The organism is Actinokineospora bangkokensis, from assembly GCF_001940455.1.
Taxonomy (GTDB): Bacteria; Actinomycetota; Actinomycetes; order Mycobacteriales; family Pseudonocardiaceae; genus Actinokineospora; species Actinokineospora bangkokensis.
On sequence record NZ_MKQR01000013.1, the window covers coordinates 210,787 to 268,457 of the forward strand.

General features: G+C 75.5%; 41 protein-coding genes (1 of these 41 running past the window's edge). 7 read left to right on the top strand and 34 right to left on the bottom strand.

Annotated features, from left to right (window positions below):
* Positions 1 to 356: 356 nt before the first annotated feature.
* Positions 357 to 920, bottom strand: a complete 564-nt coding sequence (locus BJP25_RS13800) for a DinB family protein (RefSeq protein ID WP_075975297.1) — start codon at positions 918 to 920, stop codon at positions 357 to 359.
* Between the two features lie 87 nt (positions 921 to 1,007).
* Here BJP25_RS13800 and BJP25_RS13805 point away from each other — a divergent pair, with 87 nt between their 5' ends.
* Both BJP25_RS13805 and BJP25_RS13810 read left to right on the top strand, forming a co-directional pair.
* Positions 1,008 to 1,952 carry a helix-turn-helix transcriptional regulator gene (locus tag BJP25_RS13805; protein ID WP_075975298.1) on the top strand — a complete coding sequence of 315 codons (945 nt, stop codon included), beginning with the start codon at positions 1,008 to 1,010 and terminating at the stop codon, positions 1,950 to 1,952.
* 67 nt (positions 1,953 to 2,019) lie between these two features.
* Positions 2,020 to 2,556 (top strand): GNAT family N-acetyltransferase, encoded by a 537-nt coding sequence (locus BJP25_RS13810; protein WP_084793978.1) that lies wholly within the window; start codon positions 2,020 to 2,022, stop codon positions 2,554 to 2,556.
* 161 nt (positions 2,557 to 2,717) lie between these two features.
* Here BJP25_RS13810 and BJP25_RS13815 read toward each other — a convergent pair whose 3' ends face one another.
* Positions 2,718 to 3,950, bottom strand: a complete 1,233-nt coding sequence (locus BJP25_RS13815; RefSeq protein WP_233158069.1) for a lipase family protein — start codon at positions 3,948 to 3,950, stop codon at positions 2,718 to 2,720.
* A gap of 212 nt (positions 3,951 to 4,162) precedes the next feature.
* Between BJP25_RS13815 and BJP25_RS13820 the strand changes: the two genes are divergently transcribed.
* Complete coding sequence (locus BJP25_RS13820) at positions 4,163 to 4,621, top strand: OsmC family protein (protein WP_075975299.1); 459 nt, start codon at positions 4,163 to 4,165, stop codon at positions 4,619 to 4,621.
* Here BJP25_RS13820 and BJP25_RS13825 read toward each other — a convergent pair.
* Entirely contained in the window at positions 4,608 to 4,961 is a 354-nt protein-coding gene (locus BJP25_RS13825) for a DUF5997 family protein (RefSeq protein ID WP_143219068.1), read from the bottom strand. The two genes, BJP25_RS13820 and BJP25_RS13825, sit on opposite strands and share 14 nt — an antisense overlap.
* 64 nt (positions 4,962 to 5,025) lie before the next feature.
* On the opposite strand from BJP25_RS13825, the gene BJP25_RS13830 reads away from it, so the two are divergent.
* Positions 5,026 to 5,748, top strand: a complete 723-nt coding sequence (locus BJP25_RS13830; RefSeq protein ID WP_143219061.1) for a LysR family substrate-binding domain-containing protein — start codon at positions 5,026 to 5,028, stop codon at positions 5,746 to 5,748.
* Between the two features lie 10 nt (positions 5,749 to 5,758).
* Here BJP25_RS13830 and BJP25_RS13835 read toward each other — a convergent pair whose 3' ends face one another.
* From BJP25_RS13835 to BJP25_RS13845, 3 genes are all read right to left on the bottom strand, one after another.
* Complete coding sequence (locus tag BJP25_RS13835) at positions 5,759 to 6,271, bottom strand: GNAT family N-acetyltransferase (RefSeq protein ID WP_075975302.1); 513 nt, start codon at positions 6,269 to 6,271, stop codon at positions 5,759 to 5,761.
* A 73-nt stretch (positions 6,272 to 6,344) separates the two neighbouring features.
* A complete protein-coding gene (gndA, locus tag BJP25_RS13840) occupies positions 6,345 to 7,799 on the bottom strand; it encodes an NADP-dependent phosphogluconate dehydrogenase (RefSeq protein ID WP_075975303.1) in 1,455 nt (484 codons plus the stop codon).
* A gap of 136 nt (positions 7,800 to 7,935) precedes the next feature.
* The gene (locus BJP25_RS13845; protein ID WP_075975304.1) at positions 7,936 to 12,291 is read right to left on the bottom strand and encodes a non-ribosomal peptide synthetase; all 4,356 of its coding nucleotides are present in this window, start codon (positions 12,289 to 12,291) and stop codon (positions 7,936 to 7,938) included.
* Positions 12,292 to 12,545: 254 nt separating this feature from the next.
* Between BJP25_RS13845 and BJP25_RS34145 the strand changes: the two genes are divergently transcribed.
* Together BJP25_RS34145 and BJP25_RS13850 are read left to right on the top strand one after the other, a co-directional pair.
* The gene (locus BJP25_RS34145) at positions 12,546 to 12,701 is read left to right on the top strand and encodes a hypothetical protein (RefSeq protein WP_158075648.1); all 156 of its coding nucleotides are present in this window, start codon (positions 12,546 to 12,548) and stop codon (positions 12,699 to 12,701) included.
* A 90-nt stretch (positions 12,702 to 12,791) separates the two neighbouring features.
* Positions 12,792 to 13,403, top strand: a complete 612-nt coding sequence (locus BJP25_RS13850; RefSeq protein ID WP_075975305.1) for a flavodoxin family protein — start codon at positions 12,792 to 12,794, stop codon at positions 13,401 to 13,403.
* A 190-nt stretch (positions 13,404 to 13,593) separates the two neighbouring features.
* Here the strand turns inward: BJP25_RS13850 and BJP25_RS35005 are convergent, their stop codons facing one another.
* From BJP25_RS35005 to sbnA, 22 genes are all read right to left on the bottom strand, one after another.
* Positions 13,594 to 13,704, bottom strand: coding sequence for a class III lanthipeptide (locus BJP25_RS35005; protein WP_198943482.1), 111 nt, complete (start codon positions 13,702 to 13,704; stop codon positions 13,594 to 13,596).
* A 12-nt stretch (positions 13,705 to 13,716) separates the two neighbouring features.
* Positions 13,717 to 16,134 (bottom strand): class III lanthionine synthetase LanKC, encoded by a 2,418-nt coding sequence (gene lanKC, locus BJP25_RS13855; RefSeq protein ID WP_075975306.1) that lies wholly within the window; start codon positions 16,132 to 16,134, stop codon positions 13,717 to 13,719.
* A 91-nt stretch (positions 16,135 to 16,225) separates the two neighbouring features.
* A complete protein-coding gene (locus BJP25_RS13860) occupies positions 16,226 to 17,167 on the bottom strand; it encodes an LLM class flavin-dependent oxidoreductase (RefSeq protein WP_233158070.1) in 942 nt (313 codons plus the stop codon).
* 105 nt (positions 17,168 to 17,272) lie between these two features.
* Positions 17,273 to 17,710 (bottom strand): ATP-binding protein, encoded by a 438-nt coding sequence (locus BJP25_RS13865; RefSeq protein WP_075975308.1) that lies wholly within the window; start codon positions 17,708 to 17,710, stop codon positions 17,273 to 17,275.
* A 132-nt stretch (positions 17,711 to 17,842) separates the two neighbouring features.
* On the bottom strand, positions 17,843 to 19,555 hold the full coding sequence (locus tag BJP25_RS13870) for an IlvD/Edd family dehydratase (RefSeq protein WP_075975309.1): 1,713 nt from the start codon (positions 19,553 to 19,555) through the stop codon (positions 17,843 to 17,845).
* Between the two features lie 37 nt (positions 19,556 to 19,592).
* Complete coding sequence (locus BJP25_RS13875) at positions 19,593 to 20,156, bottom strand: 1,2-dihydroxy-3-keto-5-methylthiopentene dioxygenase (RefSeq protein ID WP_075975310.1); 564 nt, start codon at positions 20,154 to 20,156, stop codon at positions 19,593 to 19,595.
* Positions 20,153 to 20,776, bottom strand: coding sequence for a methylthioribulose 1-phosphate dehydratase (gene mtnB, locus BJP25_RS13880; protein ID WP_075975311.1), 624 nt, complete (start codon positions 20,774 to 20,776; stop codon positions 20,153 to 20,155). The genes BJP25_RS13875 and mtnB overlap by 4 nt, the downstream gene beginning before the upstream one ends.
* A complete protein-coding gene (locus BJP25_RS13885; protein ID WP_075975312.1) occupies positions 20,773 to 21,768 on the bottom strand; it encodes a translation initiation factor eIF-2B alpha/beta/delta subunit family protein in 996 nt (331 codons plus the stop codon). The genes mtnB and BJP25_RS13885 overlap by 4 nt, the downstream gene beginning before the upstream one ends.
* Complete coding sequence (locus BJP25_RS13890; protein ID WP_233158071.1) at positions 21,768 to 22,826, bottom strand: HAD-IIIC family phosphatase; 1,059 nt, start codon at positions 22,824 to 22,826, stop codon at positions 21,768 to 21,770. The genes BJP25_RS13885 and BJP25_RS13890 overlap by 1 nt, the downstream gene beginning before the upstream one ends.
* A gap of 5 nt (positions 22,827 to 22,831) precedes the next feature.
* Positions 22,832 to 24,022, bottom strand: coding sequence for an acyl-CoA dehydrogenase family protein (locus BJP25_RS13895; RefSeq protein ID WP_075975314.1), 1,191 nt, complete (start codon positions 24,020 to 24,022; stop codon positions 22,832 to 22,834).
* The gene (locus BJP25_RS13900; protein ID WP_075975315.1) at positions 24,012 to 24,263 is read right to left on the bottom strand and encodes a phosphopantetheine-binding protein; all 252 of its coding nucleotides are present in this window, start codon (positions 24,261 to 24,263) and stop codon (positions 24,012 to 24,014) included. The genes BJP25_RS13895 and BJP25_RS13900 overlap by 11 nt, the downstream gene beginning before the upstream one ends.
* Before the next feature lie 2 nt (positions 24,264 to 24,265).
* Positions 24,266 to 25,159, bottom strand: a complete 894-nt coding sequence (locus BJP25_RS13905) for a 3-hydroxyacyl-CoA dehydrogenase family protein (protein WP_075975316.1) — start codon at positions 25,157 to 25,159, stop codon at positions 24,266 to 24,268.
* Entirely contained in the window at positions 25,156 to 26,541 is a 1,386-nt protein-coding gene (locus BJP25_RS13910; RefSeq protein ID WP_075975317.1) for an acyltransferase domain-containing protein, read from the bottom strand. The genes BJP25_RS13905 and BJP25_RS13910 overlap by 4 nt, the downstream gene beginning before the upstream one ends.
* Entirely contained in the window at positions 26,538 to 27,302 is a 765-nt protein-coding gene (locus BJP25_RS13915) for a thioesterase II family protein (protein WP_075975318.1), read from the bottom strand. Before BJP25_RS13915 ends, BJP25_RS13910 begins: the two co-directional genes overlap by 4 nt.
* On the bottom strand, positions 27,299 to 28,501 hold the full coding sequence (locus tag BJP25_RS13920; protein WP_075975319.1) for an aminotransferase class V-fold PLP-dependent enzyme: 1,203 nt from the start codon (positions 28,499 to 28,501) through the stop codon (positions 27,299 to 27,301). Before BJP25_RS13920 ends, BJP25_RS13915 begins: the two co-directional genes overlap by 4 nt.
* Before the next feature lie 51 nt (positions 28,502 to 28,552).
* Positions 28,553 to 31,966, bottom strand: coding sequence for an SDR family NAD(P)-dependent oxidoreductase (locus BJP25_RS13925; protein WP_075975320.1), 3,414 nt, complete (start codon positions 31,964 to 31,966; stop codon positions 28,553 to 28,555).
* A complete protein-coding gene (locus tag BJP25_RS13930; RefSeq protein WP_075975321.1) occupies positions 31,963 to 33,804 on the bottom strand; it encodes a non-ribosomal peptide synthetase in 1,842 nt (613 codons plus the stop codon). Before BJP25_RS13930 ends, BJP25_RS13925 begins: the two co-directional genes overlap by 4 nt.
* Positions 33,801 to 35,057: an MFS transporter gene (locus BJP25_RS13935; RefSeq protein ID WP_075975322.1), complete on the bottom strand. Its 1,257-nt coding sequence runs from the start codon at positions 35,055 to 35,057 to the stop codon at positions 33,801 to 33,803. The genes BJP25_RS13930 and BJP25_RS13935 overlap by 4 nt, the downstream gene beginning before the upstream one ends.
* Before the next feature lie 131 nt (positions 35,058 to 35,188).
* Positions 35,189 to 36,214, bottom strand: a complete 1,026-nt coding sequence (locus tag BJP25_RS35510) for a helix-turn-helix transcriptional regulator (RefSeq protein WP_084793982.1) — start codon at positions 36,212 to 36,214, stop codon at positions 35,189 to 35,191.
* Positions 36,215 to 36,571: 357 nt separating this feature from the next.
* The gene (locus tag BJP25_RS13945) at positions 36,572 to 43,696 is read right to left on the bottom strand and encodes a non-ribosomal peptide synthetase (protein ID WP_075975323.1); all 7,125 of its coding nucleotides are present in this window, start codon (positions 43,694 to 43,696) and stop codon (positions 36,572 to 36,574) included.
* The gene (locus BJP25_RS13950) at positions 43,696 to 50,136 is read right to left on the bottom strand and encodes a non-ribosomal peptide synthetase (protein WP_075975324.1); all 6,441 of its coding nucleotides are present in this window, start codon (positions 50,134 to 50,136) and stop codon (positions 43,696 to 43,698) included. Before BJP25_RS13950 ends, BJP25_RS13945 begins: the two co-directional genes overlap by 1 nt.
* A 58-nt stretch (positions 50,137 to 50,194) precedes the next feature.
* Complete coding sequence (gene sbnA, locus BJP25_RS13955; RefSeq protein ID WP_075975325.1) at positions 50,195 to 51,235, bottom strand: 2,3-diaminopropionate biosynthesis protein SbnA; 1,041 nt, start codon at positions 51,233 to 51,235, stop codon at positions 50,195 to 50,197.
* Between the two features lie 165 nt (positions 51,236 to 51,400).
* Here sbnA and BJP25_RS13960 point away from each other — a divergent pair, with 165 nt between their 5' ends.
* Positions 51,401 to 52,366, top strand: a complete 966-nt coding sequence (locus BJP25_RS13960; protein ID WP_075975326.1) for a TauD/TfdA family dioxygenase — start codon at positions 51,401 to 51,403, stop codon at positions 52,364 to 52,366.
* A gap of 93 nt (positions 52,367 to 52,459) precedes the next feature.
* On the opposite strand, the gene BJP25_RS13965 is transcribed toward BJP25_RS13960, so the two are convergent.
* The 6 genes in view from BJP25_RS13965 to BJP25_RS13990 are tightly spaced (at most 1 nt apart) and all read right to left on the bottom strand, a layout consistent with a single transcriptional unit that may run on beyond the window.
* Positions 52,460 to 54,673 carry a lantibiotic dehydratase gene (locus tag BJP25_RS13965; protein ID WP_075975327.1) on the bottom strand — a complete coding sequence of 738 codons (2,214 nt, stop codon included), beginning with the start codon at positions 54,671 to 54,673 and terminating at the stop codon, positions 52,460 to 52,462.
* 1 nt (position 54,674) lies between these two features.
* Positions 54,675 to 54,917, bottom strand: coding sequence for a phosphopantetheine-binding protein (locus BJP25_RS13970; RefSeq protein ID WP_075975328.1), 243 nt, complete (start codon positions 54,915 to 54,917; stop codon positions 54,675 to 54,677).
* Positions 54,914 to 55,870: a threonine ammonia-lyase gene (locus tag BJP25_RS13975; RefSeq protein WP_075975329.1), complete on the bottom strand. Its 957-nt coding sequence runs from the start codon at positions 55,868 to 55,870 to the stop codon at positions 54,914 to 54,916. Before BJP25_RS13975 ends, BJP25_RS13970 begins: the two co-directional genes overlap by 4 nt.
* Positions 55,867 to 56,049, bottom strand: coding sequence for a hypothetical protein (locus BJP25_RS13980; protein ID WP_075975330.1), 183 nt, complete (start codon positions 56,047 to 56,049; stop codon positions 55,867 to 55,869). Before BJP25_RS13980 ends, BJP25_RS13975 begins: the two co-directional genes overlap by 4 nt.
* Positions 56,046 to 57,524, bottom strand: a complete 1,479-nt coding sequence (locus tag BJP25_RS13985) for an amino acid adenylation domain-containing protein (RefSeq protein ID WP_075975331.1) — start codon at positions 57,522 to 57,524, stop codon at positions 56,046 to 56,048. Before BJP25_RS13985 ends, BJP25_RS13980 begins: the two co-directional genes overlap by 4 nt.
* On the bottom strand, positions 57,521 to 57,671 hold the 3' portion of the coding sequence (locus BJP25_RS13990) for a lantibiotic dehydratase (RefSeq protein WP_075975375.1). Its footprint extends 2,189 nt past the window's final position; the window shows 151 of its 2,340 coding nt (coding positions 2,190-2,340); the start codon falls outside the window, past its right edge; its stop codon occupies positions 57,521 to 57,523. The genes BJP25_RS13985 and BJP25_RS13990 overlap by 4 nt, the downstream gene beginning before the upstream one ends.

The following is a 57,671-nucleotide window of genomic DNA, read 5'->3' on the forward strand; positions in this document are numbered from 1 at the left end:
AGGGTGGGAGCTTGGTTCGTGACCCCCGGCCAGTTGGCCCGGCCCGGTGTTTCCCGGTCCGTGTCGCGCTGACAGGAAGAAAGTTACACCACGCCCAACCAGGCTCCAAATCGGGGGGTACCCATACCCGCGCCCGTCCGGGAATGCGCTGGTCAGATCCACTTCCCACCGGCGACGGCACGCACCGGCACCGCGACTTGATCACTGCGCGCAACCCCGGAATGACATTTCGTGCACGAAATGGACCCCTGTGTAACCGAGACCACACCCCCGAGAACCGTTCCCGCGCGCCGCCCGGCCCCTCGACAGCACCCCCACCTGCGGGTTTCCGGTCGAGCGGCCGGGCGGGAACGGGCTCAGCCCGCCCGCTTGCCGTCCAGGGTCTCCCGGATGATGTCCGCGTGCCCCGCGTGCTGGGCGGTCTCGGTGATGACGTGCCCGAACACCCGGCGGATGCTGCGCACCTCCCCGGGCTGGTGCCACGGGGCGGCGGGCAGCGGGTAGGTGGTGGACAGGTCCGCGGTCGCGACGACCTCATCGGTGCGGGCGGCCACTTCCTCGTAGCGCGCGAGCAGGCCCGCCAGCGTCTCCCCCGGCAGCATCGTGAACCCGAGCTGGTGGTCCACCGCCCACTGCGGGTACTCCCTGGCGGTGCCGTTCGCCAGGTCCGCCCAGGTGACGCCCTCGGGCAGGTCGTAGCGCACGGCGTCGGGGCCGTCGACGGCGAAGCGGGTCCAGTTCTCCTCGACCGCGGTGACGTGCTTGACCAGGCCGCCCAGCGACAGCGCGCTGACGGTGGGCGTGGCCGCGGCCTGCTCGTCGGTGAGCCCGTCCACGGCGGCCACCAGGGCGGCGCGGGCGGTGGCGAGCTCGGCGATGAGGTCGGTGCGCTCGCCGTCGAGGGTGGTGGAGGCGGTCATCGGTGTTCCTTCCGTCGCTGTTCTGGGGTTCACCTTTCCAGCGGTAGCGGACAGGGTGTGTCCGCTACTCCGTGGCACAGTGGCCACGTGCCGAAGACCTCCGCGCGCCTGCTGGCGCTGCTGTCCCTGTTGCAGGCGCGCCGCGACTGGCCGGGCGCGCTGCTGGCCGAGCGGTTGGCCATCTCCGAGCGCACGGTGCGCCGCGACGTCGACCGGTTGCGCGAGCTGGGCTACCCGATCACCGCGGTGAAGGGCCCCGACGGCGGGTACCGCCTCGACGCCGGGTCGCAGCTGCCGCCCCTGCTGTTCGACGACGAGCAGGCGGTGGCGCTCGCGGTGGCGCTCCAGGTGGCCACCACCAGCGGCGCGGGCATCGCCGAGGCCGCGGCGCGCGCGCTCACCACCGTCCGGCAGGTGCTGCCCGCCCGGCTGCGCCACCGGGTCGACACCCTGCGGGTGAGCGCGGTGCCCGCACCGCACGAGGCGCAGGTGGACAGCGCGGTGCTCCTGGCCATCAGCGCCGCCTCGCACGCCGGGGAGGTGCTGCGCTTCGACTACGCGGGTGCCGAGGTGCCCCGGCGGGTCGAGCCGCACCACCTGGTCACCTGGGGCGGGCGCTGGTACCTGGTGGCCTTCGACCTCGACCGCGACGACTGGCGCACGTTCCGGGTGGACCGGATCACGCCGAAGGTCCCGACCGGGCCCCGGTTCACCGAGCGGGAGGTGCCGGGCGGGGACGTGTCGGCGTTCGTGTGGTCGCGCTTCCGCGGGGTGGACGCGTCCGGGGAGTGGCCGTGCCGGGGCGAGGCGGTGGTGCACCTGCCCGCGCGCGAGGTGGCGCAGTACGCGCGGGAGGGCGCGGTGCGCGAGCTGGGGCCCGACCGGTGCCTGCTCTCGTCGGGGTCGTGGTCGTGGATGGCGTTGGCGGCGTCGCTGGCGCACTTCGACGCGGAGGTGGAGGTGGTGGGTCCGCAGGAGTTGCGCGACGCGTTCACCCTGCTGGCGGCCCGCTGCGCGCGGGCGGTGCGCTGAGCGGGTGCCCTCCGGTGGCGGCGTCCAGCGGTACTGCCGTCGTGCCTGGCGGCGATAGGGCACAGGTGTGGAGTTCATCCGACTGACCGAGGTGGACCGGGGCGAGATCGCCGCGGTGCTGGGCGACCCCGCCCTCGCCACCCACATGCCGCTGTCCGGCCCGGGGTTCGACGCCGCGGGCTTCGTCGAGGCGAAGGAGCGGATCTGGCGCGCGCACGGGTACGGGCCCTGGGCGGTGCTGGTGGACGGCCGCTTCGCCGGGTGGGGCGGCCCGCAGCCGGAGGGCGATGACGTCGACCTGGCCGTCGTGCTCGGGCGGGCGGCGTGGGGCCGCGGGCGGCAGGTGCACGAGGAGCTTGGTGCGCCGCTCGTTCGCCGCGACGGGGTGCGGGTCGTTGACGGTGCTGCTGCCGCCCAGCCGGGGAGCGGCCAGTGCCCTGATCCGGCTCGGCTACGAGCGCGACGGGGAGGTGGAGCTGTCCGGGCACGTGTTCCGCCGGTTCCGGCTGCACCGGGAGCGGTGGCGAGTGACGACACCGGGGTCGGGGCGATGACGTGCATGGTGGTGCGGCGGGGCCACCACCGTCGAGGCGTACCCCTCTGACACGGCCGTGCCCCCGCCCTGGTCTGGGCGGGGGCACGGCAGCGCTCAGGACGGTCCGCCCCAGACCCCTCTCCACTCCGCACCGCTGCGGCGGCCGTGAGACCGAGCCGGGGGACGATGCCGGGCGGGGACGAGGGGGGCGGGACCTGATCGACGCAGCGCTAGCAGTTGCTCTTGGCGGCCTTGCCCGCGAAGCGGTCGGTCAGGTAGTTCACGACGTCGCCGCTGGCGAAGGCCATCGTCGTCACGTGCTCACCGATGTAGGTGCCCCAGTTGACCTTCACGCCCGCCGCGCAGTACTGCTTGCGCAAGGTCTGCGCCTGCTCCAGCGGGATGATCTCGTCGAACTGGCCGTGGAAGAGGAAGATCGGCGCCTTCGGCGCGCGGGCGCCCAGCTTGTTCTCGTTGAGCCTGCTCTGCCACGCCGGGTCGTTGAGCGGGTTGGAGGTCGTGTAGTCGGAGATGCGCTGGAACACGTACCCGAAGACCTGGTCGACGCACACGTCCTGCTTGGTGGCGAAGAGCTCCTGGCCCTTGGCGTTGAGGTACCTGGGCAGGTCGAGCTCGGGGTAGGCGGCGTTGAACCCGAGCGAGGCCAGCAGCAGGAAGCCGAAGCCGACGCCGCCGTCGAGCAGCTTGGAGACCGCGATCAGGTCCGCCGGGGTGCCGCCCGCGGTGATGCCGACGACCTTGAGGTCGGGGGCGTAGGTGGGGGCGAGCTCACCGGCCCACGCCGCGCCGCCGCCGCCCTGGGAGTAGCCGGAGAAGGCGACGGGGCCGCCCGCGGCCAGGCCCGCGGCGGGCAGCCGGGTGGCCGCGCGCACCGCGTCGATGACGGCGTGGCCCTCGGACTGGCCCACCACGTAGGTGTGCACGCCCGGCGTGCCCAGGCCCTCGTAGTCCGACAGCGCCAGCGCCCAGCCCTTGTTCAGCATCGGGTCGACGAACGGCGCCTCGTAGTCGAGGTACTTCGAGGGGGCGCAGCCGTCCCCGATGCCCCGGGTGCCCGCGGCGACCGAGACGACCGGGCGCGGGCCGGTGCCCTTCCACGCCGCCTTCGGCACGACCACGCGGCCCGACACCGCGATCGGCTGGCCGGTGGCGGAGGTGGAGCGGTAGAGCACCAGGTACTGCTTGGCGTTCGACCGGTCGGCCATCGGCCGCCACCAGATGACGTCGCCCGCGACGCCGTCGGGCAGCGGGGCGGGCGGGGTGTAGAACGCGTCGCCGAGCGGGCCCTGCGGGGGCTCGGCCGCGGCGCGCGGGGCGGCCGAGACGGTGGACATGACACCGACCGAGGCGGGGACGGCCACGGCGGCGACGGCCACCGCGGCCACCGCCCACTTCCGGGACCGGCCGTCCGGTCGCCGGAGGATCCGGGAGAACAGCTTCACAGGGGAACTCCTCGTTGAGCCGGGCCGAAAGCAGGGGGTGGGGAAACGCACGTTTCCCGAAAGGAACCTACGACAGCGGGCCAAACCCGAACAAGGGCGCGGGAAATCCAATACTTGTAGATTCCGACAATCCCCGCCATCATTCCTGTCACCGCCTGCACACGGCCCTGATCAGGGCTTTAGCCGATCGGCGGGGCGACGAGGGGGCACCTGTGGAGCACGACTACGCGGTCACCGTGACCTGGACCGACCGGGGGCCCGGGACGACCTCCTACCGGGCCTACGACCGCGGCCACGACATCAGCGCGGCGGGCAAGCCCACCATCGCGGGCAGCGCGGACCCGCACTTCCGCGGCGACCCGGCGCGGTGGAACCCCGAGGAACTGCTGGTGGCCTCGCTGTCGCAGTGCCACATGCTCAGCTACCTCGCCCTGTGCGCGGGGGCGGGCATCACCGTCACCGCCTACCGGGACGAGGCCACCGGCACCATGCTCCAGCGCGGTTCGGGCGGGCGGTTCACCGGCGTGACGCTGCGCCCCCGGGTCACGGTGGCCGACCCGGCCGCGGTGGACGCGGCGACCGCGCTGCACGACGAGGCGCACGCCATCTGCTTCATCGCGTCCTCGGTGGACTTCCCGGTCCACCACGAGCCCGAGGTCAGGGCTGCTTGACCCGCTCCCCGGCCAGCCGCTCGTTCTCCCGGCGCACCTCGGCGGCCAGGTCCTGCTCGCGCACCAGCCAGTCGGGCCGCTCGGCCTTGATCCGGTCGATCTCCTCGGAGGTCAGCGCGTCGGTGATCCCCGCCCTGGCCAGCCCGCTGAGCGACACCCGCAGCCGGGCCGCCACCACCTGCTTGGGGTGCGGGCCCTCGCGGCGCAGGTCGCGCAACCACTGCGGCGGGTCGGCCTGCAGCGCGTCGAGCTCCTCGCGGGAGACCACGCCGTCCCGGAACTCCGCGGGGGTGGCGTCGAGGTGGACGCCGAGCTTCTTGGCCGCGGTGGCGGGCTTCATGGTCTGCACCTTGCGCATGGGTCCAGGGTAAGGGGCACCGGTCACCCCCGGTAACCTGACCACCGTGACCGCCCCGTTCAGGCTCGCCTACGTCCCCGGGGTCACCCCGGCGAAGTGGGTGCGGACGTGGCAGCAGCGCACCCCCGACCACCCCCTCGACCTGGTGCAGACCCCCGCGGCCGACGCCGAGGCCCTGCTGCGCTCGGCGGGCGCCGACGCCGCGCTGCTGCGCCTGCCGGTCGACCGGGACGGCCTGCACGCCATCCCCCTCTACACCGAGACCACGGTCGTCGTCGTCCCCAAGGACCACGCCGTGACCGCGGCCGACGAGGTCACCGCGGCGGACCTGGTGGACGAGATCACCCTGCACCCGCTCGACGACACCCTGGACTGGGAGCGCCCCCCCGGCGGGCAGGCCCTGGAACGCCCGGCGAGCACCGCCGACGCGGTCGAGCTGGTCGCTGCGGGCATCGGGGTGCTGCTCGTCCCGCAGTCCCTGGCCCGCCTGCACCACCGCCGCGACCTCACCTACCGCCCGGTGACCGGCGTTCCCCAGTCCGGCGTGGCCCTGAGCTGGCTGGAGGACGCGACCACGGACGCGGTGGAGCAGTTCATCGGCATCGTGCGCGGCCGCACCGAGAACAGCACCCGCGGGCGGCAGCAGGAGCAGCCGCAGAAGAAGGAGCGCAAGCCCGCGCCCGCCCGGCAGGCGGCGCCCAAGCCGGGCGGCGGCAAGCAGCAGGCCCGGCGCGGCGGGGCCGCCAAGCGGGGCAAGCCCCGGCGCTGACGCCCCGGCCTCAGAGGTCGTCGAAGGGTCGCGCGTAGGCGAAGGGCCCGCGCAGCGAACCGTCCCAGGCGCTGAGGGTGCGGACCTGGAAGTGCGGCGCCCACTCGGCCACCGGCGGCTCGATGCCGAGGTCCGCCGCGGGCGCGAAGCCGAAGCGGGAGTAGTAGGTGGGGCTGCCGAGCAGCACCACCACCGGCTCGTCGAGCGCGTCCGCGGCGCCGAGCACGGCGTGCACCAGCGCCGACCCGACCCCGCGGCGCTGGTGGTCGGGGTGGACGCTGAGCGGGCCGAGGCCCAGTGCGGGGCGACCGTCGACCGTGGCCCTGGTGCACACGACATGACCGATGACCCGGCCGGTGGCGCCGTCGTCCTCGGCCACCCAGGACAGCGCCGGGATCCACCCCGGGTCGAGCCGGAGCGCGTCCACCAGGCCTGCCTCACCCGCGGGTTCGGCGGCGAAGGCGGCCTCCACCACGTCGTGGACCTGCGGGGCGTCGGACGGGCGTTCGCGGCGGATGTGCACCGCGGCACTGTAGTGCGGCCGGGCCGGGAGTGGCGCGCGCTTTTCCGGGCGCCCGCTCACCCCCGTCGCGCCGTCAGTGCGTGGACGGCTCCGTGGCGATCTCCGTCCGGTCCCCCGACCACAGCGTGTGGAACACCCCGGGCTTGTCGACCCGCTGGTAGGTGTGGGCGCCGAAGAAGTCGCGCTGCCCCTGGATCAGGGCGGCGGGGAGGCGGTCGGAGGCCAGCGAGTCGTAGTAGGCCAGCGCCGAGGAGAAGCCGGGGGCGGGCACGCCCGACGCGGCGGCGGTGGAGACGATGCGCCGCCAGGCCTGCTCGCCGTCGGTGATGGCCTTGGCGAAGTAGGGGTCCTCCAGCAGCGACTGGAGGTCGGGGTTGTTCTGGTAGGCCTCGACGATGCGGTTGAGGAACTGCGCGCGGATGATGCAGCCGCCGCGCCAGATCTTCGCGATCGCGCCCAGGTCGATCGTCCACCCGTACTGCTCGGCGCCCGCGACGATGAGGTTGAAGCCCTGGGCGTAGGCGACGACCTTCGAGGCGTAGAGCGCGGCGCGGACGTCGTCGGCGAAGGAGTCGGGCACCTCCACCGGGTCCGGCCGGGACACCACGGTGCGGCGCACCGCCTCGCGCAGGGTCGTCTTGGACGACACCGCGCGGGCGAAGACGGCCTCACCGATGCCGGAGACGGGCACGCCCAGGCCCACGGCGTTCTGCACCGTCCACACCCCGGTGCCCTTGGACCCGGCCTGGTCGGCGATCACGTCCACCAGCGGCTCGCCGGTCTCGGCGTCGCGCTGGGCCAGCACCTCCGCGGTGATCTCGATGAGGTAGGACTCCAGGTCGCCGTCGTTCCAGGCGCGGAAGACCCCCACCAGGTCCTCGGTGGAGGCCCCGCCGACCCGGCGCAGCAGGTCGTAGGCCTCCGCGATGAGCTGCATGTCGGCGTACTCGATGCCGTTGTGCACCATCTTCACGAAGTGCCCGGCCCCGTCGTGGCCGACGTGGGTCACGCACGGCTCGCCCTCGGCCACCGCGGCGATCGAGCGCAGCACCGGGCCCAGGGTCTGCCAGGCCTCGTCGGAGCCGCCCGGCATGATCGACGGGCCGTTGAGCGCGCCCTCCTCGCCGCCGGAGATGCCCGCGCCGACGAAGTTCAGGCCCTTCTCGCGCAGCTCGGCCTCGCGGCGGATGGTGTCCTGGAAGTTGGCGTTGCCGCCGTCGACGATGATGTCGCCCGGCTCGAACCGCTCGGCCAGCTGCTCGATCACCGCGTCGGTGCCCCGGCCCGCCTGCACCATGATGATCGCGGTGCGCGGGGTCGACAGCGAGGCGACGAACTCGTCGATGGTGGTGGCGGCGAGGAACCCGAGGTCGGCGTGCTCGGCCATCAGCTCGTCGGTGCGGGCCTGGGTGCGGTTGTACACCGCCACGGTGTTGCCCTCGCGGGACGCGAGGTTGCGCGCCAGGTTCGAGCCCATCACCGCCAGCCCGACGACCCCGATGTTGGCCTGTCCCGTGCTCGCGGTCATCGCCGTCCCAACTCCCTCGTGCCTGCGGACTGCCGGTCACCACCATGGAACCACAGCCATGGAACCACAGCGCGGCCCCGGCGGCAGGCGGCGCGCGGGTGGCCCTGGTGACTCCCCCGGTCGGCCCCTCGCGGGGTCACCGCGCGGAGTCCACCGTGGACACGGCCGCACCGGGGGCGGCGGCGACGCGGGCCGCGGCGGCGGTGAACCGGTCGAGCACCCCCTGGGCGGTGGACCGGTCGAACAGGGCGGTGGCGTGGTCGAGGGAGCACCGCAGGGACCCGTCGGGCAGCACCCGTGCGGTCATCCGCAGATCGGTCGTCGTGGTCGTCGGCCCGCCCACCGGCACCGGGCTCGCCTGCGCGCCGCAGAACACCCGCGGCGCACCTGGAGCGCGCTCCAGCTCGAACACCGCGCGGAACAACGGCCCGCCCAGGGCACCCGCCACCCGCTCCGCGGGGACGTCCTGGTGGGCCAGCCCGACCAGCGCCACCTCCCGCGCCCGGTCGAGCAGGTCGGCGCAGGTCGGGTCGCCGGACAGGTCCAGGCGCAGCGGGAGGTGGTTGGTGAAGTGCCCCACCAGGTCCTCGGTCCCCGGGCGCGTGCGCCCGGCCACCGGGACGCCCACGGTCACCGCCGAGCGGCCCGACCACGCCGCCAGCACCACCTGGAACACCGCCAGGACCGTCGCGAACGGCGGGCAGCCGTGCTCGGCGCCGAGGTCCAGCAGGGCGCGCGCCACGTCGGCGGGCACGGTGGCCGACACCCGGCCCGCCGCGGTGTCCCGGCGGGCCGGGCGCGGCCGGTCGGCGGGCAGGTCGACCGGCCCCGCGCCGTCCAGTGCGGACTCCCAGTGCCCCACCTGGGCCGCCACCGACGCCGACCCGCGCTGCCAGGCGGCGAAGTCGGAGTACTGCACCGGGCGCGGGCGCAGCGGCGCGGGCTCGCCCGCGGCGAACGCCCGGTAGGTCTGGTCGACCTCGCGCAGCAGCAGGTCCGCCGACCAGGCGTCCGCCGCCACCGGGTGCACCACCAGCAGCACCAGGTGGTCGTCCGCGGCGAGGCGGGCGACCGTCGTGCGCAGCGGGTGCTCGGCGGCGGGGGCGCAGCGGCGCGCAGCGGCGGCCGAGACCAGCCGCGCGCCCAGGGCCTCGGCGTCCGGGGTCCCGGTCAGGTCGACCAGCGCGAACGACGCGGGGCCCGGCGGGTCGACCCGCGCGACACCCCCGGGGTAGCGGGTGCGCAGCACCTCGTGGCGGCGGACGGCGTCGTCGACGGCGCGCCGGTAGCAGGCGGCGGAGAACTCGCCGCGCAACCGCAGCGCCACCACGACGGGAGGACCGGCGGCGGCCGGGTCGGCGAGCACGCGCTCTTGCTGGGCGGACAGCACCACCCCGCCTGCGCGCGGTACCGGCCGGATCGCGTCCGCGAGCGCGGCGGTGCGCGCGGTGTCGACGGCGGCGGCGAGGGCCCGCGCGGTGCGCAGGCGGAACACGTCGCCGGGCGCGAGCTCGACCTCGAACGCCCGCCGCACCCTCAGCAGCAACCGCACCGCCTGCACCGAGTGCCCGCCCGCGGCGAAGAAGTCGGTGTCCACGTCCACCCCCGGCGCGCCCAGCAGCTCCGCGACCAGGCTCGTCACCACGACCTCGGTGCCGGTCAGCGCCGCGGCCCCCGGTTCGTCCGGGCTGGGCAGCGCGGCGTGGTCGAGCTTGCCGTGCACCGTCAGTGGCAGCTCCGCCAGCGCCACCACCGCGGCGGGCACCATGGCCGCGGGCAACCGGTCCGCGACGTGGTCGCGCAGCGCCTCCGGGTGCACCACCGCGCCCGGGGTGGGCACGACGTAGGCGGCCAGCTCCACGTGCTCGCCCTCGCGCCGGGCCACCACCGCGGCGGCCGCGACGAGGGGGTGGGCCAGCAGCACCGCCTCCACCTCGCCCGGCTCCACCCGCACCCCGCGCACCTTCACCTGCCGGTCGACCCGGCCCAGGAACTCCAGCACCCCGTCCGAGCGCCTGCGGACGAGGTCGCCCGTGCGGTACCAGCGGGCGCCCGGCTCGGTGGCGTGCGGGTGCGGGGTGAACCGCTCGGCGGTCAGGTCGCCGCGCCCCAGGTAGCCGCGGGCCAGGCCCACCCCCGCCAGGCACAGCTCGCCTGGCGTGCCGATCGGCACCAGCCGGTCGCCCTCGTCGACGACGTGCGCTTCGGTGTTGGGCAGCGGGGTCCCGATCGGCACGGTATCCCCCGCCTCGCCGGGCCGGTACCGCCACGCCGTCGCGTCGATGGAGCACTCGGTGGGGCCGTAGGTGTTGACGACCTCGACGTGCTTGCGGGCCAGCAACCCCTCGCACAGCGACGTCGGCAGCGGCTCGCCCGCCGAGCACACCACGCGCAGGGCCGTGCAGTCCTCCAGGCCGGGAGCGGCCACCACCAGGCGCAGCACCGACGGGACGAGCTGGAGGACGGTCACCCCGTGCTCCGCGACGGCGCCGAGCAGCACCGCGGGGTCGCGGTGCGCCTCGGGCGGGGCCATCACCACCGCGGCGCCGCACACCAGCGGCGCCAGGAACTCCCACACCGAGGCGTCGAACCCGGCCGGGGTCTTCTGGAGCACCCGTTCCCCCGGGCCCAGGCCCAGGGCCTCGACCGCCCACAGCACCCGGTTGCGCAGGCCCGCGTGGGTGATGACCACGCCCTTGGGGCGCCCGGTGGACCCCGAGGTGTACATGGCGTAGGCGGCGTCGGCACCCACCACGGCGGGCAGCGCGGCCCCGCCTCGGCCGTCCACCGGCGCAACCTCGACACCGGGCGGCAGCAGGGCGGCGGTGTCGTCGGACGCCACGGCCAGCCGGATGCCCGCGTCGGCCACCATCGCCGCCATCCGGCCCGGGTGGTCCAGCGGCAGCGGCACGTACACCGCACCCGCCCGCAGCACCGCGAGCACGGCGGTGGTCAGGTCGAGCCCGCGCGGCAGCACCACGCCGACGCACCCGCCGGTGGTGGCGCCGCGCTCGCGCAGGTACGCGGCGAGGCGGGCCGATCGCGCGTCAAGCTCCTGGTAGGTCAGGGTTTCCGCGCCCGCGACGACCGCCACGGCGTCCGGGGTGGACTGCGCCTGGGCCGCGAACAGCTCCGGCAGGCACTGCTCGGGGCGCGGGAGCGCGGTGCGGTTCCACCCATCGAGCAGTTCCCGGTCGCGCTCCCCGAGCAGGTCGACCGCCGCCACCGGGGTGCCCGGGTCGGTGATCAGCCCGTCGAGCAGCCGGGTCAGCGCCGTCGCCATGCGGTCGACGGTCTCCCGGTCGAACAGGGCCGTGGGGTAGGCGAACCGGCCCGCCACGCCGCCGTCGGGCCGTTCCACCAGGGTCAGCGCCAAGTCGAGCCCGACCCCGGCGGGCGGCACGGGGTGCGGCGCGGACGCCACCCCCGGCAGCCGCAGCACCTGCTCGGTGTCCAGGGCGAACGACACCTGGTGCACCGGGTGGCGCGACGGGTCCGGCGTGCGGTCCAACGCGGACACCACCTGGTCGAACGGCACGCCCTGGTGCTCGAAGGCGTCCAGGGCGACCTCGCGGACCCGGTCGAGCACCACGCTGAACGACGGCGCCCCGGACAGGTCCGCCCGCAGCACGATCGTGCCGGAGAACAACCCGACCAGGCCCTCCAGCTCCACCAGGTCCCGCCCGGCCACCGCCACCCCCACGGCGACGTCGGTGCGCCGGGCGTAGCGGGCGAGCAGCACCTGGAACACGGCCAGGTACGCCATGAACGAGGTGACCCCCGCGCCCCGGGCCACGAGCCGCACCGCGTGCGCCACGTCGGCGGGCACGGCGAACTCCACGACCGCGCCCGCGGGCTCCCACACCGGGGGCCGCCGCCGGTCCAGGGGCAGCTCCAGCGGCTCCACCCCCGCCAGCCGCGCCCGCCACCACGCCACGCCCTCGGTGTCCGGCGCGCTCTCCCACACCTCCCGCTGCCAGGCCGCGTAATCGGTGTACTGCAAGGGCAGGTCCGGCAGCGGCGAGGGCAGCCCCAGCGCGAACGCGGCGTAGCACTCCCCCAGCTCGCGCAGCACCACGCCCCACGACCAGCCGTCCACGGCGATGTGGTGCACGGCGATCAGCAGCACCGACACCGCCTGGTCCACCCGCGCCAGCACCGCCCGCCACGGCGGCCCGGTCCGCAGGTCGAACGGCGCCCCCAGCAGTTCACGCTCGACGGCGGCGAGGTCGGCGGCCACGACGGCGGTGAAGTCCACGCCGACCAGCTCGTCGACCACCTGCACGGGCGAGCCGCTGAGCGCGTCGTAGCGCGTGCGCAGCACCTCGTGCCGCTCGGCCACCTCCGCGAACGCCGCCGCCAGCACGAACTCGTCCACCGGCCCCGACAGCCGGAACGCCCGCACCGACACGTGCTCGGGAGCCCCGCCGCGCACCTGCTCCACGAACCACAACCGCTCCTGCCCGAAGGACAGCGGAGCCCCGACCTCCATGCGGACACCCCTCCCGGCAGCCGGCGTCCCCTCCAGGCTCGCAACCGCCTGCCGCACCGGGGAGGGAAGAACACGCAACCCTCGACACCGCCTGCGCGCTCCCGCGACGAGGACGCGAGCGCGTGAGCATCGCGCGGTGAACCCGGCGCAGCGGACTACCACCGGTTTCCCTTGCTTCGGTTTCGGTTCTGCGGTCGATTTGGAGAGCCATTGGTTATCTTGATAAGAGATAGTTGAAACTCAACTCAGCTGTTGTGGCACGTGGAGTCCGGCCGCACCAGGTGCCGCACGAGGCGATATGGACGTCCGCGGCCGGACCGCTGCCGCCCGAGCACGCCGAGGCCGTGCTCGGCACCCACCAGGCCGGGTTGGACACCGGGAACGCGCTGCCGGAGCGGCGAGCGCGGTGACGGGCGCCTGCTGAGTCCACTCCGGACGCCGCACGGGTTCGACCGGGCAGGCGGGGGTTACCCGCCGGGCCGGTCGGGTAGCCACGGCCCATGACCACCCCGTTGAAGGCCCTCGCCCTCGTGTGCACGCTCACCCCCTCCCCCGCCGAGTCCAGCAGCCAGCTCATGGCGACGCAGGTGCTCGACGCGCTCGCCGAGCACGGCGTCACCGGCGAGGCGGTGCGCGTGGTCGACCACGACGTCAAGCCCGGCGTGCTGGTGGACATGGGCGAGGGCGACGAGTGGCCCGCGATCCGGGCGAAGCTGCTCGCGGCGGACATCCTCGTGGTGGCCACCCCGACCTGGGTGGGCCACCTGAGCAGCGTGTGCGCGCGGGTGCTGGAGCGGCTGGACGGCGAGCTGTCCGAGACCGACGACGAGGGCAGGTTGCAGACCTACGGCAAGGTCGCCGTCGCGGCGGTCGTGGGCAACGAGGACGGCGCGCACAAGATCACCGCCGACCTGTTCCAGGCGCTCAACGACGTCGGCTTCACCGTCTCGGCCCAGGGCGCGACGTACTGGAACGGCGAGGCGATGCACGGCACCGACTACAAGGACCTCGACGAGACCCCGGAGGCCGTCGCGAGCACCACCAAGGCGCTGGCGGCCAACGCGGTGCACCTCGCCCGGCTGCTCAAGGGCTCCAACTACCCGGGCGAGTAGGCCACCGGCCTGGCGGTTTGCCGGTCCGCCCCGAAGGGGTACACCGGTGGTACCACCGAGCCCGGGAGGCCCACCGTGACCGCACCGAACGAGCAGCCCGAGGCGGGGTTGGACCAGGTCATCGACCTCTACGAGGACGAGCTGCGCGAGGTGCCCGAGCCCTGAGGGCGCGGGCACCCCACGCCGCGGCTCAGTCGCAGAGCAGCAGCGACAGACCGCTCTGCTCCAGCAGCTCGACCTCCTCGACCGCGGTGGCGGGCAGTTCTTGCAGGGCCAGGACGGTGTCCACTCGTGCTCCCATCGTGGGTTCCCCTCACCGCTGGTCGGTGAGGACGGGTCGGGCGGGGGCGGGCTCGGTGAGGAAGGGCAGGAAGGGGCGGGTGGGGTCGAGCGCGCAGGCCACGGCCAGCAGCACCCCCGCCGTCCCGGTCGCGAGGTCCATGGACAGCCGCAGCAGCCGGGTGCCCGGGAACGCCGCGCCGCCTGCGAACGGCACCGCGTGCCAGCCGAGTGCGTCGACGTGGCGGTCCACGGGTCCACCCGCGATGGCCAGCGCCGCCAGCAGGCCCGCGCGCCCGTCGAACAGGCCGGGGTGCACCACCATCTCCGGGCGGCAGGCGGCGAGCAGGCCCGGCAGCGCGGCGGCGAAGGCGGGCAGGTGGCGGGCCAGTTCCCGCACGACCAGGGCGATGCCCGCGCTGCCCGTCCACAGGTAGGGCAGCGCCCGGGTGCCGTCGCGGACCTGGAGCGAGCCGCCGGGCCCCGGTGTGCAGCGGGCCAGGTCGCGGTCGAGCGCGGTGGCGGCGAAGTCGAGCCAGGCACGGTCGCCGGTGCGCTCGAACAGGCGGGTGAACAGCAGCGCGGGGCCTGCCCAGCCGTGGCCGAGACCGGCGGGGCCGTCCGCGGCGCGCTCCCCCGCCCGGTCGAGCACGTCGAGCAGGCGGGTGGCGGTGGGCAGCGGGTCGTGGCCGAGGTGCAGCAGGTTGAGCCCGATCCCGGCCAGGCCGCTGTGCAGGCCGGGGTCGTCGGTGGTGGCCCGGGCCGCGCGGTCGACGAGGTCGTCGGCGAGGTCGCGGTGGCCGAAGCGGTGCAGGACGTGGGCGATGCCGTGGGCGCCGTCGTAGAGGCCCGGCCGGGTGGGTGGGGTGCGGCGCACCGCGTCGACCAGCCACCGCTCGTGCTCGGGGTGTCGTCCGGCGCCTGCGAGGTCGAGCGCGTGCAGGACGCCCGCGGCGCCGTGGTCGAGGGTGAGGCCCGCGGTGGCGAACTGGGCGGGGTCGCCGGGGAACAGCCGGTCGCGCCGGTGCGGGGTGGCGCTGGCGAGGACGGCGGTGGCGAGGTCCCCCGGCACGAACGGGGCGGGCTCCGGCGGCGGGGCCAGCGCCCGCCGGATGCCGCTCAGGTACCCGGCGGGCAGCGGGAAGCGCGCGCCCACCGCGGCCAGGTGCCGGTCGAGCAGCGCCGGGGCGAGGTCGAGCACGGGCGCCAGCGGCAGGAACGCCCACAGCCGCAGCACCGCCAGCGCGTGCCCGTCCGGGTCCTCGAGCGCGTGGAACCCGGGTGCGCCCAGCCCCGCCGGTCGGGTGCCGTCCCCGGCCTGCTCGAAGTCGACGAGCCCGACCGCGCCGGTGTCGTCGACCAGGATGTTGCGCGGGTGCAGGTCGCCGTGGACGATCCCGCGCGCGTGGACGGCAGCGGCGATGTCCGCCACGCGGTCGAGGACCGCCAGCGCCCGGCGGGTGTAGTCGGCGACGTCGTCCGGGGACGCCTCGCGGGTGAGCGGGTGGTGCGCGGCGACCCACTGGGAGAAGGGGCGCCCGGGCAGGTGCTCGACGGCGAGGTAGTGGTGCTCCCACACCTGGAAGCGCTCCAGCAGCTCGGGGACGCCGTCGACGCCGCTCAGCGCGCGCAGCGCGGCCTCCTCGCGGTCCAGGCGGGTGACCGCGTCGGTGCCGTCGCGGTCGAGGCCGCTGTGCGGGCGGGCTTCCTTGAGCACCACGCGGGTCCCGCCGCGCCGGGCGAGGTAGACGCCGCCGCCGTTGGAGAAGTGCAGGGCGCGCTCGACCGGGTACGGGAACTCGGTGCGCCGCTCCCGCGCGGCCAGGTCCGCGCTCAGGCAGTCGGGCACGGCCACCCACTCCGGCGGGTGGAAGCCGGTGCCGCGCTCGTCGGGCACCAACCGGCCGTCCGGGGCCTGGATGGCCGGGACCCGGCGGCCGCCCTGCTCGACCCAGCGCGGGGCGAAGGCGCCGTAGCGCACGTGCAGCGGCCCGGCGCCGTGGCGCAGGTCGCTGAGCACGGTCGGCCCCGCCTCACCCGCCAGCTCGTCGCCCAGCCGGGCGAGGACGTGGGCGAGGTGCGCGTCGTCGCGGGGGTAGACCGCGACCAGCTTGCCGCTGGCGGAGCGGTCGGCGTACTTGCCGTTGCGCACCAGGTGGGCCGTTTCCGACCGCAGGTGCTTGAACGCGGTGCCGTGGTGGGCGCAGTACCGGTGCACCGCGGCCAGGACGCGGCGCAGGTTCTCCCGGGTGGCCGAGACGTGCACCTTCCAGCCCTGGTCGGGCAGCGCGGCGCCCTCGGGGAGCAGGAACCGCCAGTCCACCGACCGACGCTCGACCCACCCGGCGGGGAGGGGGGCGACGACGGCGAGGTCGTCGAGGTCCACCCGGTCGTAGAACACCGGGTCGGCGTGGCAGAACTCCCCGTACCGGCGCGCGGTCGCATCTCGCACCGGGCGAGTCGAGCACACCCGTCCCACCGGCGCAGGCGCTGTCATGCCATGGGGTGAACCGCGGCGGGTGAACCGACGTCGGTGGTGCCCGTTAGAGGACGCGGGCGAGGTCCGGGAGGGCGTCGGCGCCGTGCGGGACGAGGACGACGCTGGTGGCGCCCGCGGCGAAGCGGGCGGCGACGCGGTCGCGCACCTGCTCGGCGGTGCCCGCCAGGGACAGCTCGGCCACCCAGGCGGCGGGCATGGTCGTGGCGAACTCATCGGATCCCGCGCAGGAGCGGCGGAACTCGCGCAGCTCGTCGGCGAAGGGCAGCGGCCGCAGGTGCGGCGCCCACGCGGGCTCCCCCACCGCGGCCAGCGCCGGGCGCACCGCGGCCACGGCGTCGGCCGCGCTGTCGGCCACCACGGCCACGTCGTAGGTCACCACGTGCTCGACCGGGCCCGCGTGCCCGCGCGAGCGCTCGACGTAGGGCGGGGTGGCGGGCTCGGCGAGCAGGATGCCGTCCGCGACCCGCCCGGCCAGCTCCAGCGACCGGGGTCCGCGCACGCCCAGCACCACCGGCGGCACGACCTCGGGCAGCTCGTCGAGGACGACGCCCTCGACGTCGACGTACTCCCCCGCGGCCGGGCCGGGTTCGCCGCGCAGCAGCGCGCGCACGGCGGCGGTGTGCTCGCCCAGCAGCGTGAGCGGGCTGCGCCGCCAGGCGCCCACCTGCCGCATCCAGTCCGGCATGCCGTGGCCGATGCCCGCGGTGACGCGGCCGGGGAACAGCTGGGCGAGGGTGGCCAGCTCCATCGCCGCGAACGCGGCGTTGCGCGCACCCGCGGGCAGGATGCCCACCCCGACGCGGATCCGCGAGGTCACCGCCAGCACCGCGGAGGCCTGGGCGACCCCGCCGCGGAACCCCAGGTCCTCCACCACCCACAGCTCGTCGAAGCCCAGTTCCTCGGCGCGGCGCGCGAACGGGAGCACCTGCGCCGCAGGCAGGTCGCGCGGGACCACGAGGCCGATCGAACGCGCTGTCTCAGCCACCACAGCCGGTTTCCCTCCGCCGATCCCGGTCAGCCCACCCCCGGACCGACCTCGTCCGGACACCGGCAGCATGGCAGAGGGGCCGCGGTGGGGGACCGACCCGGCTCAGGCCGCGGACGGGCAGGTGGGCCGGGAGCAGCTGCACCCGATGGAGGCCCAGACGGTCTTGCCGCGCCCGCTGCGGTCGGCGCCCCAGCGCCCCACCGAGGAGATCATCGCCAGCCCGCGCCCGCGCAGCCGGTCGAGGCGGCCGATGACCGGGCGGGGCAGCTCCGCGGAGCGGTCGTCGACCTCCACCCGCACGGTGTGGGTGTCGCGGTCGTGGTGGATGCGGAACCCGGTGACCCCGCCCGCGTGGTCGAGGGCGTTGGCCACCAGCTCGACGCAGGCGGTCAGGACCGACTCGTGGGTGGCGTCCCCGGCGCCCTGGAGCCGCTCGGCGACGACCTGGCGCAGCTCGGCCGCCGACCCGGTGGTGGGGAGCCAGGAGCCGCCCGGGGGTGGGGGCGCACCCGGCCCGCTGTTCGATCCGCCGCTGTCCATTCCGCCTCCGCTCAGCGATCACCGGGTGCGTACCCCGCGCCGTCCTGGCGAAAACCAGACACCCCCGGACACCGCAGGCGAAACCAGTTCCGGGGCCGGGGGGCGTCGGCGGTGCGGCGCTCCCCGGCCGGGTCAGTAGGAATCGCGGATCCGGGCGTCGACCGTCCGGCCCCGCAGGAAGTCGAGGTCCGCGCCGGTGTCGGCGCCGGTGACGGTGGCGACGTAGAGCTGCTCCCAGCCGCGGGTGGGCTTGGCGAGGGCGTCGGTGAACGCCGCGGGCGGGGTGCGCGCGGCCAGCTCCTCGTCGGTGAGGTCGACCTCGATCCGGCGGGCGGGCACGTCCAGGGTGATCCGGTCGCCGGTGCGCACCAGGGCCAGCGGGCCGCCCGCGGCGGCCTCGGGCGCCACGTGCAGCACGACCGTGCCGTAGGCCGTGCCGCTCATCCGGCCGTCGCAGACGCGCACCATGTCGCGCACGCCCTGGCGCAGCAGCTTCTCCGGGATGGGCAGGTTGCCGACCTCGGGCATGCCCGGGTAGCCGCGGGGGCCGCAGCCGCGCAGCACCAGCACGGTGTCGGCGTCGACGTCGAGGTCCGGGTCGTCGATGCGGGCGTGCAGGTCCTCCACCGAGTCGAAGACCAGGGCGCGGCCGGTGTGCACGAGCAGCTCGGGGGTGGCCGCGGCGGGCTTGACGATGGCGCCGTCCGGGGCGAGGTTGCCGCGCACGACCGCGATGCCCGCCTCGGCGATCAGCGGCTCGGCGCGGGTGCGGATCACCTCGTGGTCGAAGATCTCCGCGTCCGCGACGTAGTCGACCAGGGGCTTGCCGGTGACGGTGATCGCGGCCGGGTCCAGCAGGTCGACGACCTGGTTCAGCACGGCGGGCAGGCCCCCGGCGCGGTGCAGGTCCTCCATCAGGAACCGGCCCGCGGGTTGCAGGTCCACCAGCAGCGGGACGCCCGCGCCGATCCGGTCGAAGTCGTCGAGGGCCAGCTCGACGCCCAGGCGCCGGGCGATCGCGATGAGGTGCACGACGGCGTTGGTCGACCCGCCGATGGCGGCCAGGGTGACGATCGCGTTGTGGAAGGACTCGGCGGTGAGCACCTGGCTGGGCCTGCGGTCCTCGGTCACCATCTCCACGGCGAGCCTGCCCGTCTCGTGGGCGCGGGCCAGCAGCCTGCTGTCCGGGGCGGGCAGTCCCGCGGTGCCGGGCAGGGTGGTGCCCAGCGCCTCCGCGAGCAGGCCCATGGTGGACGCGGTGCCCATGGTGTTGCAGTGCCCGCGGCTGCGGATCATGCACGACTCGGACTCGCGGAACGACCCCGGCGGCAGGTTGCCCGCCCGCACCTCCTCGCTCAGCCGCCACACGTCGGTGCCGCACCCCAGCGGCTTGCCGCGGAAGGTGCCGGTGAGCATCGGCCCGCCGGGCACCACCACCGCGGGCAGGTCGACCGAGGCGGCGGCCATCAGCAGCGACGGGATCGTCTTGTCGCAGCCGCCCAGCAGCACCACCCCGTCGACCGGGTTGGCCCGCAGCATCTCCTCGGTGGCCATCGCGGCCATGTTGCGCCACAGCATCGCCGTGGGGCGCATCTGCGACTCGCCCAGCGACACCACCGGCATGTTCAGCGGCACACCGCCCGCCGCCCAGACCCCCTGCCGCACGGCGTCGGCGAGCTCGTCCAGGTGGGAGTTGCAGGGGGTCAGGTCGGAGGCGGAGTTGGCGATCGCGATCTGCGGCTTGCCGGTGAACGCGTCGTCGGGGACGCCGCGGCGCATCCAGGCGCGGTGCAGGTAGGTGTTGCGGTCGTCGCCTGCGTACCAGGCCGAGCTGCGGAGCGGCACGGGGGTCTCCCGGGGGTGCGAGGGGGCGGGGAACCGCTCAGCGGGAGCGGGTGATGGTGTCGAAGTCGGGGAAGGCGGCGGCCAGCGGGTCGCCGGTGAACTCGCCCACCCAGCCCTCGGTGTCGTGGAAGAAGCGGATCGCCTGGAAGTGCGGCGAGGTGCCCATGTCGAACCAGTGGGTCGTGCTCGCGGGGACGCTGATGAGGTCGCCCGGCTCGCAGAGCACGGCGTGCACCTTGCCGTCGGCGTGCAGGTAGAAGACACCGCTGCCCTGGGCGAAGAAGCGGTCCTCGTCGTCGGCGTGGGTGTGCTCGGCGAGGAACTTGGCCCGCGCCGCGGCGGCGGTCTCCGCCGGGGCGCCCGGGACCAGGCCCATGGCGTCGACCAGGGTGTAGCCCTCGGCCTCGGTGACCCGGGCGACCTGGGGGGCGTAGGCGGCGAGGATGTCCTCCGCGGTCGGGGCGTCGGGCAGGGGCACCAGGTCCCAGCGCTCGAAGCGGACGCCGAGGGCCTTCAGCTCCGCCTCGATGGCGGCCGGGTCCTCGGTGCGCAGCAGCTCGGTGGTGGGGTCGGTGTCGGGCCAGGTGAGCAGGAGGGTCATGGCGTCGCCGTCCCGGGTGCGGTGGTGAGGGTGAAGTGCGTGAGCCAGTCCAGGCATTCGAGGCGGTGGCGGGCCTGGGCGAGGTCCGCGCCCCAGGCGTAGGTGCCGTGGCGGGCGACGACCAGGGCGGGGGTGTCGGGGCGGAAGCCGGCCTCGAACGCCTCGCCCAGCTCCCGCATGTCCTGGGAGTTCGCGACGACCGGCACGACCACCTCGTCGCCGTGCGCCGCGCGGCCGAAGCCCTTGAGCATCTCCAGGTCGCGCAGCGGGATGCCGGACGGCCAGCGCTCGGCGGCGGCCACCGGGGCGTGGGAGTGCACGTGCACCACCGCGCCCGCCCCGGACACCGCGGCGATGCGGGCGTGCAGGGCCGCCTCGGCCGAGGGGGTGCCCGGCGACAGCGCGGCTCCCGCCCCGTCGACCAGCACGACGTCCTCGGGGCCCAGCTCGCCCTTGTCGAGGCCGCTGGCGGTGACGGCCAGCCGCAGGGGGTCGCGGTCGAGCACCACGGACAGGTTGCCGGAGGTGCCGCGCATCCACCCCAGCGCGGCGTAGCGCGCCGCCTCCGCGGCCAGCAGCGCCCCCGCGAGGTGCAGGTCCGGGTCGGTGGTGGCGGTCATGCTGCCTCCTCGTAGCGGGACAGGGCGGTCGGGGCGAACGGGCCGCGGTCGGTGACGACGGTGGTGACGAAGCGGGGCGGGGTGATGTCGAAGGCCGGGTAGAGGCCGTCGACCGCCGGGTCGACCACGCCCGCCGCGTCCAGCAGCTCGGCGGCGGGCCGGTGCTCGATCGGCACGTCCGCGCCGGTGCGGGTGGTGGGGTCGGGCGCGCGGACCATCGCCAGGTACGGCACGTCGAAGGCGTGCGCGGCCACGGCCAGGCCCAGCGTGCCGACCTTGTTCACCACGTGCCCGTCGGCGGTGACCCGGTCGGCGGCGGTGACCAGGGCGTCGACCCGGCCGGAGGCCAGCAGCGCCGCGCCGGTGCCGTCGGTGACGAGCGTCGTCGGGACGCCCATCTCCGCCAGGGTCGGCGCGGTGAGGCGGGCGCCCTGGCGGTAGGGCCGGGTCTCGGTGCAGAACACCGAGAGGTCCTTGCCCTGCGCGCGCATCCCCTCCACCAGGCCGATCAGGTAGAAGTCGGCCCAGCAGTGGGTCAGCAGCGCGGCGCCATCGGGCAGCAGGGCGGCGGCGTGCGAGCCGAGCACGCGGCTGCGCTCCCGGTACCGGGCGTCGGCGGCGGCCGCGGCGGCCCGCGCCGAGCCGACCAGGTCCCGGTAGTCCACACCGGACAGCACGAGGTCGACGGCCTCACCGATGTGGTTGTTGGTGGGCCGGGTCGCGACCAGCCTGCGCCCGGCCCGCTCCATCGCGGCCCGCGGGTCCGGTGTGGACACCGCGGTGCGGGCGGCGAGCGCCATCCCCCACGCGGCGGCGAAGTACGGGCCGGAGGACTGGGTGACCATGTCCTCGATCGCCCGCGCCACGTCCTCCACGGTGGTGCAGAGCACCCACGTGCGCCGGTGCGGGAAGACCCGGCGGTCCAGGATGCGCACGCCGTCCTCGGCGGGCAGCACGCTGTCCGCGAGCACCGGGCCCGCCAGGGCGGTCATCAGCCGACCCCGGCCGGGACCGGGGCGAGGCCGCGCAGCACCAGGTGCGCGGGCACCGGCGGCACCTCGCCCGCGGGCGCCTCGAACACCACCTCGGCGCCGTCGCGCGACACCTCGCGGAACCCGCCCATCCGGTAGGTCACGTACATCATCCGGTTGCGGTCGGTCTCGACGAAGTCGGCGTGCAGGCGCACCCCCGCGGCGGCGGCCAGGCGCTGCACCTCGCCCATGAGCACCGTGCCGACCCCGCGCGACATGACCCGGCAGGACATCAGCAGCAGCTTGAGCGTCCACACCTCGGCGCCGCGCTCGACCAGGGCCAGCCCGATCGTGCCGTAGGAGCCGTACTTGTCTGTCAGCCCGGCCACCAGCAGCAGGTGGTCGGCGGAGCGGCGCAACCGGTCGAGCTCGGCGTAGGAGAACGTGCGGCCGGTGGTGTTGAGCTGGTGGGTGCGCACCGTCAGCTCCTCGGCGCGCTTGAGGTCGTCGGTGGTGGCCTCGGAGATGGTGAAGACCATGTCCAGGGTCGCCAGGAACTCCTCCGACGTGCCCGCGAAGTCCTCGGCGGCCTGGTCGCGCTCGATGCCCGCCCGGTACATCTCCCGGCGCTGGCGGGACTCGTCGGTGACGAACGCGGGGGTGAACGCGGGCAGGTCGGGCAGGCCCGCGGCGTCGAGCGCGTCGTAGCAGCGCACGCCCGGGACGCCCGCGGCGACCTCCTCGCGCTCGAAGGGCTGGTCGTCGACGAAGGCGAACGCGTCCAGGCCCAGGTTCAGCGCCGCCGCGATGGCCCGCACCGACTCGGCCTTGGAGCCCCAGTGCACCTGCGGGAACAGGAACAGCTCCGCGATGCCCAGCTCGGTGAGCTTGGCCAGCGCGGTGGCGCGGTCGTTGCGGGAGGCCACCGAGTGCAGGACGCCGCGCCGGTCCAGCTCGCGGATCGCGGCGAGGACGTCCGCGCGCGGGGTGACCGCGGCGTCCTCCAGCAGCACCCCGTCCCACAGCGTGTTGTCGAGGTCCCAGACCACGCACTTGACGGGCTTGTCGGTCGCGGGCACGGTGCTCACCTTCCTGTGCTCAGCAGCGGTGCGGCGAGGTCGGGCAGCCTGCGCCGGTCCTGGCGGACCAGGTCGGCGATGACGACCTGCTGGACCTGGGTGGAACCCTCGATGATCTCCATGACCTTCGCGTCGCGGAAGTACCGCGCCGCGGGGTGGCCGTCGAAGCAGCCCGAGGCGCCGTGCAGCTGCACGGTCTCGGTCGCGGCCCGGTTGGCCGCGGTGGAGGCGAAGTACTTGGCCATCCAGGTCGCGGTGGGCGCGGACAGGTCGTTGGCCTGGCGCAGCGCGCCAGCCTGGCGCAGCAGCAGCCGCGACGCGGTGACCTCGGTGGCGATGTCGGTGACCAGGCGGCGGACGAGCTGGTGGTCGGCGATCAGCGCCCCGCCCTGGCGGCGGCTGCCGGTGTGGGCGAGCGCGGCGTCCAGGCAGGCCTGCGCGATGCCCACGCACCCGGCGGCCACGCTGTAGCGGCCCAGCTCCAGCGCCGTGGTGGCCACGGTCGGGAAGCCCCGGCCCTCCGGCCCCAGCACGGCGGTGGCGGGCACGCGGGCCCCGGACAGGCGCACCTGGCCCATCAGGCCGCCGCGGGTGCCCAGGACGCCGTCGATCGGCACGACCTCGACGCCCGGGGTGGTGCGCGGCACCAGGAAGGCGGTGATGCCGCCCGGGGTGCGCGCGAAGACCAGCAGCAGGTCCGCGATGAGCGCCATGCTGATCCAGGTCTTCACCCCGGTGAGGGCGTAGCCGCCGTCGACGGGTTCGGCGGTGGTCTCCAGGCCCGTCGGGTCGCTGCCCGCGCCCGGCTCGCTCAGGGCGAGCGCGCCCAGGGCGTCGCCCGCGGCGAGCCGGGGCAGCCACTCGGCGCGCTGGTCGTCGGTGCCCCAACGCTGCACGGCGTCGGACACCATGCCGTGCACGGTGAGCAGGGTGCGGGTGGACGAGCAGCCGCGCGCGACCTCCTCGTGCAGCACGCCCAGGCGCACCTGGTCCAGGCCCGTGCCGCCGAACCCCGGGGCGACGGTGGCGCCGAGGTGGCCCTCGGCGGCGAGGGCGCGCACCAGCTCGGCGGGCACGGCGCTGTCCTGGTCGATGGCCGCCGCGCGCGGGGTGACCTCGCGCTCGACGAACTCCCGCACCCGGGCGGTGTCCTGCGCCCTCGTGGTCAGGGTGGCGGCCCCCGCGTCAGGAGACATTGCGGGCCACCAGTGCGGTGATCGCGTCCACGCTGCGGAAGTTGTCGCGCTCCAGGTCGTCGTTGCCGATGCGGAAGGCGAACTCCTGCTCGACGAAGACCACCAGCTGCATGGCGAACAGCGAGTTCACCAGGCCCGCCTCGAAGATGTCCTCGTCGTCGGCGAGGTCGGCGGGCAGGCGGCCGTCGAGGAAGGCGCGGACGCGGGACTTGATGTCGGTGGTGGAGAGGGTGGCGGTCATGGTCAGGCTCCCTGGGTCTGGACCGGGCGGGGGGTGGGGGTGGCGCGCGGGGCGCTGCCGTAGTCGTGGAAGCCCTGGCCGGACTTGCGGCCGAGCAGGCCCGCGGAGACCATCGTGCGCAGCAGCGGGCAGGGCCGGTACTTCGAGTCGGCGAAGCGCTCGTGCAGCACCTCCAGGCTGTGCAGGATGGTGTCGAGGCCGATGAGGTCCGCGGTGGCCAGCGGGCCCATCTCGTGCCCGAAGCAGCCGCGGAACAGGTCGTCGATGTCGCGGGCGGAGGCGATGCCCTCGCTGTAGGCGAAGACGGCCTCGTTGACGGTGAGCATGAGGACCCGGTTGGAGACGAAGCCGGGCGAGTCCTTGACCTGGATCGCGCGCTTGCCCGCGGTGGCCAGCACCGCCTTGACCGCGTCGATCGTGGCCTGGGTGGTGTGCCAGCCGGGGATCAGCTCGACCACGGGCTTGAGCGGCACCGGGTTCATGAAGTGCACGCCCACCACCTGCTGCGGGCGGCCGGTCACCGCGGCCACGTCGGTGATGGGGAAGCAGGAGGTGTTCACCACGAAGATGGCGTCCGGGCCGCAGACCCGGTCCAGCTCGCGGTGCACGGCCTGCTTGGCCTCCCACCTCTCCGAGACGTTCTCCACGACCAGCGACGCCGTGGCCAGCGCCCCGAGGTCGGTGGTGGTGGTGATGCGGCCCAGCACCTCGTCGACGTCGTGGGTCGGCAGGTGCGGGGCGACGACCCGCTGGAAGCGCACCGCCCGCCCGATCTCCTCGCGCGCGGTGGCCAGGGCGTCCGCGCTGATGTCGACGAGCACGACGTCGTGGCCCGCCTGCGCGAGGTCCTGGGCCACCCCCGTCCCGATGGTGCCCGCTCCGACGACGCCGATCATGCTGCACTCCCCGTGTTCTCGGTGCTGTTCTTGTCGCTGTCGCTGTCGCTGTCGCTGCCGGTGACCTCGGTGCCGCCCGCGCCGTCCAGGCGCGCCCAGTCGACCCGCAGGCCCGCTGTCCACAAGCGACCGAGGGCGGTCAGCAGCGCGGCGGTGCCGGTCCCGGCGCCCGCCGCGGTCAGGGTGGGCTGGACCCGGGCGAGGCGGGGCCGGTCGCAGGCCGGGTGGTGGCGGGCGTAGGCGGTCAGGCCCTCGCCGGGGCCCAGCTCCAGGGCCACCGGGTCGACGTCGCGCCACAGGGCGCCCAGGCCCGACAGCAGCTCGACCGGGTGGGTCAGGTGACGGGCCCAGTAGTCCGGGTCGGTGGCCTGCGCCGCGGTGGCCCAAGTGCCGGTGACGTTGGCGGCCAGCCGGGTGCGCGGGGCGGACAGGGTGGCGTTGCCGGTGATCCACGCGCGCAGCTCGGCGGCCAGCGGGGCCATGGTGCGGGTGTGGAAGCCGTGCCGGGCGCCGACCCGCTGGAACGGCACGCCCGCGTCGGTGAGCCGCACCGCCAGCTCGGCCACGGCGGCCGCGGGCCCGCCGACGACGGTCTGGTGCGGGCCGGTGACGGCGCTGACGTCCACCGCGTCGCCCAGCCACGGCTCCACCTCGGCGCGCGGGGCGGCGACGGCGAGCATGCCGCCCTCGGGCAGCTCCTCGATCCGCTCGGCCCGCCAGCTCACCAGGCGCAGGGCGTCCTCGGGGGTGAGCACCCCGGCGGCGCAGGCCGCGGCGTACTCGCCCAGGCTGTAGCCCAGCACCGCCTCCGGCACCAAGCCCCAGGAGCGCAGCAGCTCGGCGGTGGCGTGCTCCACGACGAACACCGCGGGCTGGCCCAGGCGGGTGTGCGAGAGCGGGCCCTGCGGCACCTCGCGGGCGGCCAGCATCGCGCGCAGGTCGCCCGCCGGGGCGGCGGGCGGCGCGGGCGGGCGCACCAGCAGCTCGCGCAGCTCGTCGCCGAGCGGGCCCAGCGCGGCGAAGCAGCGCTCGGCGGCGGCGCGGAACACCGGCTGGGTGGTGTGCAGGTCCCAGGCCATGCCGGGGAACTGCTCCCCGACACCGCTGAACAGCAGCGCCAGCGGGCGCTCGGCGGCGGGGTGCTTGCCCTCCAGCCCGCGGCCCCTGCGCAGCGCGGCGACCGCCTGGTCGACGTCGTGGCAGGCCAGCGCGCCGCGGTACGGGCCGTGGTCGCGGGACCGCAGCTCGCGGGCCAGCTCGGCCACGCCGCCGGGGTCGGACCCCAGCCGGTCGAGCACGGCCGCGCGGGCGGCGGGCAGCCCCGCGGCGTCGGCGGCCGACCAGACGAGCAGGTCGGTGGTGCGGGCGATCGTGCTGGTCACGGCTGTGCCCCTTCCGCGGTGACGCCGAGCCGCGCGCGCAGGAAGCCCAGCACGGCGGCGCGGTCCTCGACGAGGTTGAAGTGGCCCGCCCCGATGACCCGGGTCACGCACTCCCCCGTGGTCAGCTCGCCCCAGCGGCCCAGCGCCGCCTCGTCGACGTACCGGTCGCCGGAGCCGCACAGCGCGGTGACGGGGCAGTCCAGCGGCGGGCGCTCGGTGAACCGGTAGCCCTCGCAGGCGGCGAAGTCGGCGCGCAGCACCGGCAGCAGCAGCGCCAGCAGGTCCGGGTCGGCGCACACCGCGTCCGGGATGCCGCCGTAGGCGCGAACCCGCGCGAGGAACTCCGCGTCGGGCAGGTGGGCGATGCGCGGGTCGAGGTCGGGCACCTGCGGGGGCAGCGACCCGGACGCGACCAGGTGCGCGGGCGGGGTGGGCAGCCGGTGGGCGACCTCGTAGGCCAGCACCGCGCCCATGCTGTGCCCGAACAGCGCGACCGGCAGGTCCGCGCCCAGCCCGGCGGTGGCCGCGGTGAGCTCGTCGGCGAGCACGTCGACGTCGGTGACCGGCGGCTCGGTGAACCGGGACTCGCGGCCGGGCAGCGCGGCGATGCACACCTCGACGTCCGGGGCCAGCTCGGCGATCCAGCGGGCGAACGACGACGGGCCCGCGCCCGCGTGCGGGACGCACACCAGGCGCAGCGCGGCGCCGGGCCGGGGCTTGGGGCGGCGCAGCCAGGGCGAGGCGGTGGCGGCGGGGGTCACGACACCGCTCGCACGGCGTGGCGCCCGACGGTGAGCGACCCCAGGACCTCGGCCACCCTGGCCAGCTCGTCCTCGGTGTTGTAGTAGTGCGGGGAGATCCGCAGCAGGCTGCTGATCCCCCGGTCGCGCATGTCGGCGCAGGCGGCGTTGGCCAGGCACACCCAGGTGTTGACCCCGGCCCTGGCCAGCTCGGCGCGCACCAGCTCGGCGGCGTGGCCGTGCACGGTGACCGCGACGGTGGCGCAGCGCTCGCGGCCGCGGTCCTCCACGGTGGTGCCGGGGATGCCCGCGAGGTCGGCGCGCAGCCGCTCGCCCAGGGCGCGGACCCGGGCCCAGGTGTGCTCCACCCCCCAGGCCAGGGCGTAGTCGACGGCCACGCCCAGGCCGATGCGGGCGGCCGCGTTGGTCTCCCAGGTGTCGAAGCGGCGGGCGGCGGGGGCGTAGCGGTAGCCGACGCCGTCCCACTCCACCCCGTCGAGGCCCACGGTGGCGGGCGCCAGGGTCTCGGCGAAGTCGCGGCGGGCGTAGAGGAAGCCGGTGCCGCGCGGGCCGCGCAGGAACTTGCGGCCGGAGCCGACCAGCAGGTCGCAGCCGATGGCGGCGACGTCGACCGGCAGCTGGCCGACCGACTGGCTGCCGTCGACCAGGTAGGGCACGCCGAACTCGCGGGCCAGCGCGCCGATCGCGGCCACCGGGTAGACCAGCCCGTCGTGCATGGGGATGTGGGTCATGGCGATGAGCCCGACCCGCTCGTCGAGCCGGTCGCGCAGGTCGGCCAGGTCGACCAGGCCGTCGGCGCCGACCGGCAGCACCTCCAGCCGGATGCCCGCGCGGTCGGCGAGCTGGAGCAGCGACAGGTAGCTGCTGCCGTACTCCATCGGGGAGATGAGCACCCGGTCGCCCGCGCGCAGCGGGACGGCGGCCAGCGCGGCGCCCCAGGCGCGGGTGGCGCTGTCGAACAGCGCCACCTCTTCGGTGTGGCAGCCCAGCAGCTCGGCCACCGCGCCGTGCGCGCGCTCCAGGCCGACGAGGTTGCGCTCGCCCGCCTCGTAGGGGCCGATCTCGGCCTCCAGCCGCAGGTGGTCCACCACGGCGTCGACGACCTGGCGGGGCGGCAGGCTCGCGCCCGCGTTGTTGAGGTGGGCGACGTGGCCCGCACCCGGTGTGTCGGCGCGGGCCCGCATGACGTTGATGTTCATCTCAGCTCATCTCGCGCGTCGTTGCTTCTCGGCTGGTCATCCGGCGCCGCCTCAGCCCGCGAGGTGGCGCAGCGCCTGCGCGGCCGCCTCGGGCCCGGCGGGCGCGCCCACCTCGCGCACGACCGCCCAGCCCGCCTCGGCCAGGTCGGTGAAGGTGCGGCAGCCCCACAGCCGGGCGATCGGGACCTTGACCCCGATCCGGTTGCCCCAGCGGGCCAGCGCCTCCAGGAAGGTCAGCGAGTCGCACCCGATGGCCAGCAGCTCGTCGTCCTCCTCCAGGTCGTCGAGGCCCACCAGGTCCGCGACGACGTCCATCAGCGCGTCGCGCAGCTGCTCGACCGAGGTCAGCAGCGGGCCCCCGCCCGACCCGCCACCACCGGCCAGCGCCGCGCGGACGCGGGCCACGCGCGGCCCCAGGGCGGTGGTGGAGACGACGAGGCGGCCGCCGCCCTCGGACACCAGGGCGCCGAGCAGCCCGGTGGCCTGCTCGACCGCCATCGCGGTGGGCGAGGCCGCCGCGGCGGTGCCGGGGAAGCCCCAGACGTCCCAGTCGACGCCGACCCAGGGCGCGCCCTGGGCGCGGCGCAGCTCGGCGTGGGCGTCGAGGAAGCGGTTGGCCGCGGTGTAGGCGCCGAAGGTGATGCCGCCCAGGACGGTGCTCAGGCTGGCGCACACCAGGGCGAAGTCCAGCGGCTGCGCCCGGGTGGCCCGGTCGAGCGCGAGCAGGCCCGCGGTCTTGGGGGCCAGCAGGTCGGCGGCGCTCCCGGGGGTGGTGTCCGCGAGGAGGGACAGCCCGCCGGAGGCGTCCGCGCCCGCGGCGTGGACCAGCCCGGAGATCGGGCCCCAGCGCTCGGTGACCCGGGCGACCGCGTCCGCCACGGCGGCCTCGTCGGCCAGGTCGGCGGCCAGCGCCCACACCTCGGTGCCCGCGGGGAACCGGTCGGTGCCGGGGGCGGTGCCGCGCCGGGACAGCAGGGCGATCCTGGTGGCACCCGCGGCGGCCAGGTGCTCGGCGATGGCCGTGCCCATGCGGCCCGCCCCGGCGACGAGGTAGGCGCCGCCCGGCCGGACCGGGGTGGCGACCCCGCCCGCGCCGTCGAGCTTGGCGAAGGAGGGCACGTGCCGGTCGGCGCCGCGGTAGGCGATCTCCTGGTCGGTGCCGGGTGAGGCCATCTCCGCGAGCAGCTGGGCGGCGGTGCGGCGCGGGTCGGCGCCGTCGGTGACGTCGATGCCGCGGCAGGTGAGGTCGGGGTGCTCCTGCGGCACCACCTGGCACAGGCCCAGCAGCGCGGCGCCCTCGGGCCGCAGGTCGAGCGCGTCGCCCACCGGCTGCGCGTCGCGGGTGAGCACCCACAGCTCGGGCGCCTGCCGCGCGGCGGTGAGGGCCTGGACGAGCGAGAGGGTGCCGAGGACGCCGACCGACAGGTCCGCGCCCGCCGCCGCGTGGTCCCACAGGTGCACGACCCGGGTGATGGCGCCGTGCGCGGCGATGACGTGCTCGACGGCGCGGGCCAGGTCGGCGGGGTCGCCGGGACGGACGCCGACCACGCCCGCGGGGCTGGTGTCGAAGGCCTCGGCCAGCTCGACCGGCACCACGGTCAGGCCCGCCGCGGCCAGCTCGGACCGCACGGCGGTGTCGAGGGCGCCGCCGTCGCCGAGGACGACGCACGCGCCCGCGGTGGCGGTGAGGTCGCCGGGGTGGTGCGGGCGGGGCAGGGCCGTGCGGGTCCACACCTGGCGGTACACCCAGTCCGCGACCGGCTCGGGCGCGTCGGGGTCGGTGCCGCGGGCGTCGCCGCCCACGACCGGCACCCACAGCTCCTCGCCCTGCCAGGGGTAGGTGGGCAGCGGGACGCGGCGGTGGGTGGTGCCCGCGTAGTAGCCCGCCCAGTCGATCGTCATGCCGCCCGCCCACGCCTGGGCCAGCTCGGTGGCCTCGCCGGTGTGCGCGTTGGGCGCCGCGCCGCGCAGCACCGCGACCAGCTCGTCCACGGTGGACGCGACGGTGGTCCAGCGCACCGGCTGCGGCTTGCGGCCGGTGGCCAGGGTGAACGCCACGTCGGCCAGGTCGGCGTCCGGGTGGGCCACCAGCCAGTCCGCGAGGCGGGCGCGCACCTGGGCCAGCGCCTGCTCGGTGCGGGCGGAGAGCACGACCGCCCGCGGTGCGGCCGGGCGCTCCCCGGCGGGCTCGACCGCGGGCGCCTGCTCGACGATGACGTGGACGTTGGTGCCGCCCATGCCGAAGGAGCTGACCCCCGCCCGGCGCGGGCCCTCGGGGAACGGGCGCGCCTCGGTCACCGGGAAGAACGGCGAGGAGGCGAAGTCGATCTCGGGGTTGGCCGCCTCGAAGTCGGGCAGCGGTGGGATCTCGCCGTGCTTGACCGCGAGCACCGCCTTGAGCAGCCCGGCCATGCCCGAGGCGTAGCCGAGGTGGCCGATGTTGGCCTTCACCGAGCCCAGCGCGCAGAACCCGGTGCGGTCGGTGTGCGCGCGGTAGGCCCTGGTCAGCGCGCGCACCTCGATCGGGTCACCCACCGCGGTGCCGGTGCCGTGGCCCTCCACCATGTGGATCGACTCGGCGGGCACCCCCGCCCCGGCCAGCGCGGCGCCGATCGCGGCCGACTGGCCCTCGACGCCGGGGGCGGAGAAGCCCGCCTTGGCCTTGCCGTCGTTGTTGATCCCGCCGGAGCGGATCACCGCGTGCACGTGGTCGCCCGCGGCCAGCGCGTCGGAGAGCCTGCGCAGCAGCACGACGCCGACGCCGTCGCCCTCGACGTAGCCGGTGCCGCGGTGGTCGTAGGCGCGGGTGTGGCCGTCGGCGGAGAGGATGAACCCGTCCTGCTGCTCGTAGGCCAGGGTCTCCCAGCAGCGGATGTTCACCGCGCCCGCGAGCGCGAACCCGACCCGGCCGCTGCGCACCGCCTCGGCGGCGAGGTGGATGGCCACCAGCGACGACGAGCAGGCGGTGCGCACGCTGAGGCTCTCGCCGGTGAGGCCGAGCTTGTAGGAGATGCGGGTGGACAGGGTGTCCGGGGCGTTCGACAGGTCGACCAGCAGCCGCTCGGCGGCGGACTCGGCGCCGAAGTCGCGGTCGTCCTTGTAGGTGTTGGGGCCCGCGGTGGTGTACACGGCGACCTTGTCCCGCAACCGGTGCGGGTCGTAGCCCGCGTCCTCCATCGCCGCCCAGGAGTGCTCCAGCAGCACCCGGTGCTGCGGGTCGAGCACCTCGGCCTCGCGGCGCGGGATGCCGAAGAACTCGTGGTCGAAGCGGCGGACGTCGCCGAGCACGCCGCGCGCGTGCACCCGGCGGGTGCCCTCGCGCTCGTCGGCGACGACCACCCGGGGGCCGTAGGTGATGCAGTTGCGGCCCGCGCGCAGGTTCGTCCAGAACTGGTCGAGGTCGTCGGCGCCCGGCATGGTCGCCGCCATGCCGATCACGGCCACCGGTTCCTGGGTCTGGCTCACAGCAGGGCTCCCGTGCTCTCGATCGACTCGGCCAGCGCGCGCACCGTGGGGTGCTCGTAGAGGGCGGTGGCGGGCAGGCGCGCGCCCAGCTCCTCGTGGATGCGGCGGTGCAGCTCGGGGACCGTGAGCGAGGTGCCGCCCAGGTCGAAGTAGTTGTCGTCCACGCCGACCGAGGGCACGTCGAGCACGTCGGTCCACAGCGCGGCCAGGGTCAGCTCCAGCTCGGAGGCGGCCTGGACGAACCGGCTGCCCAGCTCCAGGGCCGGGGCGGTGGTGTCGGCGCGCAGCGCGGCGCGGTCGAGCTTGTCGTGCGCGGTGAGCGGCAGCGCGTCGAGGCGGTGGAACTCCGAGGGCACCATGTAGTCCGGCAGGTCGGCGGCGAGCCGGGCGCGCAGGGCGGTCACCGTGGGGGCGGCGCCGGGGGTGGGGACGACGAAGGCGACGAGCACCTTCTCCGCGCCGCGCACCCGGTCGACCACCGCGGCCCGCTCGACCCCGGGGGAGGTGGCCAGCGCGGACTCGACCTCGCCGAGCTCCACCCGGTTGCCGCGCACCTTCACCTGGTCGTCGGCGCGCCCGAGCACCTGCACCAGACCGCCGGGCAGCACCCGGGCGAGGTCGCCGGAGCGGTAGAGGCGGGCGCCGGGGGTGGTGGCGTGCGGGTCGGGCACGAACGAGGCGGCGGTGAGCGCGGGGCGGCCGTGGTAGCCGCGGGCCAGCGCCCCGCCGCCGAGGTACAGCTCGCCCTCGGCGCCGTCGGGCACCGGCCGCAGGTGCTCGTCGAGCACCCGCACCACCGTGTCCGGCAGCGGCCTGCCCACCGGGGGCGGGGAGTACTGCAGGTCGTCGGCGGTGAAGTCCTGGCAGCAGACGAACACGCCCGCCTCGGTGGGCCCGTACCCGTTGGACACCCGGGCGCCCAGCGCGGTCAGCGCCTTGGCCACGTGCGGGGTGGACAGCACCTCGCCGCCGACGACGAACCGCCGCACGCCCGCGCCGTCCAGCCCGCCGTCGTCGACCATGCGGTTGAACAGGGTGGGGGTGAGCCAGGCGGTCGTGACGCCGTGGGCCCGGACGGTGGCGGCGATGGCCTCCGCCGACACCCGCTGGTCGGGCAGCAGCGCGAGGGTGGCGCCGTTGGCCAGCGCGCCGAACACCTCGAACACCGACGCGTCGAACGACAGCGGGCAGGACTGCAGGAACACCTCCCCCGGCCCCCAGGTGCCGTAGTGGCCGGAGCGGACGATGCGCTCGGCGGCCCGGTGCGGCACGGCGACGCCCTTGGGCGTGCCGGTGGTGCCCGAGGTGTAGATGACGTAGGCGAGGTGGTCCGGGGTGGGGCGGCGGGCCTCGACGGGGGCGCCGGTGGCGACGGCGTCCACCGGCACCCGGGCGCCGGTGAAGGCGGGCAGCGCGGCGGCGTCGTCGGTGACGAGCACGGTGGCGCCGGACAGGTCGAGCATGTGCTGCAACCGCTCGGCCGGGTGCCCGACCCACAGCGGCAGGTACGCCCCGCCCGCCTCCTGGATGCCCAGGACCCCCACCAGCAGCTCGATCGACCGCGGCAGGTGCAGCCCGACCACCACGTCCGGCCCGACCCCGCGCTCGCGCAGCGCGGCGGCCAGCGCCAGGGAGCGCTCGCGCAGCTGCCCGTAGCTGATCGACCGGTCACCCTGCACGGCGGCGATCGCGTCCGGCGCCGCCTGCGCCCGCGCGGCGAACAGGTCGTGCAGGCACCGCGCGGGCTCGGGCGCGGGCGCGGTCAAGGCGGCGGGGGCGGTCAGCGGTTCGGGCGGGGTCGTGGTGGTGGGTGGCGGGAGAAATCCGACGCCGCTCATGCGTGGCTCACTTCCCTGGGGGCGGTGGTGGGGGTGGGGGCGGGGCGCAGCCTGCGGGTGGCGCGCAGCAGGTTCACCGCGGCGGCGCTGGCCAGGGCGGCGAGCACCAGCAGCGCGGTGGTGACGCCGAGCCGGTCCACGGCCACCCCGCCGACGAGGAAGCCCAGCGGCCCGGCGATGTTGGACATGGTGATGACCGACTGCATGACCGCGGCCCGGTCGGAGCCGGTGAAGCGGGTGGCGAGGATGCTGAAGAAGGGCGCGTTGGACAGCGGCAGCGACGCCGCGGACACGACCAGCGCGGCCACCAGCACCGGCACCGGGACGGGCGCGGCGAGCACCCACAGCGGCAGCACCAGCTGCACCGCCGACACCGCCATCAGCGTGCCCGGCCGCAGCCTGCCCGCCACCAGGTAGCTCAGCAGCGACCCGACCAGCGCGCCGGAGCCGAAGGCGGCGACCAGCAGCCCGCCCACCTCGGCCTGCCCGTCGAACCGGGCGAAGGCCAGCAGCGGCAGGGCGAGCATGAGGACCCGCAGCAGGAAGCCGAAGGAGACGGTGGAGACCATCGCGGGCCGCAGGAAGTCGTCCGCGCGCAGCGCCCGCACCCCGGCGAGCAGCCCGGCGCGCGGCGCGCTCCTCGGCTCGGCCCGCCCGGCGCCCGCGGGCACCCCGGCCCACAGCAGCAGCCCGGACACCAGGTACGTGGCGGCGTCGGCCCACAGCACCCGCTCCGGCCCGATCAGCGCGATCAGCACGCCGCCGAGGGCCGGTCCGGCCAGCGAGGCGGTGTTGAAGCAGCCTTCCAGCACGCTGTTGGCCCTGGTCAGCGCACCCGCGTCGGACCCGGCCAGCTCCGCGGCCAGCACCCGCTGCGCGGCGAAGTAGGGCACGCCCAGCACGCCGAGCAGCGCGACCACGGCCAGCAGCACCGGGTAGGCCAGCGCGTCCGCTGTGGACAGCACGGGCACGAGCGCGATCACCGGTGCCCGCAGCAGGTCCGCGAGCACCATCGTGCGGCGCGCACCCCACCGCTGGATCACCGCGGTGCCCGCGAAGCCCAGCAGCGCCATGGGCAGCACCTGCACGGCGAACAGCAGCCCGGTCATCGTGGCCGACCCGGTGGTCTGGAGCACCAGCCAGGGCAGCGCCAGCAGCGTCATCTGCGTGCCGAAGGCGGAGGCGCCACCGGCGGTGTAGACCGCGGCCAACCCCCGGCGGTGCCGGGCGGTCGCGGTGGGTCCTGTGTCCACTTCGGTCTCCTGCGCGTCGGTGGGCCCGTGCGGGCGCGGGTCCCAGCCTGTTCACCGGCGGTGGCGCGGTCCAGGGCAGCAGGCGCAGCCGGGGCTTGCGCGTCCTACCCTGGACCGGGGTGCTGCCCGGCTCAGATCACGCCGGTGCGGATCGCGTGCGCGACGGCCTGGGCGCGGTTGCGCACCTGCAACCGGGCCATCAGCTCGTAGACGACGTTCTTGACGGTGTGCTCCGAGCACTCCAGCAACCGGGCGATCTCGCCGTTGCCGTGCCCCTCGGCCATCAGCCGCAGCACCGTGGTCTGCCGCGCGGTGAGCGGCACCTCCACCCCGCTCGCCCGCTGCGCGGGGACCGGCTCGGCGGTGCCCGCGCCCAGCACGCGGATCATCACCTGGTAGGGCACCCGCCCGTCGCCGTCGCGCGCCGACCCCAGGGCCGCCAGCAGCCGCTGCGGGGTCGCCTCGGCCGCCGCGAGCAGCGCCTTGGCCCCCCAGTCGGCCGCCCGCACCACGGACTCGGGGGTGAACCGCTCGGCCACGACCAGCGCCCGCTCGGCCCCGGTCCGCCCGCACGCGCCCAGCGCGCGCTCCACGGTCTCCCCCGCGACCACGGTGACGGTGTCCGGTGCGCTGTCCGGGCGCGGCACGAGCACGGCCCCGGCCTCCCGCAGCGCCGCCACGAGCGCGTCCCGGGTGGCCGACGCGGGCCCCAGCACGTGCACCGTGGGCGGCGCGTCGCACTCCGGCACCTGCTCGACGATGTCCTCGGGCAGCGTGCAGTCCCCCAGGTCGGCCGACAGCACGGCCTGCCCCAGCCGCTCCGCGTCCGCCTGCTCCCGGCGCAGCAGCCCCCGCGCCCCCGCGGCCAGCGCCGCCAACGTGTCCGCGGCCGCGGGCTCCCCCGCCACCACCACGACCTCCGGCCGCGCGGCGCTCGCCCGCACCTGCCGGATCAACCGCAGCTCAGCCGCGGCCAACACCCCCACCGACACCACGACGACGCGCGCCCGCGCCACCTCGTCGACCAGGTCGATGCCGGGCGCGCCCGCCAGGGCGGCGCAGGACTGGGCCAGCAGGACGGGATCGAGGGCGGTCACGGCAACGGGCACAGCGGTGAGGGTCGCCAACGCCGAGCTGGTGGGTGCGGGGTGTGCCATCAGTGCTACCTGGCTCTCCGTGAAGCCCCGGACGGTGGTCCGGGAGGGCTTGTTTCGCCAGATCAGCGTCCTGCCTGGGCACACCTCGGCACATCCGGCTCCGGCCCGCACATTCGGCGGTGCCCGCGGGGGCGGGGTGAGCTGGACGGGGGTGCGCGTACCCCGCACGTGCGCGGGGGACCGCATCGGTGCGGGTGCGGGCGTGCGGGGAATGTGGGTGGTCTCCCCACATGACCGCGGGAGGGGCGCGCGTTACGGGACTCACCGACGTCGAGCACGGCCGAGCAGGCGATGACACGACGAGAGGCGAGGGGCGGCGTTGCCACCCCTCGCCTCTCGTCCCGCGGGTCCTGGTGATCAGGACTTGCCGAGGATGTCCTCGACGACGCCCGCGAGTTCCCGGACGTGCTCCTTCATGACCGAGAAGTGGTCCCCGGTCGTGCGGCGGACGGTGACCTCGTCGGCCAGTTCGGTCCAGCGGTGCAGGTAGTCGGCGAAGCCTTGGTCCTCGGCGGTGACCTCGTGCTCGCCGTCGGCGAGTTCGTCGCTGGCGATGAGGTGGAGGGTGCCGGGGAGGCGGCGGTGGTCGTAGGTCATGGTCATGGTCATGACCTCCTCCCACATCCGGGCGGCGGGCAGCCACATCTCGCCCGCGCCGTGCTCGGGGAGGGTGATGCCGTCGTCGCCGACGATGTCGTCGACGAGGTGTTCGAGCAGCGCCAGGGTGTCGCGGCGCAGGGCGCCGGTGTCCTCGTCGGGGGCGGCGCCCGCCAACTGCTCCAGGTTGGCGACGCACTTCTGGATCAGGCGGTACTCCGACCAGAGGTGCTCCTTGTCGCCCGCGTCCAGGGCGGGGTCGAGCAGGATGAAGGTGACGTCCTCGCCCTGGGCCTTGAGCTGGTGGGCGACCTCGCTGGCGACACCGCTGCCACCGCACCAGCTGAAGACCCGGTAGGGGCCCTCGGGGACGTCCTCGCGCAGCTCGCGGATGTAGCGGGCCGCCATCTGCTCGGTGTTCGGGGACTTGCCCTTGGGGTACTGGCCCGCGGGCCACTCGAAGGCGACCACCGGCAGGTCGGGGTCGAGGTGAGCGGCGAGGCGGTGGTACCAGTGCGCGCTGCCGCCACCGGGGTGGATGCAGACCAGGGGGGTGCGGGTGCCCTCGCGGTTGAGCCACATCAGGGCCCTGGTGTGCTTCTCCCCCGCGTCGACCGCCGCGGCGATGGCGGTGACGGTGCGGTGCTCCAGGAACTGGCGGACGGTGACCTCGATGCCGTGGCGCTCGCGCAGCAGGGCGATGATGCGCAGCGTCAGCAGCGAGTGCCCGCCCAGGTGGAAGAAGTCGTCGTGGCGGCCGACCCGCTCCAGGCCGAACACCTGCGACCACACCTCGGCCACCGCCCGCTCCGAGCGGGTGCGCGGGGCGCTGAACTCCCGCGCCGCGACGCTGGTGGTGGGCTGCGGCAGCGCCCCGCGGTCGAGCTTGCCGCTGGCGTTGAGCGGCATCGACCCCAGGCGCACCCACGCGGTCGGCACCAGGAAGTCCGGCACCTGCCCGCGCAGCTGGTCCCCGAGCAGCGCCAGGTCCTCCGGGGCGCCGTCGGCGAGCACCACGTAGCCCACCAGCTGCTTGACCCCGTCCGGGCCGCGGAAGGCGGCCGCGGCGGCGGCGCGCACCGAGGGCAGCTCGGCCACGGCGGCCTCCACCTCGCCCAGCTCCACCCGGTGCCCGCGGATCTTGACCTGGTGGTCCTGGCGGCCGATGTAGTGCAGGGTGCCGTCCGGGTCCTGGCGGACGATGTCGCCGGTGCGGTAGAGCCGCTGCCCGGGGACGCCGGGGTCGGGCACGAAGCGCTCGGCGGTCAGGTCGGGGCGCCCCTGGTAGCCGCGGACCACGCCAGGGCCGCCCAGCAGCAGCTCGCCCGGCACGCCGAAGGGCACCTCGCGCAGCTGCGCGTCCACCACCAGCACCCGGGTGTGGGTGACCGGGTGGCCGATCGGGATCGACTTGTGCGTCTCCTCGACGGTGATCGCCGGGCGGGCCACGGCGAACACCGTGCCCTCGGTGGGGCCGTAGCCGTTGCCGACCGGGACCCCGTGCTCCAGCGCCGTGCGCACGTGCGGCGGGGACAGCGCCTCACCGCCGACGAGCAGCTGGGTGAGCCCGGACAGCGCCTCGGGCCGCACGTCGACCAGGGCGTTGAACAGGCCAGCGGTCAGCCAGGCGACGGTGACCCCGTGCCGGGAGATCACCTGCTCCAGGTCGGTGGCGGTGGGCGAGCCCGGCGGGACGACGGCCAGCTTGGCGCCGTTGGCCAGCGCGCCCCAGATCTCGAAGGTGGACACGTCGAAGGCCAAGGCGCTGAGCAGCATGAGCGTCTGGTCGGCGTCGAGGGTGGTGTAGTTCGGGTCGCGGACGAGCCGGACCGCGCCGCGGTGGGGCACCATGACGCCCTTGGGCTTGCCGGTCGAGCCCGAGGTGTAGGTGATGTAGGCGAGGTTGTCCGGCGACACCCGCACCGCCGGGGCGGTGGCGGGCTGGTCGTCGAAGCCGTCCCAGCCCGGGGTGACGGCGATCGTGGCGATCCGCCCGGCGAACCGGTCCACGTGCTCGGGGTGGGTGATGAGGGCCCGCGCGCCCGCGTCGTCGAGGATGAAATCGATGCGCGCGGTGGGGTACTTGGGGTCCAGCGGCACGTAGCAGCCGCCCGCGCGCAGCACGCCGAGCATCGCGGCGATGACCTCGATGCTGCGCTCCATGCACACGCCCACCGACACGTCCGGCCCGACGCCGAGCGCGCGCAGGGCGTGCGCGAGCCGGTTGGCCCGCTCGTCGAGCTCGCGGTAGGTGATCCCGGCGTCGAGCAGTTCCACCGCCACCGCGTCCGGCCGGGTCGCGGCCTGCTCGGCCACCAGGTCGGGCAGGCACAGCTCGGGCAGGGCGGGCCAGGTCTCGGCGGGCACCGTCAGCTCGTGGGCGGGGGTGCCGGTGAGGTCGACCGCGCGGGTGCCGCCCTCGGCGACCATCCGCCCGAGCACGTGCAGGAACGTCGCGCCGATGGCGCGCAGCCGCTCCTCGGTCGCCCAGCCGGGCCTGCACTCCAGGCGCAGCTCGCCGGGGAAGGTGACGACGTTGAGCGGGAACTCGTTGGGGCTCTCGTCCGCGACCTCGCCGATGGCCTCGGCCTGGGAGTCCAGGACGTGGAAGTCCAGGTAGGAGAAGATGCAGCTGATCAGCGGGGCGCCGCCGCCCCACTCGCGCTGCATGGCGGGCAGCGGGTAGCGGCGGTGCGCCCACAGCTCGACCTCCTCGGTGAACACCGCGCCGAGCAGGTCGGCCCAGGTGCCCGCGGCGTCGAGGTCGACGGCGAAGGGCAGCGTGTTGAGGTGCATGCCGATCACCTCGTCGCCGCGCTCCAGCTCGGCGCGGCCGTTGCAGACGAAGCCGGAGAAGAACCGGCGCTGCCCGGTGACGATGCCCAGGGTCGCCAGGTGCGCGGTGTGCAGGACGGCCTTGAGCGAGGTCCCGGTGCTCGCCGCCAGCTCGCGCAGCTGCGGGGTCAGGTGGCGCCAGGGGATGCGCAGCTCCTCGACCCGGCCGCTGCCCGCCGGGGCGGTGTCGGCCGGCAGCACGACCCGCTCGAAGCCCTGCACCCGCGAGCGCCAGAACTCCTTGTCCTCAGTGGACTCCAGGGCGGCCTTCTCCAGCGCGACGAAGTCCGCGAAGCGGGCGGCGGGCGGCGCGGGGACGCGGTCGACCTCGCCGTCGCGCACGGCCAGGTACACCTCGCGCAGCTCCCCGATCACCGAGTGGTGGCTCCAGCCGTCGAGGATGGCGTGGCACTCGGTGTGGGTGAGCACCCAGTCGCGCTCGCCCGTCTGGTGCACGTGCCAGGCCAGCTGGGGGGCGCGGGTCACCGGCAGCGGGGTGGTCTGCATGGTGTGCCGGTAGGCCTCGATCACCGCCTGCTGCTCGTCGGGGCCCAGGTGGCGCAGGTCGTCGTGGCCGACCTCCACCGCGACCTCGCTGTGCACCAGTTGCAGCGGCTCGGAGAAGCCGGACATGTCGAACGAGGTGCGCAGGATCTCGTGCCGGTCGAGCACCAGCCGGGCGGCCTCGCGCAGGGCGTCGGGGGAGAAGGCGGTGTCGTCGGACATCGGGAAGCTGGTGACGTTCTGGTACGCCGGGGCTGTCGGGTCGGCCAGCATCTCGTAGACCATGCCCGCCTGCACCTGGCCCATCGGGTAGGCGTCGTCCAGGCCCTCGGGCAGCGCGGCGCGGTCCTCGGGGCGCAGCTGGGTGAACCGGCCGACCAGGGTGTCGGTGACCGCGTCCACCGAGTCCGCGAGCGCGGCCAGCTCGGCGGCGCTCTGGTGGGTGAACACGTCCTGCACGGACAGGTCGAGCCCCGCCGAGCGCAGCGCGCCGATCGCCCGGATGGCGCGGATGGAGTCGCCGCCGACGTCGAAGAACCGGTCGTGCACGCCGACCCGCTCCACGCCCAGCGCGGCGGCGACGGCCTCGACCACCACCTGCTCGGTGCGGGTGCGCGGCGCGACGTACTCCTGGGAGCTGACGCCGCGCTCGGGGGCGGGCAGCTGGCCGCGGTCGGTCTTGCCACTGGTGGTCAGCGGCAGCGCGGTCAGCTCCAGCCACAGGCCGGGGATCATCGCCTCGGGCAGCCGGTCGCGCAGCGCCGAGGTCAGCACCGCGGGGTCCAGCTCCGCGCCCGGCTCGGGCACGACGTAGCCGACCAGGGTGCCCTCGTGCACCGCGGCGGCGCAGGCCAGCACGCCCGGCTGCGCGCCGAGCACCGACTCCACCTCGCCCAGCTCGACCCGGTGGCCGCGCACCTTGACCTGGTGGTCGATGCGGCCGAGGTAGTCGATGGCGCCGTCGGGCAGGTACCGGACCAGGTCGCCGGTGCGGTAGAGCCGCTGCCCGGTGCCGCCGAGGGCGTCCGGGACGAACTTCTCCGCGGTGAGCCCCGGCCTGCCCAGGTAGCCGCGGGCCAGCTGCACGCCGCCGAGCAGCAGCTCGCCGGGCACGCCGATCGGGACCGGGCGCAGGTGCTCGTCGACGACGTAGGTGCGGGTGTTGGCGATGGCGCGGCCGATGGTGACCGGCTGCCCGGTCTCGCAGGCCGCGGCGGTGACGTCCACGGCGGCCTCGGTGGGGCCGTAGAGGTTGTGCAGCTCGGCGCCGATGCGGTCGCGCACCCCGCTGACCAGGTCGGCGGGCAGCGCCTCGCCGCTGCAGATCACCCGGCGCACCGAGGGCAGCGGCCCGAACGGCTCGGCCAGGAACGCCCGCAGCATCGACGGGACGAAGTGCAGGGTGGTGATGCCCTCGGCGGCGATCAGCCCGGCGAGGTAGCGGGCGTCGCGGTGGCCGCCGGGGCGGGCCAGCACCAGGGTGGCGCCGGTGGTCAGCGGCCAGAAGAACTCCCACACCGACACGTCGAAGCCGTACGGGGTCTTCTGGAGCACGCGGTCGGTGGCGTCGAGGCCGTAGGCGTCCTGCATCCAGTGCAGGCGGTTGACGATCGAGCGGTGCGAGACGACCACGCCCTTGGGGCGGCCGGTGGACCCGGAGGTGTAGATGACGTAGGCCGGGTGGTCGGGGTGCACGGCCACGCCGGGGTTGTGCGCGGGCCAGTGGTCGGCCGGGTCGAGGGCGGGGTCGGAGAGCACGACCTCGGCGCCCGCGTCCTCGCACATGTAGGCCAGGCGCTCGGCGGGGTAGTCCGGGTCGAGCGGCAGGTACGCCCCGCCCGCCTTCTGGATGGCCAGCAGCGCCACGACGAGGCCGTGGCCGCGGTCGCGGCGCACGCCCACGACCGACTCCGGGCCCACGCCGTCGTCGATGAGCCGGTGGGCCAACCGGTTCGCCCGCTCGTTGAGCTCGGCGTAGGTCAGCGGGACGCCGTCGTGGACCAGCGCGACGGCGTCCGGTGTGGACTCCACCTGCGCCTCGAACAGCCCGACCAGGGTGCCGGTCGGGTAGTCGACGGCAGTGTCGGTCCAGTCCTGGAGCAGCAGCCGCCGCTGGTCGGCGGGCAGCAGCGGCACGGCGGCGACCGGCGCGCCGGGAGCGGCGGCCAGCCCGCGCACCAGCTCGGTGAACTGCGCGGCCAGCCGCACCACGCTCGACCGGTCGAACAGCGAGGTGGCGAAGGTGAACCCGCCCGCGAGCGAGCCGTCCGGGCGCTCGCCCAGGCCCAGGGTGAGGTCGAACTTGGCGTCGCTCTCCCCCACCGGGATGCCCGCGGTGGCCAGGCCGCCGAAGGTGCCGCCGCCCGCCGCCGGGTCCGCCCACAGGAACATGGTGGAGAACAGCGGCATCCGGGAGGGGTCGCGCACCGGGGACAGCTCGTCGACCACGCGCTCGAAGGGCAGTTCCTGGTGGGAGTAGGCGGCCAGCGCCGTCTCCTTGACCCTGGCGAGCAGGTCGGTGAACGACGGCGACCCGGTCAGGTCGACGCGCAGCACCAGGGTGTTGAGGAACAGGCCGATGAGGTCCTGCACCTCAGCCCGGTCGCGGCCCGCCGCCGGGGTGCCGATGGTGACGTCGGTGCGCCCGGCCTGCCGCGACAGCAGCACCGCGAAGGCGGCCAGCAGCGCCATGAACGGCGTGGCGCCCGCGGCCCTGGCCAGCCGCACGACCTCCCGCGCCGCGTCGGCGGGGATGACCACGGGCACGTGGTCGCCCGCGCTGTCGCGCACCGGCGGCCGGGGCCGGTCGGTGGGCAGGTCCAGCGGGGTCGCGCCCGCCAGGGTGGCGCGCCAGAAGTCGAGCTGGCGCCGCAACCCCGGGCCGGTGAGGGTGGCGCGCTGCCAGGCCGCGTAGTCGGCGTACTGCACCGGCAGCGGGGCGATGGCGGGCTCCTCGCCGCGGGTGGCGGCGGTGTAGCGCTGGTCGAGCTCGCGCCAGAGCACCTGCTCGGACCACTCGTCGAAGGCGATGTGGTGCAGGGTGATGACCAGGGCGTGCTCGTCGGGGCCCAGCGCGGCCAGGGTCGCGGTGAGCACCCGGCCGTGCTCCAGGTCCACCGGCGCGCGGTCGGTGGTCATCCACCCGGCCAGCCGGGCGGCGCGGGCGGCGGGGTCGAGGTCGGTGAGGTCGACCGCGAGCAGCGGCACCGGGCCGGGGGCGTCGACGACCTGCACGGGCTCGCCGTCGACGACCGCGTAGCGGGTGCGCAGCACCTCGTGCCGGGCCACCAGACCGTCCAGGGCGGTGCGCAGCGCGGCGGCGTCGAGCGGCCCGGTCAGCCGCAGGCCGGTGCTCATCAGGTACTCGGTGCCGCTGCGGCCGAGCTGGTCGAGCACCCACAGCCTGCGCTGCGCCGAGGACACCACCAGCGGCGCGCCGTCGCGCGGGACCGGGGTGATCCGGTTGTCGTCGGGGGCGGCCTGCCCGCTCAGGCGGCGCCGCAGCAGCTCCGCGCGCAGGGCGGCGCGGTCGAGGGTTCCAGTCATCACACACCTTCTCGGGAGAGCAGCTCGCGCATCTCGGCGTCGGACAGGCCATCGATCTCCGCGGTGACCGCGTCGGTGACGGCCGCGGCGAGGTCGGCCACCGTGGTGGCCTCGAACAGCACGCGCAGCGGCAGGTCGACGGCGAACGCCGCCCGCAGCCGCGCCAGGACCCGGGTGGCCAGCAGCGAGTGCCCGCCGAGGCCGAAGAAGTCGTCGTGCGCGCCCACCCGCTCCAGGCCCAGCACCTCGGCCCAGGTGCCCGCCACCACCTCCTCGGTGGGGTCGCGCGGGGGCACGTACTCGCGCGCCTCGTCCAGCTCGGTGGCCACCAGCGCGCGCAGCGCGGCCCGGTCGACCTTCTTGCTCGACGACAGCGGCAGCGCGGCCACCACCACCCAGGCCGCCGGGATCATGTACTCGGGCAGCAGCTCGCGCAGGTGCGCGCGCAGGTCGGCGATGTCGGGGTCGCCCTCGCCGTCCCACTCCAGGTAGGCGACCAGGCGCTTGTCGCCGGGGCCCGCCTCCTTGGCCAGCACCGCGGCGGCGCGCACCAGCGGGTGCTTGGCCAGCGCGGCCTCGACCTCGGGCAGCTCGATGCGGAAGCCGCGGACCTTGACCTGGTGGTCGAGGCGGCCCAGGAACTCCACCACGCCGTCGGCGCGGTACCGGACGAGGTCGCCGGTGCGGTAGAGCCGGGCGCCGGGGGTGGTGGCGTAGGGGTCGGGGACGAACTTCTCCGCGGTGAGCCCCGGCCGGTCGTAGTAGCCGCGGGCCAGCCGGGTGCCGCCGACGCACAGCTCCCCGGGCACGCCGACCGGCTGCGGGCGCAGCTGCTCGTCGAGCACCAGCACCCGGGTGCCCGCGACGCCGCGGCCGATGTGCATGGTGGCGGTGGGCCGCTCGGTGGACAGGTCCTCGGCCACCGGGTTGACCATGCAGGTGATGGTCGCCTCGGTGGGCCCGTAGTTGCACATGAACCGGCCGGGCAGGCCGGTGGCGGCCCAGCGCTGCGCGTCGCCCACGGTGACCACGTCCGCGCCGACGTTCATCAGCTTCATCCCCGCCAGCAGGCGGGCGTCGCCCTCCAGCATCTCCCGGTAGTAGGCCGGGGTGATCTCCATGACCGTCACGCCGAAGTGCGCCAGCTTGCCGGGCAGCTCGGCGGGCAGCCAGAACACCGGGTCTGACACCACCAGCGTCGCCCCCGCGGTGAGCGTCACCGCGATCTGGTCCATGGCCAGGTCGAAGGTGAGCGCGGACAGCAGCACCACCCGCTCGCCGGGGCGGATGCCGTAGTAGTCCGAGATGACCCGGCAGTGGTGGGCGTAGGCGCGGTGGGCGACCATCACGCCCTTGGGGCGGCCGGTGGAGCCGGAGGTGTAGATCATGTAGGCGAGGTTCGCCGGGTGCCCCACCGGCGCCGGGTCGGTGTCGGGCTCGTGCGCCCAGGTGGCCGGCTCGTCCGCGACGAGCACGACGCGGCCGGGCTTGCGCAGCCGCTCGGCGTGCCCGGTCGTGGTGGCCACGACGGCCGCGCCCGCGTCACCGATCATGAAGTCGAGCCGGTCCTCGGGGTGCTCGGGGTCGAAGGGCACGTACACCCCGCCTGCCTTGAGCACCGCGAGCAGCACCACCACGGCCTCCACGCCGCGCTCCAGGCAGGAGCCGACCTTGACCTCCGGGCCGACGCCCAGGCCGCGCAGGTGGTGGGCGAGGCGGTTGGCGCGGGCGTTGAGGTCGGCGAAGGTGATCTCCTGGTCGCCGAAGACCAGCGCGACCGCCCCCGGGGTGCGGGCCACCTGCTGCTCGAACAGGGCGGGCACGGCCAGGTGGTGCTCGGCGGGCGGGTCCAGCTCGTCGAGGCGGTGGGCGTCGGGGTCCGGCCAGGCGCCGAGGATGTCGGCGCGCTCGGCGGGCGCGAGCGGGTCGATCAGGCCGATGGGCCGGTCGGGGGCGTCGGCCACGCCCGCCAGCACGCGCAGGTAGTGCCCGGCGAGGCGGCGCACGGTGGCCTCGTCGAACAGCGCGGTGGCGAACTCGAACCAGCAGCGCAGCACGCCGTCGGCGCGCTCCTTGACGGTGAGGGTCAGGTCGAACTTCGCGACCTCGGCGCCCGAGGCCAGGCCCACCGCGGCGCAGCCCGCCAGCCGCGGCGGCACCACCCCGCCGACGTGCTGGACCTCGAACATGACCTGGAACAGCGGGTTGCGCGACAGGTCGCGGCTGGGTTGCAGGGCGTCGACCAGGTGCTCGAAGGGCACGTCCTGGTTGGCGAACGCGGTCAGCGCCGTCGACTTGACCCGCGCGACCAGCTCCGCGAACGTCGGGTCGCCGCCGAGGTCGGTGCGCAGCACCAGGTTGTTGATGAAGAAGCCCACCAGGTGCTCGGTCTCGGGCCGGGTGCGCCCGGCGACCGGGGTGCCCACGGCGATGTCGGTGCGCCCGGTGTAGCGGGACAGCAGCACGTCGAAGGCGGCCAGCAGCACCATGAACGGCGTGGCGCCGGTGCGGGCGCCCACCTCGCGCAGGCCCGCGGCGGCCGCGGCGGGCACCTCGACGACGACGGTGCCGCCGCGCAGGTCGCGCTCGGCCGGGCGGGGCCGGTCGGTGGTCAGCTCCAGCGGGGTCAGCCCGGCCAGCTCGCGCTTCCAGTGCTCCAGCTGCCCAGCCAGGGTGCCGTCGGCCTCCCGCTCGCGCTGCCAGACCGCGAAGTCGGCGTACTGCACCGGCAGCGGCTCCAGCGCCGCGCCCGCGTAGGCGCGGTCGAGGTCGGCCAGGAAGGTGCCCATGGACCAGGCGTCGAAGGCGATGTGGTGCAGGGTGATCGCCAGCAGGTGCCGGTCGGGTCCGGTGCGCACCACGGTGGTGCGCAGCTGGTGCTCGGCGGCCAGGTCGAACGGGCGCGCGCCCTCGGCGTCGACCAGGGCGGCGGCGCGCTGCTCGGCGTCGTCGTGGCCGGACAGGTCGACCACGGTGAACGGCACCCGCCCCACCGGGTCGACGACCTGGGTCGGGGTGCCGCCGTCGCTGACGTAGCGGGTGCGCAGCACCTCGTGCCGGGCGACGACCGCGTCCACCGCCGCGCGCAGGGCGCCGGTGTCCAGCGGGCCGGTGAGGTCGAAGGCCAGCGGGATCAGGTACTCGGCGCTGCCGGGCTCCAGCTGGTCGAGGAACCACAGCCGCTGCTGGCCCGACGAGGTGGGCAGGGCGTGGCCGCGGGGCACCGGGACGACCGGCGGCACCCGCTCGGCGCCCTCGCCGGGGTCGTCGGAGTCGGCCAGCGCGGCGATCCTGGCGACCGTGCGGCCCTCGAACAGCGCCCCCGCGGTGACCTCGACGCCCAGGGCCTTGCGCAGCCGGTGGGCGAGGCGGATGGCCAGCAGCGAGTGCCCGCCGAGGGCGAAGAAGTCGTCCTCGGCGCCGACGCGCTCGCACCCCAGCAGCTCGGCCATCACCCCGGCGACGGTGCGCTCGGCGTCGGTGCGCGGCTCGACGTACCCGCCCGCGGGCTCCGGCTCGCGGGCCTGGTCGGGCGCGGGCAGCCGGGAGCGGTCGACCTTGCCGTTGGGCAGCAGCGGGAACGCCTCCAGCGCCACCACCACCGAGGGGATCATCGCGGGGGTGAGCCGGGTGGCGAGGTGCTCGCGCAGCTCGTCGGCCGCGGCGGTGGCGCCGGGCTCGGCGACGACGTAGGCCACCAGCTCCAAGTCGCCCGCGGCACCCCGGTGCGGGGTCACCAGCGCGGCGGCGACGGCCGGGTGGGCACGCAGGGCGGCCTCGACCTCGCCGGGCTCGACGCGCACGCCGCGCACCTTCACCTGGGCGTCGAGGCGGCCGACGAACTCCAGGGTGCCGTCGGCGCGCCACCGGGCGAGGTCGCCGGTGCGGTACCAGCGCTGCCCGGGGGTGCTCGCGTGCGGGTTCGGGGTGAACCGCTCGGCGGTCAGGTCGGGGCGGCCGACGTACCCGCGGGCGACGCCGACGCCGGTCACGCACAGCTCGCCGGGCACGCCCACGGGGACGAGCCGGTCCTGGGCGTCGACGACGTGCACCTCCAGACCCGGCAGCGGTGAGCCGATCGGCACGATGCTGTCTGTGGTGTCGGTGCTGTCGGTGCTGTCTGTGCTGTCGGTGGCACCGCGCTCGTAGCGCCACGCGGTCGAGTCGATGGAGCACTCGGTGGGGCCGTAGGTGTTGTAGACCGCCACGTCCACGGCGTCGAGCAGCCGCTCGCACAGCTCGCTGGGCAGCGGCTCGCCCGCCGAGCAGACCACGCGCAGCGCGGTGCACTCGGGCAGCCGCGGCTCGGCCACGACGGCGTGCAGGATCGAGGGGACGAGCTGGAGGACGGTGACCCCGTGGTCGGCGACGGCACCCACCATGACGGCGGTGTCCTTGTGCGCGTCCGCGGGCGCCATCACGACAGCGCCACCGGAGACCAGGGGCGCCAGGAACTCCCACACCGACGCGTCGAAGCTGATCGTCGTCTTCTGGAGCACGCGGTCGGCGGCGGTGAGCCCGTGGGTGCGCACCGACCACAGGACCCGGTTGCGGATGCCGCCGTGGGTGACCGCGACGCCCTTGGGGCGACCGGTCGAGCCGGAGGTGTACATGGTGTACGCGGTGTTGTCCGGCGAGAGCGGGACCGGTCCGAGCGGGCCGGCGGCGGCGACCTCCGGGGCGTCGACGAGCACGGCGCGCAGCTCGCGCGGCAGCACGTCCCGCACGGACGCCTCGGTCAGCACCAGGTCCACACCGGAGTCGTCGAGGATGTGGGCCAAGCGCTCGACGGGCAGGTCGGGGGCCAGCGGCACGTGCACACCGCCCGCGGCCAGCACCGCCAGCAGGGCGACGACCAGGTCCGCGCCGCGGTGCAGCGCCACGCCGACAGGCGTCTCGGTGGTGACGCCCTGGGCGCGCAGGTACCCCGTCAGGCGCTCGACGCGGGCGTTCAGCTCGGCGTAGGTGATCTCCGCCCCGCCCGCCACCACGGCCGTGGCGGCGGGGGTGGCGAGGGCCTGGGCGCGGAACAGCTCGGGCAGCGAGCCCGCCACCGGCGCGGCGGGCCCGGGCTGCCACCCGGCGATCAGCGCGCGCTCGGCGGCGGGCACGGTCTCGACCAGGCTCAGCGGCACCTCGGGGGCGGCGGCGACGCGGTCGAGCAGGGCGAGGTAGGTCCGCGCCATGCGCTCCACGCGGTCGCGGTCGAACAGCGCCGTGGGGTAGAGCAGGCGGGCGCCCCAGGAGCCGTCCCGGTTCTCCGCCATGTTCAGCGACAGGTCGAAGGTGGCGCTCATGGTGGCGGCGGGCACCGGCTCCACGGTGACCCCGGGCAGGTTCAGCCGCTCGCCGCGTCCGTTGTGGACGACGAAGGCGACCTGGAACAGCGGGTTGCGGGACAGGTCCCGGTCGGGCTCCAGCTCGGCCACGACGCGCTGGAACGGCACGTCGGGGTTCTCGAACGCCTCCAGGGTGGTCTCCCGGGTGCGCACGAGCAGGTCCGCGAAGCTGGGGTCGCCGTCGAGGTCGGTGCGCAGCACCACCGTGGACACCAGCGGGCCGACCAGCTGCTCCAATTCCACCTGGTTGCGCCCGGCCATGGTGACCCCGACGCCGAGGTCGCCCACCCCGGCGTAGCGGCTGACGAGCAGGTGGAAGGCGGCCAGGTAGGTCATGAACGGGGTGGCGCCGCACGCGCGGCCCACGGCGAGCAGGGCCGCGGCGCGGTCGGCGGGCACGGTGAACTCGACGGTGCCGCCCGCCGGGTCCCAGCGCGCCGGGCGCGGCCGGTCGGTGGGCAGGTCCAGCGGCGCGAGCCCGCTCAGCCGCTCCCGCCAGTAGGCCTCCTGGCGGGCCAGCCCGGCGTCCGGGTCCTCCCACCGCTCGCGCTGCCAGTCCGCGAAGTCGGCGTACTGCACCGGCAGCGGCTCCAGCGGCGACGGCTCACCCTGGGTGTAGGCGGTGTAGAGCACGCGCAGCTCGCCCGCGAGGATGCCCATCGAGGAGTTGTCGAAGGCGATGTGGTGCACCACCACCAGCAGCACGGCCTCGTCCTCGGCCAAGCGCACGAGGGTGACCCGCCACGGCGCCGCGGTGAGGTCGACCGGCGTGCTCGCCTGCTCCCGCGCGACCGCCGACAGCCGGGCCTCCCGCTCGTCGGCCGCCACCGCCGTCAGGTCCACTGTGGTCAGCGGGGCCGGGCCGGGGTCGTCGATGACCTGCACGGGGTGCCCGTCGACCTCGGCGTAGTGGGTGCGCAGCACCTCGTGCCGGGTGGCGATCGTGCTCAGCGCGCGCTCCAGGGCGCGGGTGTCCAGGGCCCCGCGCAGCCGGAAGCCCCAGTGCAGCAGGTACTCCTGGGCGCCGGACCGCAGCTGGTCGAGGAACCACAGCTGCTCCTGCTCGAAGGACAGCGGGTAGTGCCCGTCGCCGTATTCCATCGGTTCGCCTTTCACCGGGTGGCGGTATGTCGGGGTGGCGGTCTGCCGGGTCAGGGGGTCAGGGGCGCGCGGCGGGGACGAGCACGCCGCCGGGGTGGGCGGCGACCCGCTCGCGCGGCGCCCACAGGTGCGCGACGTCGCCGAAGTGCTCGGCCACCCAGTCGTCGTCGTAGACGGTGTCGAGGTAGCGCTCGCCGCGGTCGGGGAGCACCAGGGCGCAGGTGGCGCCCGCGGGGATGCGGTCGCGCATGCTCTCCAGGGCGGAGACGACCGCGCCGGAGGACCCGCCCGCCAGGATCGCCTCGCGCGCGGCCAGCCGCCTGCACCCGACGACGGCGCCGAGGTCGTCCACCCGGACCACCTCGTCGGCCAGGCCGTCGGCGTGCAGGGCCGGGCGCACCGAGGCGCCGTGCCCGGGGATGAGCCTGCCGCCGACCGCGGGCCCGAAGATGTTGCTGCCCAGGGCGTCGACCGCCACGACGGTGACCGGCAGGTCGTGCTCGCGGATGTACTCCGCGCACCCGCGCAGGGTGCCGCAGGAGCTGGTCGCGCAGAACAGGTAGTCGAGGGTGGGCAGCGCCTCCAGCACCTCGCGGACGGTGGCGTGGTGCGCGCGCGGGTTCAGCGGGTTGGCGTACTGGTTGGGGCAGTAGGCGTGCGGGGTGGTGGCGACCAGCTCGCGGACGCGGGCGATGCGCACCGGCAGGTACTCCCCCGTCCCGGGGTCGACGTCGGTGACCACCTCCACCTCGGCGCCGAAGGCGCGCATGATGGCGATGTTCTGCCGGTTGGTGCGCGGGTCGACCACGCAGACGAACCGGATGCCGTGGTAGCCGCAGAACTGCGCGATGCCGATGCCCAGGTTGCCCGAGCTGGACTCCACCACCACCGAGCGGCCGGGCACCAGCTCGCCGTCGTCGAGGCGGTGGCGCAGCATCTCCAGCGCGGAGCGGTCCTTGATGCTGCCGCCCGGGTTCGCCGACTCCAGCTTGGCGAACGCCCGGAAGGGCGCGCCGGGCAGCAGCCGCGCCAGCTCGACCAGCGGGGTCGACCCGACGGTGGCGAGCACCCCGGTGACCGGGTGGTGGTGTGATGCCATGGGTTCCGCTCCTCGCGTGCTCCGCTCGGGGATGTGCGCCCACCGAGGGTCCCGCACCCGGGCGCGCGGGCGCAGGGAAGAAGCGGCAGACCCCACGACCACCGCGGCGCCATGTCTGCCGGAAGTTCTCTGCTGCCAACGCGCGCAATCGCCCACTGTGGACATATGGTGCCTGCACACTCACCCACACCCCTGTCCACGGAGCAGAACGAGCTACCGCTGCCGCACGTCGTCGCGGCCTCCGGGAGCGCGACGGAGTACCTGGCCGCGCACCGGGAGCAGGTGCGCGCGCGGCTGCGCGAGCACGGCGCGGTCCTGCTGCGCGGCTTCGACATCGGCGGCGTCGACGGCTTCGACGCCGTCGTCCGCGCGGTGTCCGGCGCGCCGCTGACCTACGCCGAGCGCTCGTCGCCGCGCAGCACGATCAAGGGCCAGGTCTACACCTCGACCGATTACCCGCCCGCCGAGGAGATCTTCCTGCACAACGAGAACTCCTACCAGGCGAGCTGGCCGCTGTCGCTGTTCTTCTACTGCGTCACGCCGCCGGACACGCTGGGGGCGACCCCGCTCGCGGACACCCGCCGGGTGCTCGCCTCGATCGACCCGCAGGTGCGCGAGGAGTTCACCCGCCGCGGCTGGCGCGTGGTGCGCAACTTCACCGACGGCTTCGGCGTCCCCTGGCGCCAGGCGTTCAACACCGACGACCGGGCCGAGGTCGCCGCGTACTGCGCCAAGAACGGCGTCGAGGTGGAGTGGGTGGGCGCGGACGGGCTGCGCACCACCGCCCGCCGCGCCGCGGTGCACCACCACCCGGTCACCGGGGAGCCGGTGTGGTTCAACCACGCCACCTTCTTCCACGTCACCACGCTGGCCGAGGAGGTCTGCGAGGGGCTGCGGGAGCTGTTCGGCGAGGACGAGCTGCCCACCAACACCTACTTCGGCGACGGCGGCCGGATCCCCGACGACGTGGTGGCGCACCTGCGCGACTGCTACCGCGCCGCGACCCGGCGGTTCGACTGGCAGCGCGACGACGTGCTGGTGGTGGACAACATGCTCAGCGCGCACGCCCGCGAGCCGTTCACCGGCCCGCGCAAGATCGCCGTGGCGATGGCCGAACCGCACGTGCCCTGAACCGCCCCGACCGGAACCGCCCACACCCGCCCCGCGCGGAAGCCGAGAACCCCGGACCCTCCCTCAAGGTCCGGGGTTCTCGGCTTCTCCGGGTCAGCCCCGCTCGCCCGCGTCGAAGGCGACGAAGCGCAGCTCGGAGGTGTAGCGGTTGCCCGCGTCGTCGGTGAGCCAGGACTGCTCGGGCGTGGGCAGCATCTCGGTGAACACCAGGCGCCCGCCGGGCTGGTCGCGCACGAGCCTGCGCACCGACTTGGCGAGGGTGTTCACCGAGATGTGGTTGTCGAAGTCCACGCAGTACGGCCGCGGCTCGGTCGGGGAGACCAGGAAGGCGAAGCGCGGCAGGCCTTCGCGCGCCCGCCACCACCGCGCCTGCACGAACCGCTGCGCCTCGTCCTTGGCGTCGGCGAAGGCCAGCGCGGCCGGGTCGAAGGTCCACGTCTCGCGGGCCACGGCCATCCGGTCGACGGTGATGCGCGGGGTGTGCGCGCCGTCGACCGGGAACCGGAACATGTCGATCACCAGCGTGGTGAGCACGTGCGCGAACACGTCCACCACCGGGAACCGCGCGCCGTCGGGCAGGACGACCTCCAGGTCGTCGCCCACCTGCTCGACCAGGACATCGGCGCTGCGCACGGTCCGCTCGCGGGCGGGGTCGGCGGTGTCGTCGACGAGGGCGACCTGGTAGTCCTGCGGGCGGATGAGCACGTTGCGCACCCGGATCGACAGCTTGGCCTTGTTCTCCTTGGCCAGCAGGGGGACCAGGCGCGGCTCGGGGTAGTCCTCGGTGGTGGCGTCGAACAAGCCCTGCGGGTCGGCGCTCTGGCTGACGAACAGCGAGTTGCCCAGGGTGTTCAGGCCCACGTGCAGCTCGCCGAGCACGGTGTCACCGTTGTCGGCGAACAGGATGTCCGGGCTCAGGTAGCGCGCCCCCGACCACCCGGGTCCCGGTGCGGCGAACAGCTCCGCCACCTTGTCCTCGATGTCCGCTGTGGACACCTGCACCCGGGAACCGGTGAGCGGCGGCAGCACCTCGCGCCACCGGTCCCAGAACTCCCGCTGCACGTCACCGGCGATGGCCTTGGCGTCGCCGTGCAGGACGGGCATGCAGGCGAACCAGAACGAGGCCAGGTCGGTCGGTCCGGTGTAGACCGCCCGCACCTTCGCCATGACGCGCCGGGCCACCTCCCAGGTGAGCCAGCGGGCGGCGGTGAACAGCGGGCGCAGCGGCGCCAGCGAGTCGAGCACGTCCGGCCCCAGCCGCACCTCACCGGAGCGGCGGCAGTCGGAGTACACCAGCGAGCGGCACGGGGCGGTGTTGGCGCCCTTGTCCCGCTTGGCGCTCTCGCCCGCCAGCTCGGTGAACTCGCCCTCCAGCGCGGCCAGCGCCGCCACCAGCGCGTCCGGGTCGGCCGCCGCGGCGGCGACCCGCTCCCGGCCGCGGTCGAGGGTGTCGAGCAGGGCGACGGCGGGCCCGTCGCCCACCCCGGCCCCGGCCAGCCAGTCCCGCACCCACCGGTCGGGGTGGGTGGCCGCGGGCACGTCCAGCCGCCAGGTCACCAGGCGCCTGCGCACCAGCTCCTCGATGGCCTCGGCCGGGCCGACCTCGTCGGCGGGGCGCAGCCCGTCGCACCGGTCGAACACCGCCACCAGCTCGGGCTCCAGCGGCTTGGGCTTGAGCCCGGGCAGGGTGGCCGCGCCGTCCGCCACCCGGACGAAGGGGACCCGCCGGGGCGCGATCCGCCCGCGCAGCGCGGGGTCGGCGTTGACCAGCCTGGCCACCGCGTCGACGGCCCAGCTGGAGAAGAACACGGTGGTCGACTCGACCAGGCCCGCCCCGGCGCGCACCTCGACGCCCCGGGCGGCCTCGTCCCAGCGGCCCCAGCCCACGGGGCCGAAGAAGCCGATCGTGTCGTTCTTGACGCAGAACCGCTGCCAGTAGTGCGCCACCAGCTCCTCGCGCTGGCGGTTCTTGAAGGTGCGGTCCTGCGGCGGACTGGCCAGGAACGGCCGCACGCCGGTGTCGAGGACCCGCCGGTTCTGCCAGGCCACGGCCGCGCGGAAGGCGGGCGCGGCGGCGATCGAGCGCAGCCGCGCCCCGGTCTCCACCGCGCCGTCGGCGAACACCGCCTGGAACTCCTTCCAGGCGGTGCCCTGCAACCGGGCCCCGTCATCGAACTTGTCGGCCGCCTCGGCGAGCCCGGGCGCGGCCAGGTCGAGCGCGCCCGCGGCCGGGAAGCCCGGTCCGCGCACGGCGCACCGCGCCCACAGCCGCCACCCATCGCCGAACGGCACCGCTGGGGTGGTCATGTCACTCCTGGAAGTCGGACTCCACGACCGCCGCGAGGTCGGCCGGGGAGGGGTAGGCGAACACCAGCGCGACCGGCACCTCGACCCCCAGCTCGGCGCGCAGCCGGGCGGTGATCTCGAAGGCGGCGAGCGAGTCGCCGCCCGCCTCGAAGAAGTCGCTGTCGGTGTCGAGGGCGTCGTCGGCCAGCGCGTCCCGGTAGATCGCGGCGATCAGCTCGGGGACGTCGGTGGTCGTGGCGGTCATGTGCGTGCCTTCCGTCCTGGTGGTGTCGCTGCCGCGCCGATCGCGGACAGCGCGAGTGCGGTGTTGCCCCCGGAGGCGATGACCGCGGCCCGGCCCGGGCGCGGGTGGCGCAGCGCGCCCGCGAGCGCCACCGCGCCGCTGGGCTCCACCGGGGCGCCCGCGGCCAGCAGGAGCTCCTGCGCGGCGCGGACCTCGTCGTCGGTGACCGCGACCAGCTCGTCGACCCGGTCGCGGATGACCGGCCAGGTGACGGCGCCGGGCCGCTGCCCGCGCAGGCCGTCGGCCACCGTGGTCGAGGGCGGCAGCTCCACCGGCGCCCCCGCGGCCAGCGAGGCGGCGTAGCGGGCTGCGCCCGCGGGTTCCACCCCGATGACCGCGACCGGCCGGGTGAGCGCGCCCGCGGCGAGGCAGACGCCCGCGAGCAGCCCGCCGCCGCCGGTGGGGACGTAGACGGCGGACAGGTCGGGCTCGTCGGTGAAGACCTCCAGGCCGACGGTGCCCGCGCCCGCCACCACGAGCTCGTGGTCGGAGGAGGGCACGAACACCGCGCCGGTGGCCGCGGCCAGCGCCTTGGCGTGCTCGTCGCGCTCGGCGACACCGCCCGCGACGCCCACCACCCCGGCGCCCAGCGCGCGCAGCGCGTCGGCCTTGGCCTGGCTCGCCCCGGCGGCCATCACCACGGTGACGCGCACGCCCAGGGCGCCGCCGAGCGCGGCGACGGCGATGCCGTGGTTGCCCGAGGACCCGGTGACGACCTCGGCGGCGCCCAGGCCCAGCAGGGCGTTGGCCGCGCCGCGCGCCTTGAACGACCCGCCGCGCTGGCGGTGCTCGGCCTTGACCAGCAGCCGGGTGCCCGGCAGCGGCAGCAGCGGGGTGCGGTGCACGCGCCCGGCGATGCGGGCCGCGGCCGAGAGCACGGCCGCGAACCCCAGTTCCAGCCCGGCGGTGGTCACGGAGCCACCTCCGCCTCGGCGCGGGGCACCGGCAGCCGCTCGACGCGCAGGTAGCGCCCGAGCGGGAGGTGCAGCGCCATCGCCAGGTGGGTGCGCAGGGCGAGGTCGGTCACCGGGTCGAGCCCGGCGGTGACGCGGGTGCCCGCGCGCCCGGTCGGCCCGTGCGGTCGGGTGCTCACACCACCACCCCCTCGGCCAGCGCCCTGCGGTCGGCCTTGCCGCTGGTGGTGGTCGGCAGCCGGTCGATGCGGGTGAACTTCCTGGGCATCATGTGCGGCGGCAGCGTGGTGGCCAGGTGCGCGCGCAGGGCGGCGTCGGCCACCTCGGCGGGCACCCCGGTGACGTGGGCGAGCAGGTAGGTGCGGTCGCGGCCGTCCACGGCGGTGGTCACGACGGCGCCGGTGACCGCGGGGTGGGTGAGCAGGGCGCCCTCCACCTCGGCCGGGTCGACCCGGTGGCCGCGGATCTTGACCTGCCGGTCGACCCGGCCCAGGTACTCCAGGTCGCCGCCCGGGTGCCGCCGGGCCAGGTCGCCCGCCCGGTACATGCGCGCCCCCGGCGCGCCGAACGGGTCGGGCACGAACCGCTCGGCGGTGAGCGCGGGCCTGCCGCCGTAGCCGCGGGCCACGCCCGCGCCGCCGATCCACAGCTCCCCCACCGCGCCGTCGGGCACCGGGCGCAGGTCGGCGTCGAGCAGGTGCGCGACCACCCCGTCGATGGGCGTGCCCACCAGGTCGACCCCCGTGTCCGGGTCGGCGGGCACGGCGTAGCGGGTGGAGGTCATGGTGGTCTCGGTGGGCCCGTACTGGTTCACCAGCCCGCGCACCCGCGCCCGGCCGCCGGAGGCCAGGAACGGCCGCAGCGACTCGCCGCTGGAGACGACCAGCTCCGGGGCCTCGACGCCGTGCTGGACGAGGAAGGTCAGGAACGTCGGCGTCGCGCTGAGCACCGCGGTGGCCCCGTGCTCGCGCACGGCCGCGGCGAACTCCTCCGCCCGCAGCAGGGCCGACCGCGGCACCAGCACCACCCGACCGCCCGCCACCAGCGGGGCGAAGGTGTCGCGGATGGAGGCGTCGTAGCCCAGCGGGGCCAGTTGCAGCACCACCGAGCCGCGGTCCAGGCCGTAGTCGCGGGTGACGAACCGCAGGTAGTTGGTGAGCCCGCGGTGCTCGACGAGCACGGCGTTCGGCGTTCCGGTGGACCCGGAGGTGTGGCTGACGTAGGCCAGCGAGCGCGGGGCGACCTCGGGCAGCGACCCCGCGCGGGGCCCGTCGGCGCGGCCCTGCCCGTCGACCGCGATCTCCACCGGCACCGGCAGGTCCAGCGCGCCGGGGGTGCTCGTCACCAGGTAGCGGGCGCCGCCGCTGGTGACCATGGCCGCCAGCCGGGCCCGCGGCAGGTCCACGTCGAGGGCGAGGAACGCCGCCCCGGCGCGCAGCACCGCCGCCATCGCGATCACCGACGCCTGCCCGCGCTCCACCGCCACCGCGCACACCTGCTCCGGGCGCACCCCGCGGGCCACCAGCGCCCTGGCGAGGTCGTCGACCCGGGCGGCGAACCCGCCGTAGGTCAGCGACCCGTCCGGGGTGGTGATCGCGACGGCGTCGGGGGTGGTGGCGGCGTGGGCGAAGACGTCGTCGAGGAAGGTGCTCACGGCCGGGCCCGCTGCTCGCCACGGTCGGCGGTCGTCCGGTCGGCGGTCGTCTGGTCGACGGCGACGAAGCGCAGCTCGGAGGTGTACCGGTTGCCGGCGTCGTCGGTCAGCCAGGCGTGCTCGGGGCTCGGCAGCATCTCCGAGACG

What these genes read in the sequence shown, in the direction of transcription:
- BJP25_RS13800 (WP_075975297.1), bottom strand. Translation starts at nt 920, where the DNA reads ATGACCGCCTCCACCACCCTCGACGGCGAGCGCACCGACCTCATCGCC.
- BJP25_RS13825 (WP_143219068.1), bottom strand. Translation starts at nt 4,961, where the DNA reads ATGAAGCCCGCCACCGCGGCCAAGAAGCTCGGCGTCCACCTCGACGCC.
- gndA (WP_075975303.1), bottom strand. Translation starts at nt 7,799, where the DNA reads ATGACCGCGAGCACGGGACAGGCCAACATCGGGGTCGTCGGGCTGGCG.
- BJP25_RS13845 (WP_075975304.1), bottom strand. Translation starts at nt 12,291, where the DNA reads ATGGAGGTCGGGGCTCCGCTGTCCTTCGGGCAGGAGCGGTTGTGGTTC.
- BJP25_RS13850 (WP_075975305.1), top strand. Translation starts at nt 12,792, where the DNA reads ATGACCACCCCGTTGAAGGCCCTCGCCCTCGTGTGCACGCTCACCCCC.
- BJP25_RS35005 (WP_198943482.1), bottom strand. Translation starts at nt 13,704, where the DNA reads ATGGGAGCACGAGTGGACACCGTCCTGGCCCTGCAAGAACTGCCCGCC.
- BJP25_RS13865 (WP_075975308.1), bottom strand. Translation starts at nt 17,710, where the DNA reads ATGGACAGCGGCGGATCGAACAGCGGGCCGGGTGCGCCCCCACCCCCG.
- BJP25_RS13875 (WP_075975310.1), bottom strand. Translation starts at nt 20,156, where the DNA reads ATGACCCTCCTGCTCACCTGGCCCGACACCGACCCCACCACCGAGCTG.
- mtnB (WP_075975311.1), bottom strand. Translation starts at nt 20,776, where the DNA reads ATGACCGCCACCACCGACCCGGACCTGCACCTCGCGGGGGCGCTGCTG.
- BJP25_RS13885 (WP_075975312.1), bottom strand. Translation starts at nt 21,768, where the DNA reads ATGACCGCCCTGGCGGGCCCGGTGCTCGCGGACAGCGTGCTGCCCGCC.
- BJP25_RS13895 (WP_075975314.1), bottom strand. Translation starts at nt 24,022, where the DNA reads ATGTCTCCTGACGCGGGGGCCGCCACCCTGACCACGAGGGCGCAGGAC.
- BJP25_RS13900 (WP_075975315.1), bottom strand. Translation starts at nt 24,263, where the DNA reads ATGACCGCCACCCTCTCCACCACCGACATCAAGTCCCGCGTCCGCGCC.
- BJP25_RS13905 (WP_075975316.1), bottom strand. Translation starts at nt 25,159, where the DNA reads ATGATCGGCGTCGTCGGAGCGGGCACCATCGGGACGGGGGTGGCCCAG.
- BJP25_RS13920 (WP_075975319.1), bottom strand. Translation starts at nt 28,501, where the DNA reads ATGAACATCAACGTCATGCGGGCCCGCGCCGACACACCGGGTGCGGGC.
- BJP25_RS13930 (WP_075975321.1), bottom strand. Translation starts at nt 33,804, where the DNA reads ATGAGCGGCGTCGGATTTCTCCCGCCACCCACCACCACGACCCCGCCC.
- BJP25_RS35510 (WP_084793982.1), bottom strand. Translation starts at nt 36,214, where the DNA reads ATGGCACACCCCGCACCCACCAGCTCGGCGTTGGCGACCCTCACCGCT.
- BJP25_RS13945 (WP_075975323.1), bottom strand. Translation starts at nt 43,696, where the DNA reads ATGACTGGAACCCTCGACCGCGCCGCCCTGCGCGCGGAGCTGCTGCGG.
- BJP25_RS13950 (WP_075975324.1), bottom strand. Translation starts at nt 50,136, where the DNA reads ATGGAATACGGCGACGGGCACTACCCGCTGTCCTTCGAGCAGGAGCAG.
- sbnA (WP_075975325.1), bottom strand. Translation starts at nt 51,235, where the DNA reads ATGGCATCACACCACCACCCGGTCACCGGGGTGCTCGCCACCGTCGGG.
- BJP25_RS13960 (WP_075975326.1), top strand. Translation starts at nt 51,401, where the DNA reads ATGGTGCCTGCACACTCACCCACACCCCTGTCCACGGAGCAGAACGAG.
- BJP25_RS13965 (WP_075975327.1), bottom strand. Translation starts at nt 54,673, where the DNA reads ATGACCACCCCAGCGGTGCCGTTCGGCGATGGGTGGCGGCTGTGGGCG.
- BJP25_RS13970 (WP_075975328.1), bottom strand. Translation starts at nt 54,917, where the DNA reads ATGACCGCCACGACCACCGACGTCCCCGAGCTGATCGCCGCGATCTAC.